We start from the raw sequence: 57181 nt of genomic DNA on the forward strand, positions 1-57181 counted from the left end.
CCTGGCAGGCCGAACCCGTGGAGCACTCCACCCCGGCGGCGTCGAGCAGGTACAGCAGGGAGTCGCCGTCGCAGCCGGGCACCAGCAGGTGGGCGTTGCCGGGCAGCCGGCGGGTGCCGTCGCCGGCCTCCCAGTCGCCGCTCACGGTGATGTCGTAGCCGGCGGCCAGCGCCCCGCGCACCAGCTCGTCGCGCAGGCCGACCAGGCGGGGAGCCTCCTGCCCCAGCCGGCTCCTCGCCGCCTCGACCGCCACCGCGAAGCCGCGGATCGCCGGCGCGTCGAGGGTGCCGCTGCGCACCTGGCGCTCCTGCCCGCCGCCGTGGGTCAGCGGCACGAGCCGGGCGTCGCGGCGCGCGAGGAGCGCGCCCACCCCGTGGGGGCCGCCGACCTTGTGCCCGGTGATCGTCATGAGGTCCACCCCGCTGCCGGCGAAGTCCACCGGCACCTGGCCGACGGCCTGGACCGCGTCGGTGTGGACCGGGACACCGGCGGCGTGGGCGATCCTGACGATCTCGGCCACCGGCTGCACGGTGCCCACCTCGTTGTTGGCCCACATGACGCTGACGAGCGCGACCGACTCGGGGTCGGCCTCGATCGCGGCCTGCACGGTCTCGGGCCGGACCCGGCCGAGCGCGTCGACCTCCAGCCAGGTGACCTTGGCGCCCTCGTGGGCGACGAGGAAGTCGACGCAGTCCAGGACCGCGTGGTGCTCCACGGCGCTGACGAGCAGGCGGACCCGGCGCGGGTCGGCGTCCCGGCGGGCCCAGAAGGTGCCCTTGAGGGCGAGGTTGTCCGACTCGGTGCCGCCGGAGGTGAACAGCACCTCCGAGGGGCGGGCGCCGAGGGCCTTGGCGATCGTCTCGCGCGACTCCTCCACGACCCGGCGGGCCTGGCGGCCGGAGGTGTGCAGCGAGGAGGCGTTGCCGACCACGGCCATCTGCGCGCTCATCGCCTCGATCGCCTCGGGCAGCATCGGCGTCGTGGCCGCATGGTCGAGGTAGGCAAAGGAGTCACGCACCCGCAAAGTCTACGGCGGATGCACGAGGGCCTCGCCCGCGCGGGCTCGCCGCTGCCCCGCCGAGGTCGGCTTGGTCGCTCTCGGTCAGGCGATCGCGGCGACGATGATCGCGCTCACGGCCAGCTGCGAGGCGGCGGTGACCACGGCCGCCGGGTGGAAGGCCGGCTCCACGACCACGTCGCCGAGCTTGCCCGGGGTGATCAGGTCGAGAACCAGGAAGCTGACGACCTGCAGCGCGATCCCGAGCAGCCCGAAGGCGACGGTCCACAGCAGCGCCGGGCCGAAGCCGCTCTCGGCGTTGCTCCAGATCGCGGTGAACTCGATCGCGCCCAGGCCGATGAAGCCCGACGCGAGCACGACCGCGGCGTTGGTCGAGCGCTGCTTCCAGATCTGGTCGCCGAGGCGGCCGGGGGTGAGCAGGTCGAGGGCGAAGAAGCCCGCCGCGAGCATCACGATGCCCAGGAGGCTGTATGCCGTGCCGTACAGGAGGCTGGAGAGCATCAGGAGAAGGTCCCTTCGGTCGTGCTGTCGGGGCGGATGTCGGGCGCGGCCAGCGGGTCGGCCGCCAGGGGGTCTGTGCGGCGGTCCGCCGGGCGCGGGCCGGCCGGTGCCGGGGTGTCCTGCGGGGTGGCCGCCGGGCGGTCCTGCGGGGTGCTCGCCGGCGCCGGCGCCGAGCCGTCCTGCCCCTCGGCCAGCCAGGCGGCGACCTGCGCGTCCGAGGGCTTGGGCGAGGCGATGACGTGGGGGACGAACCGGGAGTAGTAGTCGGTGATCCAGCCGTCGCTCTCGCGGATGCCCAGGCCGGCGGCCTGCCCGTCGACGACCCAGCTGCCGAGCACCATCTTGTTGCCGTCGAACTCCGGCAGCGGGGCCCACTGCTGGTAGCAGAAGCCCTCGGCGCCGTAGTCGCCCTTCTGCTGGTGCTCGATCCCCTCGGCGTGGATGCGGATCGAGTCGCCCTCGCGGCCGTGCAGCGGCTTGGCCACCCACTCGCGGAGTGGGCCGGGCCCGTCGAGGTAGGCCGGCAGCAGGTTGGGGTCGTTGGGGTAGAGGTGCCAGAGCGCCGCGAGCAGCGCCTTGTTGGACAGCAGCACCTTCCACAGCGGCTCGACCCAGGTCGTCGGCCCGTGCACCGGCGCGGCGTAGCGGCCGAACGGCTCGGCCAGCATGCTCTCCCAGGGGTAGAGCTTGAAGCAGGCGCCGATCGGCTCGCCCTGGAGGTCGACGAACGCCTCGCGGCCCAGGTCCCAGCCGATGTCACCGACGGTGATCGCCCGCGTCGCCAGCCCCGCCTGCTCGGCGGTGTCGCGCAGGTAGGTGACCGTCATCCACTCCTCGCCGCTGACCTCACGCTCGTGGTGGGCGAAGTACAGCGGGCCGGCGCCGAGCCGGGGTGCCGCCTGGCGCCAGGCCATGACGAGGCGGTCGTGCAGGGAGTTCCACTGGTCGCGCTCGGGGAAGACGTCCTGCAGCCAGAACCACTGCGCCACGGCCGACTCGACGAGCCCGGTCGGGGTGTCGGCGTTGTACTCCAGCAGCCGGGCGTGCCCGGAGCCGCCCCAGTGCAGGTCGAAGCGGCCGTAGATGCTGACCGGCGCGGCCTCCAGCGAGGCCTTCGCGGTCTCGAGGGAGCCCTCGGGCAGGCCGAGTGAGCCCATCGCGCCGGTGGCCAGGAACCGGGCGGCCTCCAGGCACATCCCGTGCAGCCGCTCGGTGACCTCCTCGAGGTACTCGACCTCGGAGAGCGTGAGTGAGTAGTAGGCCGACTCGTCCCAGTACGGCAGCTCGCTGCCGTCGGCCAGCTCGGTGACCGGGTAGACCAGGCCCTGCTGCTCGACGGTCTGGCGCCACCCCGCGCGGCGGTCGGTCCTGAGCCGGCGCATCAGCCGCCGTGGCTGCCGCTGAAGTGGCTGCCGAAGCCGCCACGCATGACCCCACCGTGGGAGCTGAAGCCGCCCTTGGCGACGGACCCGTGCGACGGCGCGCTGAAGCTGCCCCCGCGCACGAAGCTGCCGATGCCCGCGGCGCGGCTGCCGCGCGGGTAGTAGTACCAGTGCCCCGTGCTGTAGTGACTGCTGCTGCAGTCGTAGTCCGGCAGCCGCTTCTGCGCCGGGTCGACACACACGGCCCGGTAGTCGGGCTCGCTGCTGCAGCCGCTGAGCGTCGTGGCCAGCGCCGCGGTCAGGCCCAGGACGACCACCGACGAGCGTCGGGTCTCAGGCACGCGTTCCCCCTGTGAGTGTGCTGTGCGAGTGCGCCCGCACCCTACCGAAACGGCGCGTCGCGGCAACTGCCCTCCCACACGCTGTATGCCGGGTGGCCGGCTCGCGGGGGCGGGCCCGCGCACAGCACGGCGCCCGGCCCGCGACCTACGTCGCGGACCGGGCGCCGAAAGGCGTTGCGGCTCAGCCCTTGGCGGCCTTGACCGCCTCGGTCGCCTGCGGCAGCACGGTGAACAGGTCACCGACGACGCCGAAGTCGACGAGCTCGAAGATCGGCGCCTCCTCGTCCTTGTTGATCGCGACGATCGTCTTGGACGTCTGCATGCCGGCGCGGTGCTGGATGGCACCGGAGATGCCCGCCGCGACGTAGAGCTGCGGCGAGACCTGCTTGCCGGTCTGACCGACCTGGTTGGTGTGCGGGTACCAGCCGGCGTCGACGGCGGCGCGCGAGGCGCCGACGGCGGCACCGAGGCTGTCGGCGAAGTCCTCGACCTTGGAGAAGTCGCCACCGGTGCCGCGGCCACCGGAGACCACGATGGCGGCCTCGGTCAGCTCGGGGCGGCCGGTCGCGGCCTTGGGCTGGCGGTCGGTGATCTTCGCGGTCTTGGCCGCGTCGGAGACCGTGACGTCGACGACCTCATCGGCCGCCGCACCCGAAACCGCCTCCGGCGCAGCGGAGTTCGGCTTCACGGCGATGATCGGCGTGCCCTTGGTGACGGTCGCCTTGACGGTGTAGGAACCCGCGAAGACGGACTGCGTCGTGGTGACGCCGCCGCCCTCACCGGCCTGCACGTCGACGGCGTCGGTGATCAGGCCGGACTCGGTCTTGATGGCCAGGCGCGCGGCGATCTCCTTGCCCTCGGCGTTGGAGGGGATGAGCACCGCGGCCGGGGAGGCGGAGGCGACGAGCTGGGCCAGCGCCTCGGCCTTGGGGGCCACGAGGTAGTCGGTGACGTCGGCGGACTCGATGCGGTAGACCTTCTCGGCGCCGTACTGGGCCAGGGCCTCCTTCGCGGCATCGAAGCCGGTGCCGACGAAGACGGCGGAGGGCTCGCCGAGACGGCGGGCGATGGTCAGCAGCTCGGAGGTCGTCTTGCGCACCGCGCCGTCGACGTGGTCGACCAGGACGAGAACTTCAGCCATGAGTAGTCGTTTCCCTTCTGAAGAATGGTCCGGTCAGATGAACTTCTGCGCGGCCAGGAACTCGGCCAGCTTCGTGCCGCCGTCACCCTCGTCGGTGACGATCTGGCCCTGCTGGCGCGGCGGGCGCTGCTGGAAGGACTCGACCTTGGTCCAGGCGGCCTCGAGGCCGACCTGCGAGGCGTCGACGCCGAGGTCGCCGAGCGCCCAGGTCTCGACCGGCTTCTTCTTGGCCGCCATGATCCCCTTGAACGAGGGGTAGCGCGGCTCGTTGATCTGGTCGGTGACCGACACCAGCGCGGGCAGCGTGGCCTCGATGGTCTCGGAGGCGGCGTCGCCGTCGCGGCGGATCTTCACCGCGGTGCCGTCGACGGTCAGCTCCGAGGCGAAGGTGACCTGCGGCAGGCCGAGGCGCTCGGCCAGCATCGCGGGGACGACGCTCATGGTGCCGTCGGTGGAGGCCATGCCGGTCAGCACGATGTCGGGGGCGCCGATCTTCTTGATGGCCTCGGCGAGGACCAGGGACGTGGCGACGGCGTCGGAGCCGTGGATCGCCTTGTCGTTGACGTGGACGCCCTTGTCGGCGCCCATCTGCAGGGCCTTCTTGACCGCGTCGGCGGCCTGGTCGGGACCGACGGTGAGGACGGTGACCTCACCCTCGCCGGCCTCGGCCAGCTTCAGCGCCTCCTCGACGGCGTACTCGTCGAGCTCAGAGAGCAGGCCGTCGACACCCACGCGGTCGGTGGTGTTGTCGGACTCGTTGAACGTGCGGTCCGACTGTGCGTCGGGCACGTACTTGACGCAGACGACGATGTTCATGGTCGCAGGCCGTCCTCTTCCGTAGGTTCGTGGTTCGTTGCTTCGGGTCATCCTGACAGTCCGCGGAGCCGGATTGAACGCCCCGGACCCGTGATGCCCGACACCACGATGTTACCCGCCGGTAGCATCGGTCGGACCATGACAGAGGTGAGCATGAGCACACCCGGACTGGGCGTCACCGGTGAGCGCACGGTGCCCGGCATCCCGGCGGAGAACTACTGGTTCAGGCGGCACGAGGCGGTGTATGCCGCCCTGCCGGGCTGGGTGCCGCGGGCCCCGTCCCGGGTGCTCGACGCCGGGTCCGGCGAGGGCTACGGCGTCGACCTGGCGGCCCGGCTGTGGCCCGGCGCGCGGGTCGTGGGACTGGACTACGACGCCGACGCCGTGAGCCACGCCCGCGCGACGTACGGCTCGCGGACGGCGAGCTTCCTGCGGGGGCCGCTGACCGCGATACCGTTGCAGGACAACGGTTTTGACCTGATCGTGTGTTTCCAGGTGATCGAGCACATCTGGAAGCCGCGCGAGCTCCTGGGCGAGCTGGCCCGGGTCGGTCGGCCCGGCGCCCGCGTCGTGGTCTCGACGCCGAACCGGCTGACCTTCTCCCCCGGGCTCGGCCGCCGGGAGCGACCTGCCAACCTGTTCCACACGCGCGAGTACGACGCGCTGGAGCTGGCCGGGCTGGTCGGCGAGACTGTGGAGGTGGAGTCCGTGCTCGGTGTCCGGCACGCGCCGCGGCTGGTGGCCTGGGAGGCCGCCCACGGCCCGCTCGTCGACGCCCAGCTCGCGGCGGCGCCGCAGGACTGGCCGGCGCCGCTGACCGACCTGGTCGGCTCCGTCACCGTGGCCGACTTCACCCTCGAGGAGACCGGGCTGGAGGACTGCCTCGACCTCGTCGTGGTGGGCCACGTCCGATGAGCGAGGCCGTCCCCGGGGCCTTCTGCCTGGTCCTGCACTCGCACCTGCCGTGGCTGCGCCACCACGGCGTCTGGCCGGTCGGCGAGGAGTGGCTGCACCAGGCGTGGGTGGAGAGCTACGTCCCGCTCGTGGCCGAGCTCGACGCCCTCGCCGCCGAGGGGCACCGCGACGTCCTGACGCTCGGGGTCACCCCGGTGCTGGCCGCCCAGCTCGATGACCCCGCCGCAGTGCTCGACGCCCGCACCTGGGCCGCCCTGTGGCAGCTGCGCTGCCGCGAGCTGGGCTTCGGGCAGGAGGGGCACCGCGGCGACATCGCGCGATACGAGTTCGCGTGCGCGACCCACGCGTCGGAGCAGCTGGAGACCCGCTGGCGCCACGGCGGCTCCCCGGTGCTGCGCTCGCTGCGCGACGCCGGCGTCGTCGAGCTGCTCGGCGGGCCGGCGACCCACCCGTTCCTGCCGCTGATGCTGCCCGAGGTCGCCGACGTCGCGCTGCAGGCCGGTCTGGGCGACGACCTGTGGCGCATGGGGCGGCCGGACGGCGGGCTCGGGCGGGGCATCTGGAGCCCGGAGTGCGGTTATGCCCCCGGACTCGCGCACCGGTTCGCCGACGCGGGCGTGAGCCACTTCCTCGTCGACGAGCAGACCGTCCGGGACAGCGGCGTGCACCCGCACGCGGGCTGGCGGGTCGACGGCACCGACGTGGTGGCGGTGGCCCGCGACCTGCCGGTCACCAACCTCATCTGGTCCTCGCGCGACGGCTACCCCGCGGCGGCGGCCTACCGCGACTTCCACGCCCGGGAGACCTACACCGGCATCCGGCTGTGGGCGATCACCGGCTCGGACGTCCCGCCGGCGGGCAAGGCCCCCTACGCCCCCGACGCCGCCTCGCGCCAGCTCGACCACGACGTCGCCCACTTCGTCGAGTCGGTCATCACCCGGCTGCGCACGGTTGCCGTCGAGCAGGGCCGGCCGGGGCTGCTCGTCGCCGCCTACGACACCGAGCTCTTCGGCCACTGGTGGCACGAGGGCCCGGCGTTCCTGGGCCGGGCGGTCCGCGCCCTGCGGGCGGCCGGGGTCTCCCTGACCACGCTGGACAAGGCCCTGGCCGGCGGCCACGTCGGCGGTGACGTGGAGCTGTCGGCCGGGTCCTGGGGCGCCGGCAAGGACTTCTCGGTGTGGAACGGCCCGGCGGTCGCCTCGATCGCCCACGAGAACGAGTGGCTCCAGCGCCGCTGGCTGGACGTCATGCGGCGCCAGACCCCGGAGCGCCTGCGGCTGCGGCGGCCCGACCTGGACCAGCTGCTGCGCACCCTGCTCAACGCGCTGAGCAGCGACTGGGCGTTCATGGTGACGCGGGACCAGGCGGTCGACTACGCCCGGCGGCGGGCCGAGGAGCACCGGATGGCCTTCCACCGGCTGGCCCAGCTCATCGAGGACGGCCGCGCGGAGTCGGCGCGGGCCGAGGCGGCACGGCAGGCAGCGACGGACAACAGCTTCCCGTGGCTGGACGCCCGGACCATCGCCGGCCCGTTCAGCGGGTCTTGAGGACCTTGGCCGGGACCCCGCCGATGATCGACCGCGTCGGGTAGGCACCTCGAGCGACGGCGCCCGCCGCGACGACCGAGCCGGCCCCCACGTCGGTGCCCCGCAGGACCGTCACCTTGGTGCCGATCCACACGTCGTCCCCGATGCGCACCGGGGTCTTGACGATGCCCTGGTCCTTGATGGGGACGGTGAGGTCCTCGATGCGGTGGTCGAAGTCGCAGACGTAGACGTCGTCGCCGAGCAGGCAGGCGGTGCCGATGGTGATGTCGAGGTAGGTGTTGATCGTGTTGCGGATGCCGATGACGGACTTCGCCCCGATCCGCAGCGTGCCCTCGTGGGCGCGGACCCGGGCCCCCTCGCCGAAGTGGACGTAGGGGCCGATCACCATCCGGCCGAAGCCGGGCCGCACCTCGAAGCGCACGTTGCGGGCGATGAAGACCGGCCCCTCGAAGCGCAGGCCCGGGTTGCGCACCCGGGCCCGCGCCATCCGCAGGTAGCTGAGCAGGTTGTGCCGCCCCCACGCGCGGTGGGCGACGACCCAGCCGACGGAGCGGAGGAACCCACCCACGCTCAGCCGGGCTTCACGCCGGTGATGCCGACGTTGTAGAACAGCTCGTCGGGCACGACCCGGGACAGCACCCGGTCCAGCGCCGAGAGCCGCTTCCACGAGCCGTAGGCGAACATCGCCCAGTTCCAGCCCAGCGCGCCGGGCTTGACCGCGGCCTCGAACGTGCGCACCGGCCACCCGAGCAGGGCGGCGGTGAGCTCCTCCGTCGTCGTGGAGACGTCGACCGCGCCGGCCCGCAGGGCGGTCCGGGCGAGCTCGTCGGGGTCGAACGTGTGCAGGTCGACCACGGCCTCGAGGGCGGCGGCCCGGGAGGCCTCGTCAAGGGCCTCCTTGTCCTTGGCCCACTTCTCGCGCAGCGGCGACAGCTGGGTCACGGCCGTGGTGGCCTTCCAGGTCAGCCGGCCGAGGTGGCGGGCGTACCAGTCCCCCACCTTGGTCGGCTCGCCGGCGATGACGAACCGTCCGCCGGGCTTGAGCACCCGCAGCATCTCCCGGAACGCCTGCTCGACGTCGGGGATGTGGTGGATGACCGCGTGCCCGACGACGACGTCGAACGTGTCGTCGTCATAGGGGATCCGCTCGGCGTCGGCGACCCGGCCCTCGACGGTGAAGCCGAGCTTGGTGGCGTTGACCTTGGCCGCCTCCACCATGCCCGGGGACAGGTCGGTGACGTGCACCTCGTCGAGCACCCCGGCCTGCTTGAGGTTCAGGGAGAAGAACCCGGTGCCGGCGCCGAGCTCGAGCGCCGTGCCGTAGGGCCAGCCCTGCGTGCCCGCGATCGCCTCGAAGCGACCCCGGGCGTAGTCGGTGCACCGCTCGTCGAACGAGATCGACCACTTGTCGTCGTAGGTCTGGGCCTCCCAGTCGTGGTAGAGCACCTGGGCCAGCTTGTTGTCCTGGTAGGCGCGCTCCACCTCCTCGGCGGAGGCAGCCGTCGTGCTGTGTGCCGTGTTGCCCAATGTCCTACCGACCCTCGAACTTCGCCTTGCCGGGACCTTGCTCGACGAACGAGGTCATGCCGATCTCCCGGTCCTTCGTCGCGAAGAGGCCGGCGAACTGCATGCGCTCGATCTCCAGGCCGGTCTCGAGGTCCACCTCGAGACCGCGGTCGACGGCCTCCTTGGCCGCGCGGATCGCGTAGGCCGGGCCACCGACATAGGGCTCGACCCGTCGCCGGGCCGCCGCGTAGACCTCGCCGGCGTCGACCACCTCGTCGACCAGGCCGATGCGCAGCGCCTCGTCGGCCGGGACGAACCGGCCGGAGAAGATGATCTCCTTGGCCCGGGCCGGACCGACCAGGCGGGCCAGGCGCTGGGTGCCACCGGCGCCGGGGATGACCCCGAGCAGCACCTCGGGCTGGCCGAGCTTGGCGTTCTCGCCGGCGACCCGGAAGTCGCAGGCCAGCGCCAGCTCGCAGCCGCCGCCGAGGGCGTAGCCGGTGATCGCGGCCACCGTCGGCTTGGGGATCCGCGCGATCGCGGTGAAGGCGGACTGCAGCGCGGCGGAGCGGTCGACCATGTCCGTGTAGGACATGGTCTGCATCTCCTTGATGTCGGCGCCCGCGGCGAAGACCTTCTCGCCGCCGTAGACGATGACCGCGGAGACGTCGCGCCGGGAACCGGCCTCGGCCGCCACCTCGCGCAGCTCCTCCTGCACCTGCACGTTGAGGGCGTTCATCGGCGGCCGCTCCAGCCGGATGGTGCCGATACCCGCCTCGACCTCGAACCGGACGAGCTCGGTCACGCCTCGCCCTCCGGCTCGCCGCCGCCGCTGAGGGACTCGTGCCACATCTGGACCGCCGACAGGATCAGCTGGATGGTGACCTGGAGCAGCACGGTCAGGTCGCTGCCCTGGCCGATGACGTGCTCGCCGGTGACGACCAGGGTGCCGTTGGCCAGGCCGGCCTTGACGACGTTGAGCCGCAGGGTGAGGTCGTTGCAGGCGCGCAGCTGGGCCAGCTCGTCCTGCGGGATGTCGTCGCCGACCTGCCACTGGCCGAACACGCGCATGATGGTGAAGTCACCCTCCATGCAGCGCACGAACATGGTCTGGCCGTTGACCTTGAACGCGACATCGCCGTCGTCGTCGATGTCGGGCTCCAGTCCCGCATCGAGCAGGATGTCCAGGACGCGCCCGCGCAGCGGGTGCTCGTCCGGCGGAGGGGCAAAGTTCGGCAACGACGTCGGATCAGTCATGTGCCCCACCGTAGTCAGTGCCTACGCTGATCACCATGCGCCCCACCCCGCGTCGTTCCGTGGACCTGCCGCCGCCGCTGGGTGCCACGCTGCGGCCGGACGGGGTCTCGTTCAGCGTCTACGCCGGCCACGCCGAGGGGCTGGAGATCTGCCTGTTCGACGCCGAGGACGCCACCGGTGAGAGCGAGCGCCGGATCCGGCTGAACCAGCGCACCCACGGCACGTGGTTCGGCTTCGTCCCGGGCATCGGTGCAGGTCAGCGGTATGCCGTGCGCGCCCACGGCGCATGGCGCCCCGCCGAGGGGCTGCGCTACAACCCGGCGAAGCTGCTGGTGGACCCCTACGCCCGGGCCCTGGACGGGCAGGTCACGTGGCGCCCGGAGGTCTTCGGCCACGTCGTCGACGACCAGCTCCGGGGCGAACCGGACGTCCGCGACGGCCGTGACAGCGCGGCATACGTCCCCAAGGGTGTCGTCGTGGACGACACCTTCGACTGGGGGGACGACGCGCCGCCCGGGGTGCCGTGGGCCGAGACCGTCCTCTACGAGACGCACGTGCGCAACCTGACCCGCCGCCACCCCGGCGTGCCCGAGCACCTGCGCGGCACCTACGCCGGGCTCGCGCACCCGGCCACCCTCGAGCACCTCACCTCCCTGGGCGTGACCAGCGTGGAGCTGCTGCCGGTGCACGCGTTCACCAGCGAGCCGGCGCTGGTGCAGCGCGGTCTGGTCAACCACTGGGGCTACAACACCCTCGGCTTCTTCGCCCCGCACCTGCCGTATGCCGCGGACCCCGACCCCCAGGGCGGCCTCGACGAGTTCAAGGGCATGGTCAAGCTGCTCCACGCCGCCGGCCTGGAGGTGATCCTGGACGTCGTCTACAACCACACCTGCGAGCAGGCCCGCCACGGCGCCACGCTGTCGCTGCGCGGCCTGGACAACCGCGCCTACTACCGGCTCGACGAGCGCGGGCAGGACATCGACGTCACCGGCTGCGGCAACACCGTGGACCTGCGCCACCCCATGGCGGTGCGCCTCGTGCTGGACTCGCTGCGCTACTGGGTCGACGAGTGCCATGTCGACGGCTTCCGGTTCGACCTGGCGGTGGCGCTGGGCCGCGGGCGCGACGACGGCTACGACCCCGACCACCCCTTCCTGGTCGCCCTGCGCACCGACCCGACCCTCTCGCGGGTCAAGCTGATCGCCGAGCCGTGGGACGTCGGCATCCACGGGTGGCGCACCGGGCAGTTCCCCCCGCCGTTCGTGGAGTGGAACGACCGCTTCCGCGACACGGCGCGCACGTTCTGGCTGCCCGACATGGGGCGCTCGGCCCAGGCGCAGCCGGGCCACGGGGTGCGCGAGCTCGCCACGCGGATGGCCGGGTCGCAGGACCTGTTCGGCGCCCGGGACCGGGGGCCGCTCGCCTCGGTCAACTTCGTGGCCGCCCACGACGGGTTCACCATCGCCGACACCACCGCCTACGCCCACAAGCACAACGGCGCCAACGGCGAGGGCAACCGCGACGGCCACGACGACAACCGCTCGTGGAACCACGGGGCGGAGGGCCCCTCCCCCGACCCGGGCATCATCGCCGCCCGGCAGCGCTCGATGCGCAACCTGATCGCCACGACGCTGCTGGCCACCGGCGTGCCCATGATCAACGGCGGGGACGAGATCGGGCGCACCCAGCGGGGCAACAACAACGCCTACTGCCAGGACAACGACATCTCCTGGTACGACTGGGACCTGCAGCCGTGGCAGCGCGACCTGCTGGAGACCACGCAGTTCCTCACCCACCTGCGGGCCACCCAGCCGGTCCTGCGCCAGCGCTCGTTCTTCACCGGGCGCCCTGCCCACGCCGACGGCACGGCCGACCTCGAGTGGTACTCCGCCGACGGGCTGCGCATGCACCACGGCGTCTGGGAGGACCCCCGGGTGCGCACCCTGACGATGTTCCTGGACGGCTCGGAGCTGGACTCCGAGTCCTTCCTCGTGGTGCTCCACGGCGGGGCCGACCCGGTCGAGGTGGTCCTGCCCGGGCACGCCGGCGTGGCCACCTACCAGCTGCTCTGGGACAGCTCGTGGGAGACGCCCTACCCCGGCAGCAAGATCGAGCCCGGGCCGGTGGAGGTCGGCGCCGCCAGCATCCAGCTGTATGCCGTGCACCCCTGACGCAGACACACGAAGGGCCCTGACGCAGCGCGTCAGGGCCCTTCGGCGTCTCCGCCGGGTCAGGCGTTGGCGACCAGGCCCATCTCGGTCTGGTTGGCCATGTGGGGGTGCTTGGGCAGCACGCGCACGGTGTAGCCGAAGGCCCCGGTGCGGCTGAGCACGAGGTCACCCTCGAAGCGGTGCCGGCCGGCCTCGTAGGACTCGGCGTAGGCCAGCGGCGCGGTCTCGATGTCGCGCAGCTCGTCGGACTCGGAGGTGCGTCCGTGCACGACCTGCACGTCGACCTCGGAGGGGTCGAGCCCGTCGAGGCTGACGAAGGCGCGCACGTGCAGCTTGTCGCCGACCTGCGGGGAGTCCGAGACACCCGAGGACTCCACGTGGTCCACGCGGACCCCGCCCCACGAGGCGCGCACGCGGGCCTTGTAGGCGGACAGGTCACGGGCACCGTCGAAGGCCGGGCCGTTGAGCGCCCAGCCGGCCTGGGCGGCCGGGCCGTAGAGGCGCTCGGTGTAGTCGCGGACCATCCGGCTGGCCAGCACCTTGGGGCCCAGCGTGGACAGCGTGTGCTTCATCATCGCCAGCCAGCGCTGGGGCAGGCCGTCGGCGTCGCGGTCGTAGAACCGGGGCGCGACCGAGCCCTCGATGAGCTCGTAGAGGGCGGCGGCCTCGAGGTCGTCGCGACGCTCGGGGTCCTCGACGCCGTCAGCGGTCGGGATGGCCCAGCCGTTCTCGCCGTCGTACCACTCGTCCCACCAGCCGTCGAGGATCGACAGGTTGAGGCCACCGTTGAGCGCGGCCTTCATGCCCGACGTGCCACAGGCCTCGAACGGGCGCAGCGGGTTGTTCAGCCAGACGTCGCAGCCCGGGTAGAGGTACTGCGCCATGGCGATGTCGTAGTTGGGCAGGAAGACGATGCGGTGCCGGACCTCGGGGTCGTCGGCGAACTTCACCATCTGCTGGATGAGCTTCTTGCCGGTCTCGTCGGCCGGATGGCTCTTGCCGGCGATGACGAGCTGGATCGGGCGCTCGGGGTCCAGCAGCAGCTTCTTCAGGCGCGCGGGGTCGCGCAGCATGAGGGTCAGCCGCTTGTAGGTCGGCACGCGCCGGGCGAAGCCGATCGTGAGCACGTCGGGGTCGAGGACGTCGTCGATCCAGCCGAGCTCGGCCGGGCTCGCGCCGCGCTTGAGCCAGGAGGAGCGCATCCGGCGGCGTGCCTCGACGACGAGCTGGTCGCGCATCTCGCGCTTGGTCGCCCAGATGTCGTCACCGGGCACGCTGGCGATCCCGTCCCAGGCGTTGTCCCGGGAGACCTCGGTCGTGCCCAGGTGGCGGGACGCGAGGTCGTAGACGCGGTGGTCGACCCAGGTCGGGGCGTGGACGCCGTTGGTGATGCTCGTGATCGGCACCTCGGTGTCGTCGAAGCCCGGCCAGAGCCCGTCGAACATGTGCCGGCTCACGACGCCGTGGAGCTGGGAGACGCCGTTGGCGCGCTGGGCCAGGCGCAGGCCCATGACGGCCATGTTGAAGATGCCGGCCTGGCCACCGGGGTAGTCCTCGGCACCGAGGGTGAGCAGCCGCTCGACCGGGACGCCGGCGAAGGCGTTGTCGCCGCCGAAGTAGAGCTGGATCTGGTCGGCCCCGAAGCGGTCGATGCCGGCCGGGACGGGGGTGTGCGTGGTGAACACCGTGGAGGCGCGCACGGCCTCGAGGGCGGCGTCGAAGTCCATGCCCTGGTCGGCGGCGAGCTCACGGATCCGCTCGACGCCGAGGAAGCCGGCGTGGCCCTCGTTGGTGTGGTAGACGTCCGGGGCCGGGGCGCCGGTGAGGCGCGACCACAGGCGCAGCGCGCGCACGCCACCGATGCCGAGCAGCATCTCCTGCTGGAGGCGCTGCTCGCCGCCGCCGCCGTAGAGGCGGTCGGTGATGCCGCGGGCGGCGTCGTCGTTGTCCTGCACGTCGGAGTCGAGCAGGAGCAGCGGGACGCGGCCGACCTGGGCCTTCCAGACGTGGGCGGCGAGGGTGCGCCCGCCGGGCAGGTCGATGGTGATGGTGCAGGGGGTGCCGTCGGCCTCGCGCAGCAGCGACAGCGGCAGGCCGTCGGGGTCGAGGACGGGGTAGGTCTCCTGCTGCCAGCCGTCGAGGTTGAGCGACTGCTTGAAGTAGCCGGTCTTGTAGAACAGGCCGACGCCGACGATCGGCACGCCGAGGTCCGAGGCGGACTTCAGGTGGTCGCCGGCGAGGATGCCCAGGCCGCCGGAGTACTGCGGCAGCACCTCGGTGATGCCGAACTCGGGACTGAAGTAGGCGATGGCGCGCGGGGCGCCGCCCTCGACGGCCTCGGCCCAGCGCTGGTACCAGCGCGGCTCGGTGGTGTAGCGCTCGAGGTCGGCCGCAGCGGCGTCGACCTTGGCGACGAACGCGTCGTCGGCGGCGAGCGCAGCCAGCTCGTCGGCCGAGAGGGCGGACAGCAGCCGGACCGGGTCCTTGCGGACCTTGCGCCACCGCTGCGGGTCGATCTCCGAGAAGAGCTCGCGGGTGGTCGGGTGCCAGGACCAACGCAGGTTGCTGGCGAGATCACCGAGGGCCGAGATGCGCTCGGGCAGGACGGTGCGGACACTGAAGCGTCGGATGGCCTTCACGGTCGGCAAGGGTAAGCGCACGTCCGCCGGTTTGTCAGTTTCTTGCAACGCTTGCATGTTTCTTGCAACCACCGGGACTCCTGCGACCAAAGGTGACCGGGCGCGATCGACCGGAGGTGACGGTGCGCGATACCCCTGGTGTCGGCGGCCCGGTGGCATCCACCGGTCGGGCAAGGGATGCGCTGCGCGGCAGAACGAGTAGCGTCGGACCCGTGACAGCGAGCCCCCTGCCCACTGCCCAGCGCCCGGTCGGGCGCATCCCTGTCCTCGAGGTCGCACCATCGGTCGACTGCGGGACCAGGCCGGCGAAGTCGGTCGTCCACGAGGAGTTCGAGGTCACCGCCACGGTGTTCCGCGAGGGGCACGACGCCGTCAACGCCACCTGCGTCCTGACCGACCCCGACGGCGTCGAGCAGCAGCTGCCGATGACCCTGGTCTCGGCCGGCCTCGACCACTGGGCGGTCACGGTCCGCGCCGACCGCCCCGGGACGTGGAGCTACCGCGTCGAGGGCTGGTCCGACCCCTACCGCACCTGGGAGCACGACGCCTCGATCAAGGTCGCCGCGGACGTCGACACCGAGCTGATGCTGGAGGAGGGGGCGCGCGTCCTGGAGCGCTCCCTGGCCGAGGTCAGGCGCGACAAGGCCCACGCCAAGGTCCTCAAGGACGCCATCAAGGCGCTGCGCGACACCACGCGCCCGCCCGCCGCGCGGATCGCCGGCGGCACCGCCCCCGAGGTCGAGCGCGAGATGGCCGCGCGGCCGCTGCGCGACTACGTCAGCCCCAGCCCCGAGCACCCGTGGCTCGTCGAGCGCGAGCGCGCCCTGTATGGCGCGTGGTACGAGATCTTCCCCCGCTCCGAGGGTGCCACGAAGGACCCAAAGACCGGGCTGTGGACCTCGGGCACGTTCGCCACGGCGGAGCGGCGCCTGCCCGCCATCGCCGACATGGGCTTCGACGTGGTCTACCTGACGCCGGTGCACCCGATCGGCAAGGTCAACCGCAAGGGCCCCAACAACACCCTGGACGCCGGTCCGCACGACCCCGGCTCGCCCTACGCGATCGGCTCCGCCGAGGGCGGTCACGACGCGATCCACCCCGACCTGGGCGACTTCGACGACTTCGACCACTTCGTGGCCGAGGCCGGGCGGCTCGGCCTCGAGGTGGCCCTCGACATCGCCCTGCAGTGCGCCCCCGACCACCCGTGGGTCGACAAGCACCCGGAGTGGTTCACCACCCGCGCGGACGGCTCCATCGCCTACGCGGAGAACCCGCCGAAGAAGTACCAGGACATCTACCCGGTCAACTTCGACAACGACCCGGCCGGGATCTACGCCGAGGTCCGCCGGGTCATCCAGGTGTGGATCGACCACGGCGTCACGATCTTCCGCGTCGACAACCCCCACACCAAGCCGGTGGAGTTCTGGGAGTGGATCATCGCCGACGTGGCCAAGGACCACCCCGAGGTGATCTGGCTGGCCGAGGCGTTCACCAAGCCGGCGATGATGCACACGCTGGCCAAGGTCGGCTTCCAGCAGTCCTACACGTACTACGCGTGGCGCAACACCAAGTGGGAGCTCGAGGAGTACTGCACCGAGCTCGCCGGGCCGGCAGCCGCCTACATGCGGCCCTCGTTCTGGCCGACCACGCACGACATCCTCACGCCGTTCATGCAGTACGGCGGGCCGACGGCGTGGAAGCTGCGCGCCGCCCTGGCCGCGATGCTCGTGCCGACCTACGGCATCTACGCCGGCTACGAGCTCGTCGAGCACGTGGCCCGCCCCGGGGTCGAGGAGCAGATCGACAACGAGAAGTACGAGTTCAAGGACCGCCGCTGGGCCGACTACGAGGAGGGCGGCCCGAAGGAGGGCCTCTCCCTGGCGCCCTACCTCAAGCGGCTCAACGAGATCCGGCGCGCGCACCCGTCGCTGCGCTGGCTGCGCAACCTGCGCTTCCACCACGCCGACGACGCCAACGTCATGTGCTTCTCCAAGCGCCGCAACGTCGACGGGCGCGACGACGTCGTGATCGTCGTCGCCAACCTCGACCCCCACGCGACCCGGGAGACATGGGTGCACCTGAACATGCCCGAGCTCGGCATGAGCTGGACGGAGTCCTTCGTGGCTCATGACCTCATCACCGGCAACAGCTGGCACTGGGGTGAGCACAACTTCGTCCGGCTCGGGCCCGACTCCGAGCCCGTGCACGTCATCCACGTGAGGAGGTTCTGATGCAGGGGCTGAACCTCTCCCAGCCGGGCCTGAAGCACGACCCGCAGTGGTTCCGCAAGGCGGTCTTCTACGAGGTGCTGGTGCGGGCCTTCGCCGACTCCAAGGGCTCCGGCGCCGGCGACTTCACCGGCCTGATCCAGCGGCTGGACTACCTGCAGTGGCTGGGCATCGACTGCCTGTGGCTGCCGCCGTTCTACGCCTCCCCGCTGCGCGACGGCGGCTACGACATCTCCGACTACACGGCGGTGCTGCCCGAGTTCGGGACGCTGCCGGAGTTCACCGAGCTGGTCTCCCAGGCCCACGCCCGCGGCATCCGCATCGTCACCGACCTGGTCATGAACCACACCAGCGACCAGCACCCGTGGTTCCAGGCCTCGCGCTCGGACCCCAAGGGTCCCTACGGCGACTTCTACGTGTGGTCCGACACCGACGACAAGTACGCCGACGCCCGGATCATCTTCGTCGACACCGAGGTGTCCAACTGGACCTTCGACCCGATCCGGCGGCAGTTCTTCTGGCACCGGTTCTTCTCCCACCAGCCGGACCTCAACTTCGAGAACCCTGCCGTCCAGGACGCGATGTTCGACGTCGTCCGCTTCTGGATGGACCTCGGCATCGACGGCTTCCGGCTGGACGCCGTGCCCTACCTCTTCGAGGAGGAGGGCACCAACTGCGAGAACCTCCCCAAGACCCACGAGTTCCTCGCCCGGCTGCGCAAGATGGTCGACGAGGAGTACCCGGGCCGGATCCTGCTCGCCGAGGCCAACCAGATGCCGGCCGAGGTCGTGGACTACTTCGGCACCCCGGAGGAGCCGGAGTGCCAGATGTGCTTCCACTTCCCGGTGATGCCGCGGATCTACTACTCCCTGCGCGAGGAGAAGGCCGCGCCGATCATCGACGTCCTGGCCGACACCCCGCCGATCCCGCCCGGCACCCAGTGGGGCACCTTCCTGCGCAACCACGACGAGCTCACCCTCGAGATGGTCTCGCCGGAGGAGCGGGCGGCGATGTACGGCTGGTACGCCCCCGACCCGCGGATGCGCGCCAACGTCGGCATCCGCCGCCGGCTGGCGCCACTGCTGGACAACTCCCGCGCCGAGATGGAGCTGATCCACGCGCTGGTGCTCTCGCTGCCCGGCTCGCCGTGCCTCTACTACGGCGACGAGATCGGCATGGGCGACAACATCTGGCTCACCGACCGTGACGCGGTGCGCACGCCGATGCAGTGGACGCCGGACCGCAACGCCGGCTTCTCCAGCGTCGACCCCGGCAAGCTCTACCTGCCGGTCATCTCCAGCCTCGTCTACCACTACAACAACGTGAACGTCGAGGCCCAGATGGCGCACAGCTCCTCGCTGCTGCACTGGGTCCGGGCCATGCTGCACGTGCGCTCGCAGCACCCGGTGTTCGGCCTCGGCGACTTCGAGGTGTGCCCGGCGTCCAACGACGGGGTGCTGGCGTTCCTGCGCACGGTGGAGGCCGACCCGTCCGAGGGCATCGAGGCCGACACGGTGCTGTGCATCAACAACCTCACCAGCCGCCCGCAGGCCTCGACCATCAGGCTCCCGGAGAAGTTCAAGGCCGGCCAGCTGGTCGACCTCTTCGGCGGCACCGGCTTCCCCCAGGTCTCCGACGACGGCACGGTCACCGTCACGATGGGCTCGCGGGACTTCTTCTGGCTGCGGGTCCGACCCGGCAGCCCGAGCCCCGGAGCGGCCCGTGACTGACGTGCGGGCCACCCTCACCCCCTCCTTCGCCGAGTTCCTCCCGGCGTGGGTGGCCCAGCAGCGCTGGTACCCCGGCAAGGGCCGGCAGCCGGTGCTGCGGCGGGTGGGGGGCCTGCGCCTGCAGGACCCGGAGGGCGAGGTGGGCATCGAGGTCCACCTCGTCGCCGAGGACTCAGGCGGCGGCACGTCGATCTACCAGCTGCCGTTCACCTACCGCGCCGAGCCGCTGCCCGGCGCGGAGCACGCGCTGGTGGCGCACTGCCGGCACAGCCAGCTCGGCGACCGGTGGGTCTACGACGGTCCGCACGACCCGGCATACACCGCAGCCCTGCTGCGGCTCGTCCTCGAGGAGGGCCGGGTCGAGTCCGACTGGGGGCCCGACCACGGCAACGCGACGGGCCACCGGCAGCCCGGCGCCGACGTGGGCCGGATGAGCAGCTCCCGCGTCCTGCGCGGCGAGCAGTCCAACACCTCGATCATCTTCGAGATGGTCGACGCCGACGGCCGGCCGACGAAGCCGTTGATCTGCAAGGTGTTCCGGGCCCTGCACGACGGGGACAACCCCGACGTCGTGGTGCAGTCCGCCCTTGCGTCGGCCGGTTCGCTGCTCGTGCCGCAGCCCGTCGGCCACGTCTCCGGGCAGTGGCCGGACACCCGCACGACCACCGGTATGGCGAGCGGTCACCTCGCGTTCGCCCAGGAGTTCCTGCCGGGCGTCGAGGACGCCTGGCGCGTGGCCCTGGACGCGGTCTCCGCCGGTGAGGACTTCAGCGACCGGGCCCGCGCGCTGGGCCGGGCCACCGCGGAGGTGCACGCCACCCTGGCGCAGGCGCTGCCGACCCGGCCGGCCACGGAGGCCGACGTCCGCGCGGTGGTCGAGGGGATGCGCGCGCGTCTGGCCGCCGCGACCACCGAGGCACCAGCCCTGGCCGCCTTCGACCGGGACGTCGCGCAGCTGTTCACCGCCGCGGCGCAGGCCAGCTGGCCCGCGCTGCAACGGATCCACGGCGACTACCACCTCGGCCAGGTTCTCGACGTGCCGGGCCGCGGCTGGGTGCTGCTGGACTTCGAGGGCGAGCCGCTGCGGCCGCTGCCGGAGCGCAACCGCCCGGACCTCGCCCTTCGCGACGTGGCCGGCATGCTGCGCTCCTTCGACTACGCCGCCGGCTCCTGGGAGCAGGCCCACCCGGGGCAGTCGGCCGCGTGGTGGGCCAGCAGCGCCCGTGAGGCGTTCCTCGACGGCTACGCCGAGGGCACCGGCCACGACCCGCGCGCGGACTCCGCGCTGCTGGAGGCGCTCGAGGTCGACAAGGCGCTGTACGAGGTCGTCTACGAGGCACGCAACCGGCCGACCTGGCTCACCATCCCGACGACGGCCATCGCCCGGCTGGTCAACCGACACAAGGAGTGACCCCGACGTGACTGCAACCCCACCGCTGCACCCCTCCCCCGTCAGCCGCCACGAGCTCGACCAGGTGGTGACCGGGGTGCACCACGACCCCCACACCGTCCTCGGCCCCCACGTGCACGAGGGCTCGGTGACGCTGCGCGTGCTGCGCCCGCTCGCCCGCGGGGTCGTCGCCCTGCTGCCCGACAAGACCCGCGTGCCGCTGACCCACGAGCGTGAGGGCGTCTGGGCGGCCGTGCTGCCTGTGACCGAGGTCCCCGACTACCGCCTCGAGGTCACCTGGGAGGACGGGATCGCCCACCGCCAGGACGACCCCTACCGCTTCCTGCCCACCCTCGGCGAGGTCGACCTCCACCTCATCGGCGAGGGGCGGCACGAGCAGCTGTGGACCGTGCTCGGCGCCCACGTGCGCGAGTACGACGGCCCGATGGGCCACGTGCGCGGGACCTCCTTCGCCGTGTGGGCCCCCAACGCCCGCGCCGTGCGGGTGGTCGGCGACTTCAACCAGTGGGACGGCTCGACCCACCCGATGCGCTCGATGGGCGGCTCCGGCGTGTGGGAGCTGTTCATCCCCGACGTCGCCGAGGGCAACCGCTACAAGTTCGAGGTCCTCGGCTCCGACGGGCACCGCCGGGTCAAGGCCGACCCGATGGCCCGCGCCACCGAGCGCCCGCCCGCGACGGCGTCGGTCGTGACCTCCTCGGACTACCAGTGGGGCGACGACGCGTGGATGGCCCACCGGGCCGGCCACGACCCGCACACCGGGCCGATGAGCGTCTACGAGGTCCACCTGGGCTCGTGGCGCCAGGGGCTGGGCTACCGCGACCTGGCCGAGCACCTGGTCAACTACGTCAAGGACCTCGGCTTCACCCACGTGGAGTTCCTGCCTGTCATGGAGCACCCCTACGGGCCGTCGTGGGGCTACCAGGTCACCGGCTACTACGCCCCGACCTCGCGCTTCGGCTCCCCCGACGAGTTCCGCCACCTCGTGGACCTGTTGCACCGCAACGGGATCGGCGTGCTGCTCGACTGGGTGCCCGCGCACTTCCCCAAGGACGCCTTCGCCCTCGCCCGCTTCGACGGGCAGGCGCTCTACGAGCACCCCGACCCCCGCCGCGGCGACCAGCCCGACTGGGGCACCCACGTCTTCGACTTCGGCCGGCCGCAGGTGCGCAACTTCCTCGTCGCCAACGCGCTCTACTGGCTCGAGGAGTTCCACATCGACGGCCTGCGGGTCGACGCCGTCGCCTCGATGCTCTACCTGGACTACTCCCGCAAGGAGGGGCAGTGGTCGCCGAACGTCTACGGCGGCCGCGAGCACCTCGAGGCGGTGCAGTTCATCCAGGAGACCAACGCCACGGCATACAAGCGGGTGCCCGGCATCATGATGATCGCGGAGGAGTCCACCTCCTGGCCGGGCGTCAGCCGGCCGACGCACCTCGGCGGCCTCGGCTTCGGGCTGAAGTGGAACATGGGCTGGATGCACGACTCGCTGGAGTACGTGCACCACCAGCCGGTGCACCGGCAGTACCACCACCACCAGATGACGTTCTCGCTGATGTACGCGTGGAGCGAGAACTTCGTCCTGCCGATCAGCCACGACGAGGTCGTCTACGGCAAGGGCTCGCTGCTGCGCAAGATGCCCGGCGACCGGTGGCAGCAGCTGGCCAACCTGCGTGCCTACCTGGCCTCGATGTGGTCCCACCCCGGCAAGCAGCTGCTCTTCATGGGCGCCGAGTTCGGCCAGGAGGGCGAGTGGGCCGACGGCCGCAGCCTGGACTGGTGGCTGCTGGACCAGCCGGCGCACTACGGCGTGCACGCGCTGGTCAAGGACCTCAACACGATCTACCAGTCCCACCCCGCGCTGTGGGAGCTCGACCACAAGCCCGAGGGGTTCCAGTGGATCGACGCCAACGACGCGGCCGGGAACACGTTCTCCTGGCTGCGTTTCGGGGCCTCGACGGGCACCGGGCCGCGCCCCGTGGTCGCCAGCATCATCAACTTCAGCGGCACCCCGCACCACCAGTACCGCATCGGCCTGCCGCACCCGGGGCGCTGGAACGAGGTGCTCAACACCGACGCCGAGCACTACGGCGGCTCCGGGGTCGGCAACTTCGGCGCGGTCGAGGCCGAGGAGGTGCCGTGGCACGGTCAGCCGTACTCCGCGGTCGTCACCCTGCCGCCGCTGGCCGCCCTGTGGCTCGTGCCGGACCTCGGCCCTGCCGAGGCGGCGTTGCCCGGCTCGGTCGCCGAGCCCACGGCCGTGACCGAGTCCGTGACGTCGACCGGGTCCGTGGCCACAGCCGCGCCGGGGTCCGCGTCCGCGTCGGTGACCGCATCCGCCGCGGCGCCGGACCGCAGGCAGGAGGAGCGATGAACGACCCCCGCGCCGGCACGCCGGCCCAGCCGGCCGACCTCGTCGACGTCGCCCACCTCGTCACGGCCTACTACACCGGTGTCCCCGACCCGGCCGACCCCGACCAGCGGGTGGCCTTCGGGACCTCCGGCCACCGCGGCAGCAGCCTGCGCACGGCGTTCAACGAGGCGCACATCCTCGCCACGACGCAGGCGATCTGCGACTACCGGCGCGAGCAGGGCTACGACGGCCCGCTCTTCCTCGGCCGCGACACGCACGGGCTGTCCGAGCCCGCCTGGTCCTCGGCGCTGGAGGTGCTCGCCGGCAACGACGTCACCGTCCTGGTCGACGACCGCGACGGCTACACGCCCACCCCGGCGGTCTCGCACGCGATCCTGAGGGCCAACCACGGCAAGCGCCCCGGCGCTGCGGGGCTGGCCGATGGCATCGTCGTCACCCCCTCGCACAACCCGCCCAGCGACGGCGGCTTCAAGTACAACCCGCCCAACGGCGGGCCGGCCGACACCGACGCCACGTCGGTCATCGCCGCACGTGCCAACGCGTTGATCGAGGCCGGACTCGACGGGGTCAAGCGGGTGCCGTTCGCCCGCGCCCGCCGCCTCGCCGACAGCTACGACTTCCTGGGCAGCTACGTCGACGACCTGCCCCACGTGGTGGACATGCAGCGCATCCGCGAGGCGGGGGTGCGCATCGGCGCCGACCCGCTGGGCGGGGCGAGCGTGGCCTACTGGGGCGAGATCGCCGAGCGCCACGGCCTGGACCTGACCGTGGTCAACCCGCTGGTCGACCCCACGTGGCGCTTCATGACGCTGGACTGGGACGGCAAGATCCGCATGGACTGCTCCTCCCCCTCGGCGATGGCGAGCCTGATCGACCAGCGCAGCGCCTACGACCTCGCCACCGGCAACGACGCCGACGCCGACCGGCACGGCATCGTCACCCCGGACGCCGGGCTGATGAACCCCAACCACTACCTTGCCGTGGCCATCCACTACCTCTACGGCGGGGCCCGGCCGGGCTGGTCGGCCGACGCCGCCATCGGCAAGACCCTGGTGTCCTCCTCGATGATCGACCGGGTGGCCGAGGCGGTCGGGCGAACGCTCACCGAGGTGCCCGTGGGCTTCAAGTGGTTCGTGCCCGGCCTGATCGACGGCTCGATCGCCTTCGGCGGCGAGGAGTCCGCCGGTGCCTCGTTCCTGCGCCGTGACGGCTCGGTGTGGACCACCGACAAGGACGGGATCATCCTCGCGCTGCTCGCCTCGGAGATCCTGGCCGCGACCGGGCGCACCCCGAGCGAGCACTACGCCGACCTCACGGCGCGCTACGGCGACCCCGCCTACGCCCGCGTCGACGCGCCCGCCAACCGCGAGGAGAAGGCCCGGCTGGGGCGCCTGTCCCCCGACGCAGTGAAGGCCGAAACCCTTGCGGGAGAGGCGATCACGGCCCGGCTGACCACCGCCCCCGGCAACGGCGCCGGCATCGGCGGCCTGAAGGTGACCACCGAGCACGCGTGGTTCGCCGCCCGCCCCTCGGGCACCGAGGACGTCTACAAGATCTACGCCGAGTCGTTCAAGGGGCCGGAGCACCTCGCCCAGGTGCAGGCCGAGGCGCGGGAGGTCGTCTCCGCAGCCCTCGCCGGCTGAGCCCGGCTCCCGGTATGCCGTGTGGCCGCCCCCCCCGGGGAGGCGGCCACACGGCATACCCGCGTCCGGGCCAACCCGCGCCCATCGCCCCGACCCGCGCCGGGGTCTACCCCCCCGTTGCCCACCAACCCCGACGTTGCCTCCCAACCAACGCCCTGCCCACCAACCCCCGCTTTGCCCACCAACCCCGGGGATGCCGCACCGACCCGCCGGGCGCCCGCGGGGTCGGCACGACAACCGACGGGTCGCGGCGCAGAACGGGGGTCGGCGGGCGATTCGGCGGTCGCTTGGCGATTCAGGGGTCGGTGGGCACGGAGGGGCGGCGTGCGGGCGCGCCAATGGGTCAGCGGGCCAGGCGGGCGTCCTCCTCCTTGACCCACAGGCCGACCAGGCCGCGGAAGTGGGCGAGGAACTGCTCCTGCTCGTGCGCCGGGTAGGTCGAGCGCACCGTCGAGGTGAGCAGGGCGTCGAAGTCGGGTGACTGCACCCACTCCAGCACCATCGCGTCGACGTCGGGCAGGGACGTCGCACAGAACTCCTCGTAGCGGACCACGTCGAAGTGCTCGTCCGCGAGGCGTTGGTACTCCTCGAGCTTGGCCTCGTAGCCCAGCAGCGGGTCGTCGGCGATGGCGAACCACGGCGCCGGGTCGACCTGGGTGCGTGCCGCGCGACCCGTGGCCAGGCAGAACGCCGACCACTTCAGCAAGGCCTTCATCGCCCACGGGAAGTAGTAGTGCAGCGACGTGACGGCCACGTCGGGGCAGGCGTTGGCGTAGTCGATGGGGTGGACCACGCCGTCCTTGACGAGCATCTCGCAGGAGTTGAACTCCCACCGGAAGAACGCGTTGACGGTCTGCGCGATGGTCCGGGCCTCCGCACCCACGGAGGGCGAGAGGAAGTCGTGCGACACGGCATACCGCTCGTGCATCGGCCGCTCGGGCTGGAACTTCATCACCATGGTCTCCGGCCCGATGGTGAGCGCGCGGGCGAAGACGTCGTAGCCGTCGACCGCCTGCTGCAGGTGCATGAGCATCTCGCCGGAGTCGTCGTAGGCGGCGTGCAGCTCCTTGCGGTCGCGGATCATCGAGACGCCGCGCCACGCCCCGCCGTCGAACGGCTTCATGAACATCGGGTAGCCCAGGCCGTCGGCGATGGCGTCGAGGTCGAACGGCTTGTTGTAGCGCGAGGACGTGTAGGCCCAACGCACGTTGTCGACCGGGTTCTTGTAGGGCACCAGGACGGTCTCGGGCACGTGCATGCCCAGGCGCAGCAGGGCGCAGTAGGCCGAGTGCTTCTCCATCGCCTGGAACGTGAACGGCGAGTTGAGCAGGTAGACGTCGTCCATGAGCGCGACCTTCTTCAGCCACTCGCGCGGGTGGTAGTACCAGTGCGCGAGCCGGTCGATGACGAGGTCCTGCCGCGGTTTGTCGCGCAGGTTGAACGGCTCGATGGTCACCCGCTCGGTGGTGAAGGAGTGCTCGTCACCGGCGGCGTCGCGCACCACCCCCAGCCGGCGGGCCAGCGCCTCGAAGGCGGTGGGCCAGTCCTCCTCGGCACCCAGCAGCAGGCCGATCAGGTGCGTGGTCGCGCTCCCCATGCTCACTCCTTCGACGAGTCGGACGGATCAGACGAACCTCGGTAGGTGGTGGGCCAGCTGACGCTGCCACCACGGCCAGTCATGGGCGCTGTCGCTGCCCCAGAGGTCGAGCTGGTGGGTGATCCCCTTGTCCCGCAACAGTTCCGCGAACCGCAGAGTCGATGGGAGCGCCCCCGTCGGATGCGTCTCCCAGGCGCCCTGCCCGACCACCAGCAGCACCGACAGGCGCGAGCGCAGCCATGCCAGGTGGTCCCCCTGCAGGCCGGCGACGTAGTCCGTGGGGTTGGCGAAGTAGGCCTGCTCGCCGCGCTCACCCCAGGCGTTCCACTCCCCCACGTCGTAGTTGCCGGACAGCCCGATGGCCAGCGGCGCGAGGTCGGCGCGCTGGAACGCGAAGTGGACCGCGTGGTAGGCGCCCATGGAGACACCGAGGGTGACCAGCTGCTGCGCCCCACCGAGCTGCCCGAACACCCACGGGACCGCGGCCTCCACGAGCCACGACTGGTAGGCCCCGTGCCGCCGGGCCCGCTCCTCGATCGACTGCGAGCTGTCGGACCAGGTCAGCGCGTCGAGGGAGTCCACGCAGAAGAACGACACCCGGCCGGCGTCCACCAGGCCCTGGACCGCCGCGAGCATGCCGTTGGCGGCGAAGTCCTCGGCGCAGCCCGCCTCGCTCGGGAAGACCAGCACCGGCCGGCCCCAGTGGCCATGGCGGACGATCCCGAGCCGGCGGTCCGTGCCCGGGACGGCGAGCTCCACCCGGCCGCCCTGCATGACCTCATCCTTGCGCCATCCAGCAATCCCGCAAGACGTGCGTGAGGTGGGGGTCCAGGGCGTCGCGCCACGCGACGTAGTTGTGCAGGTCCGCCACCTCGGCGTGGCGGACGTGGTGGCCGGCCCGCGCCAGCGCGGCCGCCATGGCCCGGTTGTTGGCCGCGTTCTCCTCCAGGGCCCCGCACGTCAGCCCCACCACCAGCGGGTGGTCGGTATGCCGGGTGTCCAGCACCGCGCGCACCTGGTCCACGATCCGGGGGAACCACGGGAAGTCCCGCTCCATCCCGTCGAGCGTGGCCTGGAAGAAGGAGCCGGACTGGCTGAACACGGCCCCGACGACCGGGCCGGCCCGCAGCGCCGCGAGCAGGGCGGTCAGGCCGCCCAGGCTGGCGCCCATGAGCGCGACCGGCGCGGACACGGCATACCGCTCCTGCAGGGTGGACAGCACCGGGCCGGTGAGGCTGCGCAGGTACTGCGGCGAGCCGGAGTACCAGGCGTTGCGCCGCACCGGGTGCATCAGCGCGACCCGGTGCCGCGGGAGGACCCCGTCGGCGACCTGCACGGCGCAGTAGCGCGTCAGCGAGGCCATCACGTCGTACTCCGGGCCGTCCTGGACCACCAGCAGCGGCATCGGCTCGCCGGGCTCGGCGTCGGACGGCTCCCAGACCGTCACCGGCAGCGGGTCGGGGACCTCGCCCTGGACCTGGAGGGCGGTCCAGCGACCCGGCACCCCGGGCCGGGACAGCCACGCCGGCGCGGCGTAGCCCGGCAGCTCGACCACCGAGCGCGGGCCGAACGCCGTCTCGACCCGCACCGGGTTGCCCGGGTCGACCACGGTCGTGGTGCCGGCCGCGTCGGTGGCCGCGAAGGTGTACTCCAGGCGCTGCAGCGGGGGCCGCGGCAGGCGCAGCTCCCACCGCCCGTCCCGCCGGGCCAGCTCGTGCGTGCGCGCCGGGACCACCGAGTCCACCTCCAGCCGCACGGCGGTGAAGCGGTGGTCGGGGTCGGGCAGGCGGAAGCGGACCCATCGGTCGAGGACCTTGGGCGGGTCTGGCTTCCGGCGGGCGCCGGGGGTCACCGGGGCTGGCTCAGAACAGCGCGCTCATGAGCGCGCCGCGGGCCTTGCGCACGCGCTCGTCGTGGGTCCCGACGACCTCGAACAGCTCGAGCAGGTGCTCGCGCACGGCGTTGCGCTCGTCGCCGGCGGTGACCCGGACGAGGTCGATGAGCCGGGCGAAGGCGTCCTCGACGTGCCCGCCGAGGACGTCGAGGTCGGCCACCAACGTCTGGGCGGCGACGTCCTCCGGTGCGGCGGCCGCGGCGGCGCGCGCCTGCTGCAGGTCGGCGCCGGCGGTGCGCTGCATCAGCTTGACCTGGGCCAGGCCCAGCTTGGCCTCGGCGTCGGCGGGGTTCTCCAGGAGCGCCCGCTCGTAGGCGGCGACGGCGGCGTCGAGGTCGTCGCGCTCGATGGCGTCGTAGGCCTCCTGGATCAGCGGCGGCAGGGGCTCCTCGACGGGCTCCTCGGCTCCCTCGGTAGCCGCCTCCGCCGTGACGTCGACGCGCCCGGTGACGCCGTGCTGGACGGCGAGCTCGAGCAGCTTGCCGACGACGGCTTCGACCTGCGCCCGGGGCTGCGGCCCGGCGAACAGCGGCACCGGCTGGCCCTGGACCAGGCCGAGGGCGACGGGCACCCCGTCGACCTGCACGGCCTGCATCAGCGCGGAGGCCAGGCCCGGGCTCACGTCGGCGTCGACGGAGACCATCCGGAAGCGACCCTCGAAGGCGCGCGCCACGTCCTCGACCAGGTCGGCGAACTCGGCCGTGCCCGGCTGGGAGGACGCCCACACGATGACCACGGCCGGCACGCTGACCGAGCCGTTGACCACCGCCGGGAACGACGCCTCGGTCGCCTCCACCCGCAGGCCGTCACCGGAGCCGCCTGCCCCACCGGAGGCACCGCGGGGCGCGCCACCGGGGCCACCGGCCGGCGTCGGGTTGGAGCCCGACGGTCGGGCCAGGGAGGACAGGTCCACGGCGCCGCGCAGGGCCGCGGCGTTGAAGGGCTGCGAAGTCATGGCGCCATTGTCCCTGATGCGCCGGGCCGGTGGGTCAGGAGCCCGAGGCCGACACCAGGTGCTCGGTCGCGCCGACCAGGTTGGCCTGGCCGGAGCCCTTCGGCACCGCCAGGACGACCATCTCCAGCGTCGTCATCGTGGCCTTGTTGGTCAGCTTCTTCTTGCCCGGGACCAGGGCGGTGAACTGCTTCGGCGCCGCCAGGGAGCTGCCCGACTTCTTCACGGTGAAGGTGTCGTTGCGCTCCAGCACGCCGAAGACGAGCGCGCCGCCACCGTTCTGCGCGATCGCGTAGACCGAGCCGGGCACGACCTTGTGCTGCTGGGTGAACGAGGCGAACTTGCTCACGTCCGAGGACTGCTTCGCCGCGTTGGCGCGCACCTGCGTGGCGAAGCGGTCCTCCGCGTAGGGCGGGTTGGCGACCTTGGCCGCCGGGAAGGACAGGCCCTTGGCGTAGGCCTCGAGCAGGGCCTGGGGGGCCATCGCGAGCTCCTTGCCGTCGTTGACCAGCGCGGACCCGCTGGCCAGCGAGGTGAACGAGCGCACGCTGGTGCCCGGCAGCATCGTGGCGGACTCGGCGATGCGGTAGGGCGTCCGGGCGTCCGGGGAGGTCAGGACGTGCAGCACCGGCAGGCCGCCCTTCTCGGGCACCGTCTGGACCACGATGACCCGGGGGAAGCCGGCACCGCGCGGCAGCGCCAGCACCCGGGGCTGCTCGGGGGCGATCGCCGGCGAGCTGCCCGCGCTGGTCGGGTCGACCGAGGCCAGCTTGGCGTCGGCGATGGCCGCGGTGAGCGCCGGGCCGCTGAAGGCCACCCCGCGCGCTTCCTTGACGTTGGCGGTGGACCCGTGACCGGCCTGGCCGGCCGCCGTGAAGACGCGGTCGACGATGCCCTGGGCCTGGGCCGGCGTCACCGACGCGATGTCGGTCACCGGGGCCGGCGGCTCGTGCACGCCCACCAGGGCCTTGCCGACGCCACAGCCGGACAGGGTGGCGCCCAGCACGGTGGCGATGGCGACAGTGGTGAGTCGGCGGTTCACGCCTCCACCTCCTTGGCGTCGGTGGGGTCGTCCCCGTCCTCGGACTCACCCGCGTCGGACTCGTCCTCGTCGGCCCGGCGGCCACGCTGCGGCAGGCGCGTCGCCGCGGCACGCCTCCGGTGGCGGCTGCTGCGGCTGGTGGCCCCCGGCTCGGGGGCGGCGGGAGCGGTGACGTCCTGCCACACGAAGAAGCCGGCACCGGCGGCCAGCAGCGCGCCGACCACGAGCAGGAGCAGGGACAGGAAGAACCAGGTCTTGTGGTGCCAGCTGATGGTGACGTCGAGGTCGGCCAGCGGGGCCCCGCCCTGGGAGGAGACGATGAGCGTCTCCGGGCCCTGGCCCTGGGGGACCACGACGCGAGCCGTGCCGCGCGCCTGCGTGCTCACCCGCCATACGTCGGCCTGGGTGAGGTCGGGCATGGGGCTGCTGCCCACGCGCTGCGTGCTCACCGCACCGGAGGGCCAGGAGACGCCGCTCACGCTGGTGCGCTTGGCGTCGCGCACCACCGCGGTGGCGTCGGACTGGCCGGCGAGGCCGACCCACAGGGGGCCGCCGTCGGTCCGGGTCACGCTGACCTCGGCCGGGACGTCCAGGGCGTTGAGCACCTTCGGCTCGACGGCGAGGGCGCCGGTCTGGCTCAGGCGGGCGCTGAAGGCGGCCTCCCCCGAGGGGCCGAGGGTGACGCAGAGCCACAGGCCGAGCAGCGCGAAGGCTGCGCCCAGCACGGCCACCGAGAGGCCGAGGGCGCGTCGCGTCGCAGTGGTCACGATCAGTCCTTCGTGTCGGGGAACGTGGGCATGGCGCGCCCCCAGGCACCGGTTCGTCCCCACCATGGCCCACCGGCAGCACCGGAGACAAATCCGGCGGCGCCTCAGCCCGCTCGGCACCTGCCCGGCGACGCGGGGCGCGATGGCATGATCACGGAATGCCTTCCGCACCGGTGCCGAGCACGAAGCGACCGCCGGGCCGCCCGCGACGGGCCGCCACGGAGCAGGCCATCGCCGACGCCGCGCGGGTGGTGCTCGCCCGGGAGGGCGTGGCGCGGATGTCCATCGAGGCCGTGGCCCAGGAGGCCGGTGTGGCCAAGACCACGGTCTACCGCCGCTGGCCGAGCAAGGTCGAGCTCGCCGTGGACGCGGTGGCCTCGACCTTCGACCGGATCACCCTCACCGACCAGGGCTCGCTCCTCGCTGACCTGCACGCGGGGATCGGGCAGGCGGCCACCCTGCTGTCCGACCCCTCGATCAGCGGCGCGTATGCCGCGTTGCTGGCCGAGAGCGCGCGCGACCCCGAGGGGGTCGGCCGGCTGGTCCGGGAGGCCCTCGTCGAGCGGCTGCACGGCATCGTCGGCGACTGCGTCGAGCGGGGCATCGGCCGGGGCGAGATCGACCCGGACTCGGTGGATGTGGACCTGCTCGGCGACCTCGTCGTGGGCACGGTGCTGCACCGGTCCCTGATGACCGGGCGCGCCGACGACGACTTCGTGGAGGCGCTGATCTCCCTCCTCGCCGACGTCGCCGACGCCCGGCGTCAGAAGCGCGCCGGCTCGCGGTAGACGCCCCAGCGCTCACGCAGGGCGTTGCAGATCTCGCCGAGGGTCGCCTCGGCCCGCACCGCGTCGAGCATCGCCGGGATCATGTTGTCCCCGGACTCGGCCACCTCGAGCATGCGGGCGACCGCGGACTGCACGGCGGCCTCGTCGCGGGCCTGCCTGCGCTCGGCGAGCACGCGCACCTGCTCGCGCTCGACCTCGTGGCTGACCCGCAGGATCTCCAGCTCGTGGCTGACCGACTCGGTGTGGCAGTTGACGCCGACGACCTTCTTGTCGCCCTTCTCCAGCGCCACCTGGTACTGGAAGGCCGACTCGGCGATCTCGGCCATGAACCAGCCGTCCTCGATGCCGCGCAGGATGCCGCTCGTCATGGGCCAGACCCCGTCGGTGGCGTGGCCGGTGCTGGCGCGCACCCGCTCGGTCAGGCCGGCGGTGTCGGCGGCCCGCAGGTCGGTCGAGCCCATCGACAGGATCTTGTCGAAGATCGCCTCGGCCTCGGCCTCGATCTTGTCGGTGAGGGCCTCGACGTACCAGCTGCCGCCGAGCGGGTCGGCGACGTTGACGACGCCGGTCTCCTCCATGATCACCTGCTGCGTGCGCAGGGCGACCTCGGCGGACTGCTCCGTGGGCAGGGCGAGGGTCTCGTCGAGGGCGTTGGTGTGCAGCGAGTTCGTGCCGCCGAGGACGGCCGCGAGCGCCTCGACGGCGGTGCGGACGACGTTGTTGTAGGGCTGCTGAGCGGTCAGCGAGACGCCGGCGGTCTGGGTGTGGAACCGCAGCCACTGGGCCTTCTCGCTGGTGGCGCCGTAGACGTCGCGCATCCACCGCGCCCAGATCCGGCGGGCGGCGCGGAACTTGGCGATCTCCTCGAAGAAGTCCAGGTGGCTGTCGAAGAAGAAGGACAGGCCCGGGGCGAAGGTGTTGACGTCCAGGCCGCGGGAGAGGCCCAGCTCGACGTAGCCGAACCCGTCGGCGAGGGTGAACGCCAGCTCCTGCGCGGCCGTCGAGCCGGCCTCGCGGATGTGGTAGCCGGAGACCGACAGCGGCTTGTAGGCCGGGATGTTGGCGGCGCAGTACTCCATCAGGTCGCCGATCAGGCGCAGGTGCGGCTCCGGCGCGAACAGCCACTCCTTCTGGGCGATGTACTCCTTGAAGATGTCGGTCTGCAGCGTGCCGTTGAGCACCCCGATGTCGACGCCCTGCCGCTCGGCCGCCACGAGGTACATGCAGAAGACGGGGACCGCCGGCCCGCTGATGGTCATGGACGTGGTGACGTCGCCGAGCGGGATGTCCTTGAACAGCACCTCCATGTCGGCGGCGGAGTCGATGGCCACGCCACAGTGCCCGACCTCGCCGAGGCTGAGGGCCTCGTCGGAGTCGCGGCCCATCAGCGTGGGCATGTCGAAGGCGACGGACAGGCCGCCGCCCCCGCGGGCCAGGATCATCTTGTAGCGCTCGTTGGTCTGCTCGGCGTTGCCGAAGCCGGCGAACTGGCGGATCGTCCATGCCCGTCCGCGGTAGCCCGTGGGGTAGAGGCCGCGGGTGAAGGGGAACTCCCCCGGCCAGCCGATGCGCTCGAAACGCTCGTCGGCGGCGGCCTGCGCGTCGGTCGGCCCATAGGCCGGGTCGACCTCCATGCCCGACAGCGTGGTGAAGTCGGCGTCACGCACCTGGCCCTTGGCCTGGGCGGCATCGAAGCGCTGCTGCCAGCGGGAGCGCCCGGACCCGGCGTCGGGCGGCATGGTCGAGTAGGGCTCAGGGGAGGTCATAGCCCCAATTTACTTGGACGTCCTACTACCTGTCACCACCTGTGCGCCACCGACAGGACAGGTATGACGAGTGGTCACCCAAGTCTGCGCACGACAGCGTCGCCGGGGGCGCGCCATCGGCGGGCCGCCGCGACCACAACCTGCGCAGAGGGCTCACTCGTGGAAGTCGCCGGCCGCCACGCGAACCTTGCGCAGCAGCCGGAACAGCTCCTCGTGCTCGGCGGGGGTCAGCGCGGTGAGGCCGAACCCCTCCGTCACCAGGTCGGTCGTCGCCGCCTCCATCACCGCGCGGCCCGGCTCGGTGATGACCGCCAGGGTGCCGCGGCCGTCGGAGGGGTTCGGGCACCGCTCGACGAAGCCCTGGGCGGCCAGGCGCTGCACGATGTTGGTGGCGCTCGTGGGGTGCACCATGAGCCGCTCACCCACCTTGCTCATGGGCAGGCGCCCCTCGCGGCTGAAGGCGAGCAGGACCAGCGCCTCGTAGCGGGCGAAGGTGAGGCCGTGCCGCCCCACGATGGCGTCGAAGTCCGCGAGGAGCAGCTGCTGCACGCGCATCACCGACGTCGCCGAGGCCATCGCCGCGACCTGGGAGCGCCCACCCCACCGGGCACGCCAGAGCTCGGCTGCCCGACGGATCGGGTCGAACGGCAGGGACACGTGGGCCACGCGGTGAGGCTAGCGCCGGGGCGGCGTGGCGTTGGTACCCGACCGGGGGACGGACAGCCGCGGGTGCCGGCCAGGGTGCCGGACCCAGCTCATCACCCCTTCGTCGAGGGCGATCTCGCCGTCCGCGGCGGCGGCCGCCTCGGGGTCGTGCGTGGACATGATGACGACGGCACCCCGGTGCGCCTCGTGCTGCAGGAGGCTGATCATCCGCTCGCGGTTGACCGAGTCGACGTCGCTCGTGGGCTCATCCGCGAGGATGACGCCGGGCCGCTGGGCCAGCACCCGGGCCACGGCCACCCGCTGCTGCTGACCTCCGGACAGCTCCTCGATGAGGTGGTCACCGGAGTCCTCGAGGCCCATGGCCGCCAGGACGGTCCGGGCCCGCTCGGCGGCCTCCCGGGGCGCCACCCGGTGGGCCAGCAGCGGGACGGTGATGTTCTCGGTCGCGGTCAGCATCGCGGCCAGCCCGTTGCCCTGCGGCACCAGCGCCACGCCGAGTGCGGCGGCCTGCGCGCGGCCGGTGACCACCGCGGGGCCGATCCGTACCGTCCCGCCCGAGGGCTCGACCGCGCCGGCAATGGCCCACAGCAGTGAGGACTTGCCGGCACCTGACGGGCCGGTGACCGCCAGCAGGGTGCCCGGGTCGACCCGGAAGCCCACGTCGCACAACGCCCTCACCCGACCGTAGGAGACGGTGACCGCCTCGACCTCGACCGCGCCCGTCATCATGCGTCGTCCCTCCCGGTGTGCTCCGGCAGCAGCCGGTAGACCCCGTCCTCCAGGTGCACCCGGACGAGCGTGCCCGGGGGCAGGTGCTCGAGGGCGTGGGCCGGCAGCGGCAGCGACCCGTCGGCCGACACCACGGCATACTCCTCCCCGTCGCGACCCTCGCCACCGATGCGGCCGTCGCGGATGGTGACTGTCCGGCGCATCGCGCGGGCGACCTCCGGGTCGTGCGTGACCAGGACGACCGTGGTGCCGACCTCCGCGTTGATGCGCGCCACGGCGTCGAGCACCCTCGCCCGGGCCTCGTGGTCGAGCTGGCTGGTCGGCTCGTCGGCGAGCAGGAGACCCGGTCGGCTGGCCACCGCGACCCCCACGGCGAGCAGCTGCCGGTGCCCGGGGGTCATGGCGGACACCGGCGTGCGGGCGTGTCCACGCAGGCCCACGAGGTCGATCACCTCCGCCGGGGTCGGCAGGTCCGCCGCGCCGGCGGCCCTCGCCGCAGCCTGGGCGAACTCGATGTTCTGCACCGGCAGGAGGTAGGGGATGAGGTTGCGGCTCGCGCCCTGGAGAATGAGGCCGACGTGCCGGGCGCGCACGTCGTCGAGCTCCCGCTCGCTGAGCGTGGAGAGCTCGTGCTCCCCCACGTAGAGCCGGCCGGCGCTGGGCCTCAGCAGGCCGCCGAAGAGCGTGAGCAGGGTCGACTTGCCCGACCCCGACGGCCCGAGCAGGGCCATCATGTCGCCCGGGTGCACGACGAGGTCGACCCCGGCGAGCGCTGCGACGTCGTGCCCCTCCGAGCGGTAGACGTGGACCAGCCCGTGGGTCGAGACCCCCAACCCCCCGCTCACATCGGCTCCCGGACGCGCTCGAGGGTCGAGCGGGCCGCGAGGTCGCGGCCGACGACCACGGCCAGGCCGGCCAGCAGCGCCAGGGAGGCCGCGGCGGCGATCCCGACGGCCCCCCAGGCCGGGGAGGCGTCCAGGACGGACACCACCGGCGTCGTGGTGAACATGGGCACGACGGGCAGTGTGAGCGCCGCGCCGAGGAGGCCGCACGCCGCGCCGGCGATGGTCGCCACGGTCACCACGACGAGCTGCTCCCCGACGGCGGCGAGCCGCACGGTGCGGGGGGCCAGACCGGACATCCGCAGGCCGGCGTAGTCGCGAGCCCGCTGCCGCCACGACGTCGCCACCACCACGACCAGGACCATTCCGGCCATCGTCAGGGCGGCCAGCCCGACCACGAGGGCGAGCTGCAGCCCCCAGGCCGGGGCGGACCGGTCGAAGGTGCGCTGGGCGTCGCCGGCCCGCGCGGTCGAGGACACGGTCAGGCCGTGGTCGTGCAGCCGCGCCGACAGCCGGGCCAGCAGGTCCGCGTCGTCGCGCCCGACCCACACCTGCAGACTCGACAGGGCGGGCGGCGCACCGCCGTCGCGCTGCAGGCTGTCGAGGTTGACCAGGGCGACGTCGGCGCTGCCACCGGGCACGTACCGCACACCGGCGGCGCGGGTCATGGCGCGGTTGACCCCGTCGAGTCCCGGCGAGGCGAAGACGTCGCCGGTCGAGGCCGGGGGCAGCGGTCCGGCGACCAGCGCCGGCAGCACGGCCGGCGCCGAGGCGTGCCGCAGCTGGACCTGCAGGGTGCTCGGGTTGGCGTAGCTGACCACCGCCGACGTGGGGTCCGCACCGTCGCCACGCACGGACATCTCGTCGCCGCTCTCGCCGCCGGCGAGGTCGTCCCACTCCCCGGTGCGGCCCAGCGGCAGCGGGGGTGCCCCGTCGACCCTCAGCTGCAGGAGCCGGAACCGTCCGGCGGTGACGGTCTGCAGCGGGCCGACCACGAGGAGGCCGCGGACCTGGCAGCCCTTGGCGCAGCCGACCGCCGCCCGGACCCGGCGCGCCGGGGTGCGGCCGTAGGGGACGTCGCCGAGCATCACCGTGCTGCGCGAGCCGTCGGTGGCCACGAGCTGCAGCCCCACCTGCGGTGGCGCCGGGCGCGCCGCGGACGGCGTCCCCTCACCGGTGACCGCGCCCACGGACGGCGCCGGCGGCGCGTCGGACGTCGACGCCGGACCACCAGCCTGCGGGTGCACGTCCACCCCGGCGATGCTCGCCGTGAGGCTGCGCCCGACGACCTGCAGGGGCGGCTCGGCCGGGGGCCGCAGCGCCGCCCAGTCCAGCCGGTCCGGGTCCTCGCCGGGGAAGAAGGCCAGCCGGCGGAACTGGTCCGGCAGCACCGCCTGGGTGGTCGTGCCGCCGGGGGCGGCCGACGGCACCCGCAGCACGGGAGTCGCGTCCCGTCCGCCGGGGTCGACCTGGGCCAGTGCCGCACGGGTCGCGAGGACGTCGGCGGGGGTGACGGTGACCACGAGGGCGGCGCCGGTCTCCACCTGCGCCCGGTCCCGTCTGTTGCGCTCCCCCACGAGCAGGGCGTCCCCCGCGAACACGACCAGCGCCGTCGCGATGGTGAGGATGGCCACGGTCTGACGCACGGCCGGACGCCGGGCGATCTGCAGGGCGGTGAGGCCGCCCGCCACCCGACCGCGGCCCAGCAGGCGCCGGCCCAACGCCGAGGACACCGGGACCATCAGGTGGGCCACCATCAGGCCGCAGGCGAGCGCCACGAGCATCGGGGAGGCCAGGGCCAGCGGACCGGTGAGGTTCCCGCTCAGCATCGCCGCCAGACCGCCCACGGCAAGGGTCACCGCCACCGCGTCGGCGGCGCCGACGCGCCATCCGCGCCGCCGGGCGGGCACCGTGCGCAAGAGGGCGGAGATCTGCCCCTTCGCCGTGGGGCCCGCGGTCACCACCACCGTCGTGAGCGAGACCGTGGCGGCGAGCGCGACGGCGACCAGGGCGCCTGCGGGCAGCTCGGCGGGCACGCCCGGCACGAGCCAGGCGTGGCGGGCCGCGGCGCAGAGGACGAGGGCCGCGGCGAAGCCGACCGGCACGCCCAGGAGCACGACGCTGCCGAGCTCGCCCACGAGCAGCCGGCGGGCGCCCGTGACGCCGCGGCCGCGCAGGCGGGCCAGGGCGACCTCCGGACGCCGCTGGTCGATCGCGGCGGCAAGCACGAGCCTGAGCACCACCACCGCGAGCACCGCGAGCTGGAGCATCAGCAGGGGGACGATGACCCGGGCCTGCTCACGGCCGCGGTTGACCTCCGCGTCGAGGTCCGGCAGCGCCGAGCGGACCGAGAGGCTGACCTGCGAGGACGTCGACCTCGTGATCAGGTCGGCGACCTCGGAGGCCACCGGGCCGAGCGTGTCCAGGTCGACGTCGGCGGTCCTCAGCGGCACGTCGACCTCGTTGACGCGGGCCATCCACGAGTGTGCGGGGTCACCGACCGGGGGCGACTCGCCCCCCGTCGCGACGGCCGGCGGCCCCGCCATCGCAGCCGGTGACGTGAGGATCGTGTCGAGCGAGACCTGGCCGCTCTGCGGGTCCACGGTGCCGGACTGACCGACCAGGGGCGTGTTGAACCAGTACGCACCGGGGCGCTGCCGGTAGACGCCGACGACCGTCATGACGCGGGACGGCGTGGTGGCGGTGTCGACCGTGGGCACCACCTCGAACAGCCGCACCCGGTGGCCCACCCGCCACGCCCACGCGGCGGAGTCGGCGGCGCTGACCGCGACCTCGTCCCGTCCGGCCGGGCACCTGCCCTGCGCGAAGGTCACGTGGTCGCAGGCACCCTGCCGGCTGAGCAGGGTCCCGGCGGGGGCGTTGGCGGCGACCCCGGTCTGGACCGTGATCCGCGTGCTGGCGACGGGCTCCCCCGCCACGGCGCGGAACCTCGGCGGGACCCGCTGCTCCAGCTCGTCGGTCGTCGCGACCTGGGCCGGGTCGAGCGACCGCGAGGTCAGGGAGAGACCGCTGGCGTCGACCGGCGCACCGCTCAGGGAGCTGCGGACGAGGGCCTGCTCGAGCGCCCGTTCGTACAGCGGCGCGAACACGGCGCACGCGGTGACGAGCGCCGACAGCAGGCCGATGACGACCGCCTGGACACGCCGATGGCGGATGGCAGCCCACGTCACGCTCGCACCCCCTCCGCTGGACCCGGCAGGTCGCTGCCAGAAGCGCACCGTACTGGCGTGGGGCAGCCGCCCGCGAGCGATTTGGCGCAGGACGCCGCGGCAGCGGGCTCAGGACGGGGCGGGCCCGCGCACCATCCGGATCTCCGGCGTCCCGGTGCCCTCGTGGACCTGGGTGGCGCCGTCCGGGGCGAAGCCGTGGCGGCGGTAGAAGGCCTGCGCCCGGTCGTTGCCGACCAGCACCCAGAGGCTGGCGGGCCGGTCCCCGATGACCACGCCCACCAGGTCGTCGGCCACTCCCGAGCCGTGGTGGTTCGCCAGCACGTTGATCGCGTAGAGCTCCCACGCGGTCGGGGCGTCCGCGTCCCGACTGGGGCCGCCGGTGGCGAAGCCGACGATCTCCCCGTCCTCCCCTGCGGTCGCCACCACCAGGACCGAGTCCGGCTCGTCGACCTCCAGGCGCAGCCGCCACCTCGCCTGCGCGTTCTCGACGCTCAGGGCGGCCAGGTAGTCGGCCGGCATCAGCCCCGCGTAGGCCTCGCGCCAGATCGCGATGTGCACCCTCCCCAGCTCGTCCGCGTCGCCCACGGCCCCCGGCCGCACGGCATACCTGTCCTGCGTCACGACCCCTCGCGGGTATGCCGGGTGACCGCCTCCTCGAGGCGGGTCACCTTGGCCTCCAGCTCGCCGGTGAACCCGGGGCGGATGTCGGCCTTGAGCACCAGGGAGACACGGGGGCCGTACTGCCCCACGGCCTCGCAGGCGCGGCGCACGACGTCCATGCACTCCTCCCAGCTGCCCTCGACGGTGGTGAACATCGAGTCCGTGCGGTTGGGCAGGCCCGAGGCGCGCACCACCGCGACCGCGGCGGCGACGGCCTCGCTGACCGACCCGGTCGTGTCGGCGGGGTCGGGGGAACCGGACGGGGCGACGGAGAAGGCGACGAGCATGCCGCGAGCCTAGCCGCGCGGGGTCAGTCCACGTCCCAGCGGAAGAACCGCGTGGCGATGACGGTCACGACGAGGGCGAAGCCGAGCAGGATCGCCATCGGCGTCACGATCGAGCCGGCCCCCTGCCCGCGGGCAAGGACGCCGACCATCGCGTCGTTCATGTGGCGCAGCGGCATGGCCTGGCTGACCTCCTGCACCCACGACGGGGCCTGGGAGATGTCGAAGAACGTCCCGGACAGGAAGGACATCGGCAGCACGATGAAGTTGGCCAGAGCGCTGGCGGCCTCCTCGGTCTTGGCGATCGACCCGACGAGCAGGCCGATCGACAGGAACGCCAACGTGCCGGCGACGAGGACCGGCAGGCACAGCAGCGCAGAGCCGCCGAGCCTCAGTCCGTAGACGGGCAGCGACGCCACGGCGAAGAAGGCCGCCGTCTGGGCGAGCGCCGTCAGCAGGGAGACCCCGATCCTCGCCCCGACCACGGCCGGGACCGACACGGGCGCGAGCCGCAGCTTGCGCAGCACCTGCCGGCGCCGCCAGCCGACGATCGTCATGGACGCCCCGAACGCGGCCGAGAAGGCGATGCCCCACGACAGCAGGCCGGGCGTGATGAACTGGATCGGCTTCAGCTCGAGGTTCTCGACCTGGTGGGTGACCAGCGTGGTCCGTGGTGGCTGACCGGTGGCGGCGACGTTGCTGCGGTCCACGACGGCGTTGAGGATGCCCTGGATCGTGGCCGCCTTGACCCGGTCGCTGGCGGCGTACTCCAGCTCGACCCGGTCGCCCTGCTGGCGCACGACGGCTGGGACGTCCCCGTCCTTCACGGCCGCCAAGGCCTTGTCCCAGGTCGGATAGGTCTTCGTCGCGAAGACCTCCTTGGGCAGCTGCTGGACGAGCGAGCCCGTGCCCACGACGCCGAGGTCCTGCCGGCTTGCCTTGTCGTCGCTGAACACCAGCCCGAACACGACGAGGAACATCAGCGGGAAGACGAAGGTGAAGAACAGTGCGGTGCGGTCGCGCACAAACCCGCGCAGCATGGTCCGCGACAGCGTCCGCAGCTGGTGCCAGGTCGAGGGCGTGTATGCCGTGGGGCCGGCTTCCACAGCCGGCCGGACGGGGGCGGTGGTGGTCATGCGCGGTACTCCCGTCCGGTGAGGTCGAGGAAGACGTCCTCCAACGTGGCGGTGCGCACGCTGACCCCGTCGAGGCGGTCCCGCCCGGCCAGGGCCTCGATGAGCGTGGCCGGGGTGCGGGTGGCGATGACCGTCTCGGTGTCGGTGGCACGCACCTCGTCGGCCCCGGGGAGGGCGCTGGCCTCGGCCGCGGACAGGACGGCGGCCGGAAGGGCCACCCGCGTGGCCGCCTCGAGGTCCCGCACGAGCGCAGCGGGGGTGTCGAGGGCGAGGATGCGCCCGGAGTCCATGATCGCCACGCGGTCGCAGAGGATCTCGGCCTCGTCGAGGTAGTGGGTCGTGTAGACGACGGTGGTGCCGCGCTGCTGGATCAGGTGCAGCAGGTCCCACAGGTTGCGCCGCGCCTGCGGGTCCAGGGCGGCCGTCGGCTCGTCGAGGAAGACGAGCTCGGGTTCGTGGACCAGGGCGCAGGCGATGGCCAGCCGCTGCCGCTGCCCCCCGGAGAGCTTCTCGTCGCGGGTCTCGGCCTTCTCGGCCAGACCCACGACCTCGAGCATCTCGTCGGCCCGGGGCGCCGGCACCCCGTAGAGCGAGCCGAAGGAGCGGATCTGCTCGCGCGCGGTCAGCTTGTCGAAGAAGGCCGTGGCCTGTAGCTGCACCCCGAGGCGCGGCAGCAGCCGCGGGTTGCGGGGCCAGGGATGCTCCCCCAGCACCGTGATCGAGCCGGCGTCGGGCTCGCGGATCCCCTCGACCATCTCCAGGGTGGTCGTCTTGCCCGCCCCGTTGGGTCCGAGGATCCCGAAGAACTCCCCCCGCCGGACCTCGAAGGAGAGGCCGTCGACGGCGACGAGGTCACCGTACCGCTTGACCAGCCCGTCGACCGTGATCGCGATGTCCCCGACCCCCCGGCCCCCGGGCGGCGCATCCACCTGCGTCGTCCTGAGCGTCATGTCGCCCAACGTAGAGGCGCCCGACCGGTCCGAGCAGGTGTTTTGTCATGACCTGGCAGCCGGCCGACGTAGGCTCACCCCGTGGCCCGACCCTTGCGGCACTTCGACTGGAACCTGCGCTCCTGCGGGTGGCACGGTCACGAGACCTACGCCCCCGACGAGGCGGCACTGCGTGACCGCCTCCACGTGCCGACGCCCGCCGGCGAGGCGTGGCGGTGCCTGCGGTGCGGCACCTTCGTGATCGGGACGCCGCGCCACCAGGGACCGGCCGACGAGGCGCCGATCGTCCTGCGCGGGCGGGCCCTGCGCGACGCGTTCGTGCTGCGCTTCCTCGCGGTCGAGCGGGCGCTGCGCGGGCTCCTCCTGGTCGCCCTGGCCTACGGCATCTGGCGCTTCGAGGGGTCCAAGCAGGCCCTGCAGAAGGTGTTCGACTCCTATCTGCCGGCGATCCGCCCGCTGGCCGATCGCCTCGGGGTGGACCTGCAGGAGACCGGACCGGTGCACCTGATCCAGCGGGCCTTCTCCGCCTCGCACTCGACGCTGCTGCTGGTCGCCCTGGGAGTCCTCGCCTACGGCGCGCTCGAGCTGCTGGAGGCCGTAGGCCTGTGGCTGATGAAGCGCTGGGGCGAGTACGTCGCGGTGGTCGGCACCGGCGTGTTCATCCCGCTGGAGGTCTACGAGCTGGTCGAGAAGGTGACCTGGCTAAGGATCGCTGCGTTCGCGCTGAACATCTTCGCGGTCGTCTACATCCTGTGGACGAAGCGGCTGTTCGGCGTGCGCGGGGGCCATGCCGCCTTCGAGGCCGAGCGCCGCGGCGACTCGCTGCTGGAGGTCGAGCAGGCCGCCGCCCGCGCCGAGGCCGAGCTCGCCGCGCACTGAGCCGCCGGGGCGGCGCTCGCTCCCGACGGCCGAGGGCTCAGCGGTCCAGCCGTCGCTGGAACTCCGGCAGGACCTCGACGACGCGGAAGCCCAGCGCCTCGTTGATCGCGATCATCTGGGCGTTGACGTCGGCGTTGCCGGTGTGGACCAGCCCGACGCCCGGGCAGGACGCCTGGAGCGCGACGAGGTTGCGCACCTTGACCGCCATCCCGAGCCGGCGGCCGCGGTGGTCGCCGCGGACCATCGTGCCCCACTGGTGCACATGCTCCGGCTCGTCCGGGGTGACGGCCAGGTCCGTGTAGGCCACGACCTCGCCCCCGGGGTCGAGCGCCACGGTGGTCAGCAGCACCCGGCCCTGCTCGCGCAGCCGGGCCTGGCGCTCCCGGTAGATCTCCGGGGTCTCCGCCTCCGGCTCGTAGTCGATGTCCCCGGTCGGGGCGTCGACCGTGAGCTGGTTGCGCACGCGGCACAGCGACGGCAGCAGCGCCTCGGGCACGTCACCGGCAAAGCTCTCCAGCCGGTATGCCGTGTGGTGCGGGGCTGCCCGCTGCGCCAGGTCGCGCAGGAGCTCGTCCGCGACCGGCAGGTCGAGGACCCGGTGCACCTCGGTGCTGGCGAGGCGGAAGCCGTGGCGCTCGGCGAAGCGCCGGTAGGCGTGGTCGGATGCCGCGTCGCACGGGTAGGCCGACTCGGTGAGCAGCACGGGCCGGCCGGCCTCGGCGCACCGGGCGACCAGCCGCTCGGCGAGGGCGGAGCCGACGCCGCGGCCCCGGTGCGGCGGGTCGACGCAGACCTGCAGCCAGCACTTGTCGGTGTTGTCGATCAGGGACTCCCAGGCCCAGGCCATGCCGACGAGGGCGGCGTCGTCCCACGCGCCCCAGGCGCCCATCCGCTCCCCCGGCGCCGGGTGGCGCAGGTCGACGGCCAGCTCGCGCAGCGGCCAGGGAGGGGCGAAGGGACGCTCGTGCCGCAGCGCGGCGTCCAGGACGGCGTGGGCCTGGCCGAGCTCGGTGTCGTCGTGGACGTCCACCTCGCGGATCTGCATGCGTCCAAGGCTAGGTTCGCGGGGCCGGCCGGCTCACGCGGTTTTCGGGCCCGGTCAGCCCACCGACGCGGCGACCTCGTCGGTGAAGGCGTCCAGCAGCGAGGCGGCGTCGGGGATCACCGCGTCGTCGCACGCGAAGCCGACGAACACCTTGCCGTCGTAGGAGAAGATGCTCACCGAGATCGGCTGCCGCGCCGTGCACGGCGCCCACGCGACCATCCCCTCGACCCTCGCCCCGGCGAAGGAGACGGGGTGCCGCGGTCCCGGGACGTTGGTGAGCACACCCACCCCGCGGTCGGCGACGAGGTCGGCGAGGAAGCGGGCCACCGGCTCGGGGGTCTGGCTCCCGAGGAGCTGCGCGGCATACATCAGGGCTGCCGTGTGCGAGTCGCGCAGCGCGGCGGTGCGCTGCTGCAGCGCCGCGATCCGCTCGCCGAGCGGCTCGGTGCCCGGTGGCAGCTCCAGCGGCACGACGGTGAAGTGGTTGCCCAGCGTCGCGGGCAGGTTCTCGTCGAACGGCTTGAGGTTGACCGGCATGAGCCACGTCGTGGGGCACGGCTGCTCGCCCCGGGCCGTGAGGTAGCGCCCGAGCGCCCCGGCCAGCCAGGTGGTCAGGACGTCGTTGACCGTGCCGCCGGTGCGCCGCCCGACCGCCTTGACCTGGCCCAGGGGGATCGGGTCGCCCCAGACGACGGTCTTGCCGACGCCCAGCGGCTGCCGCCAGGTCGGGGGCACCTCGGCCGGCAGGGACAGCAGCGGGGCGACGGCACCCGCGGTGCGGACGGCCTTGGCCGCCTGCTCCAGCGCCGCGTCGGCCAGGGCACTGGACAGCTCGCCCACCGGCCCGGCGAGGGCACCGGCCACGGGGAGGCGCCCGAGCGTGGATCCGGCCAGGGCGCGCAGTCCTGCGGAAAGCCTTGTCCCCGAGAGCTTTTCGCCCGTCCGCGGCGCGGCCGCGCCAGTGGAGCGGTCGCCGGCGGCATCCTCGTCACCGCCGCCGTCGAAGAGACCGAGCGCGACCTGGGTGAGCCGGATGCCGTCGGCGATGGCGTGGTGCAGCCGCATGACCACCGCCGAGCCGCCGTCGACTTGCGGGACGACGTGGGCGACCCACATCGGGCGGTCGTCCGGCAGCGGCACGCTCCGCTGCTCGCTGAGCAGGGCCTCCAGCCCCGCCCTGTCAGGAGTGGGCGGCGTGCCCGCCACGACGTGCCGGTCGATCGCGAAGTCGGGGTCGGGCTCCCACGAGGCGGGGCCACCGGGCAGCACGGAGCGGACCGGCCGGCATCCGAAGGTCGGGAACCGGTCGACGAGGCGCTCCTGCATCACCTGCCGCGCCTGCTCGAGGGTCACCGGCGTCGCGGTCCAGAAGACGCAGTCGATGACCATGAGGTTGTCCGGCCGGTCCATGTGCAGCCACAGCGTGTCCTGCACCGACATCCGGTGCCCCGAGCCGTCCATGCGCTCAGGTGAGGGCGGCGACGACCTGGTCTGCGGCGGCATACGGGTCGGTCGTCCCGTCCACCACCTGGGCGGCCAGCTCGTCCACGCCGTTGCCGTGGCGCAGGTCGCCCATGCGCTCGCGCAGGGCGGCCAGCGCGATGGCCTCGATCTCGTCACCGGCCCGGCGGACGCGGCGCTCCCTCAGCACGCCGGTGGACTCCATCCAGGCGTAGTGCTTGTCGATGGACTCCATGACCTCGTCGACGCCCTGGCCTTGTGCCGCAACGGTCTTGACCACCGGGGGGCGCCAGAGGTTGGGCTCGGTGCGGTCGCCGAGGCTGATCATGTGCCGGATGTCGCGCACCGTGGCGTCGGCGCCCTCGCGGTCGGCCTTGTTGACGACGAAGACGTCACCGATCTCCAGGATGCCGGCCTTGGCGGCCTGGATCCCGTCGCCCATGCCGGGGGCCAGCAGCACGATGGTCGTGTCGGCCAGCCCGGCCACCTCGACCTCGCTCTGCCCGACGCCGACGGTCTCGACGAGGATCACCTCGCAGCCGGCCGCGTCGAGCACCCGCAGCGCCTGAGGGGTGGTCCAGGACAGTCCGCCGAGGTGGCCGCGGCTGGCCATGGACCGGATGTAGACCTCGGGGTCGAGCGCGTGGTCCTGCATCCGCACCCGGTCCCCGAGCAGCGCACCGCCGGAGAACGGCGAGGACGGGTCGACGGCCAGCACCCCGACCCGCTGGCCGCGCGCCCGGAACGCCCCGACGAGGGCGTTGGTGGAGGTCGACTTGCCCACGCCGGGGCTGCCGGTGATCCCGATGACGTGGGCCCGCCCGGCATGCGGGGCCAGTGCGGCCATCACCTCGCGCAGCGCGGGGTGGCCGTCCTCGACGAGGGAGATCAGCCGCGCGACGGCGCGCGGCGAGCCCGCCCTGGCCGACTCGACCAGGGCGGGCACGTCAACGGGGCGCGATGCCATGGGCTCCGCTCTCTGTCCGGGGTGGGTGGCTGGGCCGTCAGGCCTTGGGGACGCGGACGATCAGGGCGTCGCCCTGGCCGCCGCCGCCACACAGCGCGGCCGCTCCCACGCCGCCACCGCGACGCCCCAGCTCCAGCGCCAGGTGCAGCGCGATCCGCGCACCGGACATGCCGATCGGGTGGCCGAGGGCGATGGCGCCGCCGTTGACGTTGACGATCTCGGGGTCGATGCCCAGCTCCTTGGTGGAGGCCAGGCCGACCGCCGCGAACGCCTCGTTGATCTCGACGAGGTCGAGGTCGGCGGGCGTGATGCCCTCCTTCTCGCAGGCGAGGGCGATGGCGCGGGCCGGCTGGCTCTGCAGCGAGGAGTCCGGGCCGGCGACGACGCCGTGGGCGCCGATCTCGGCGATCCAGGACAGGCCCAGCTCCTGCGCCTTGGCCTTGCTCATCACCACGACCGCGGCGGCGCCGTCGGAGATCTGCGAGGCGGACCCGGCCGTGATGGTGCCGTCCTTGCTGAAGGCCGGGCGCAGCTTGCCCAGGGACTCCGCGGTCGTGTCGGCGCGGATGCCCTCGTCGGACTTGAACTCGATCGGGTCGCCCTTGCGCTGCGGGATGGAGACCGGCACGACCTCGTCGTCGAAGAGGCCGTCCTTCCACGCCTTGGCCGCGAGCTGGTGGCTGCGGGCGGAGAACTCGTCCTGCGCCTCGCGGCTGAACTCCAGGTCACCCTTGTTGGCCTGCTCCGTGAGCAGCCCCATCGCCTGGTCGGTGAACGCGTCCCACAGGCCGTCGAAGGCCATGTGGTCCCGCATCGTCACGTCGCCGTACTTGAAGCCCTCGCGCGACTTCTCCAGCAGGTGAGGGGCGTTGGTCATCGACTCCTGGCCACCGGCGACAACGACCTCGAACTCGCCGGCGCGGATGAGCTGGTCGGCCAGGGCGATGGCGTCGATGCCGGAGAGGCAGACCTTGTTGATGGTCAGCGCCGGGACGTTCATCGGGATGCCGGCCTTCACCGCGGCCTGGCGGGCGGGGATCTGCCCGGCGCCGGCCTGCAGGACCTGGCCCATGATCACGTAGTCGACCTGCTCGCCGCTGATGCCGGCCTTGTCCAGGGCGCCCTTGATCGCGACGCCACCGAGGTCCGCGCCCGAGAAGCCCTTCAGCGAGCCGAGCAGGCGGCCCATCGGGGTACGCGCACCGGCGACGATGACTGAAGTGGGACGGTCCGTGCTCATGCCAAGCCTCCAACGCCAGGGGTGGTTTCAGCGCCACTCTAGCCCGCGGCATACGGGTGCGAACCGTGGTGAGGGACACAGCCGGGAGCGCTGCCCGCGACCTGCGCGGCTGCCTAGGCTGGCCGCCATGGCAGCCCTCCCGACGCACCTGTTCACGGCCATCGACCACGTCGGTGTCGCCGTCCCCGACCTCGACGAGGCCATCGCGTTCTACCGCGACACCTACGGCATGCGCCTGGCCCACGAGGAGGTCAACGAGGAGCAGGGGGTGCGCGAGGCGATGATGGCCGTCGGCGACTCCGGCTCCTGCATCCAGCTCCTCGCGCCGCTGTCCCCCGCCTCGACCATCGCGAAGTTCCTCGAGCGCTCCGGCCCGGGCATGCAGCAGCTCGCCTACCGGGTCGAGGACATCGAGGCTGTATGCCGGGTGCTCCGGGAGCGCGGGCTGCGCCTGCTCTACGACGTGCCCAAGCGCGGGACGTCGGACAGCCGGGTCAACTTCATCCACCCCAAGGACGCCGGCGGCGTCCTCGTCGAGCTCGTCGAGCCCGCGAGCGGCACCAACCACTGATCCGGCACTGCCGGTGATGCAGGTCACCGTGTGGTCGGGCTCTCAGTCCCTGCCCACGACCGGCTACCCGACAGTAGTTTCGGCGGCAGTCCACGCCTGACCGCGAGGCGGTCTCCCCCAGCTGAGGAGTACGACCATGCAGGCCATCCGCGACGCAATCCTCTCCGGCGACCGATCCCCGGAGACCTTTGCCGCTCTTGAGGTTCCGCCGTCCTACCGCGCCGTAACGGTGCACAAGGACGAGGCCGGGATGTTCGAGGGGCTCTCCAGCCGGGACAAGGACCCGCGCAAGAGCCTGCACGTCGAGGACGTGCCCGTCCCCGAGCTCGGCCCGGGCGAGGCGATCGTGGCCGTGATGGCCAGCGCCATCAACTACAACACCGTGTGGACCTCGATCTTCGAGCCGGTCTCGACGTTCGGGTTCCTCGAGCGCTACGGCCGCACCTCGCCGCTGGCCAAGCGGCACGACCTGCCGTACCACGTCGTCGGCTCGGACCTGTCCGGCGTCGTGCTGCGCACCGGCCCCGGCGTGCACGCGTGGAAGCCCGGCGACGAGGTCGTCGCGCACTGCCTCTCCGTCGAGCTCGAGCACCCCGACGGCCACAACGACACGATGCTCGACCCGGAGCAGCGCATCTGGGGCTTCGAGACCAACTTCGGCGGCCTGGCCGAGCTCGCCCTGGTCAAGACCAACCAGCTCATGCCCAAGCCCGACCACCTCACGTGGGAGGAGGCGGCCTCCCCCGGGCTGGTGAACAGCACGGCATACCGCCAGCTGGTCTCCCGCAACGGTGCCGGGATGAAGCTCGGTGACACGGTGCTCATCTGGGGCGCCAGCGGCGGCCTGGGCTCGTACGCGACCCAGATGGCGCTGGCCTCCGGCGCGACCCCGGTCTGTGTCGTCTCCAGCCCGGAGAAGGCCGAGATCTGCCACGCCATGGGCGCCGAGCTGGTCATCGACCGCAACGCCGAGGGCTACAAGTTCTGGAAGGACGAGGCCACCCAGGACCAGCGCGAGTGGAAGCGGTTCGGGGCCAAGATCCGCGAGCTGACCGGCGGCAAGGACCCCGACATCGTCTTCGAGCACCCCGGCCGGGAGACCTTCGGCGCCTCGGTCTACGTCGCGCGCAAGGGCGGCACGATCGTGACCTGCGCCTCGACCTCGGGCTTCATGCACGAGTACGACAACCGCTACCTGTGGATGAACCTCAAGCGCATCATCGGCTCGCACTTCGCCAACTACCGCGAGGCGTTCGAGGCCAACGACCTGATCAACCGCGGGCTGATCCACCCGACGCTGTCCAAGACCTACGCCCTGGAGGACGTGGGCCAGGCGGCGTACGACGTGCACCGCAACCTGCACCAGGGCAAGGTCGGCGTGCTGGCGCTGGCCCCCGAGGCCGGCCTGGGCATCACCAACCCGGCCAAGCGCGAGCCGCTCGAGGCCGCGATCAACCGGTTCCGCGACGCCTGAGCCACCACCCGACCCCCGTCGGCGCGCTGCGCCGACACTGGACCTCCCGCGCCGACTAGGCTCGCGCGCGGGAGGTCCAGTCATGTGGGAGCGGTGGGCAGAGTTCCGGCGGCGCCAGCGCACGGCGCTGCGCGAGAGCAACCGTGGGCCGGTGGTCATCGACGACACCGACTACGAGGCCCTCGCCGAGGAGGTGGAGGCCGAGCAGCGCCGGCTCGACGCCGAGCGTGCCGGTGAGGAGCAGACCGTCCCGCCGGCGCAGACCGTCCCGCCGGTGCAGACAATGCCCACCCAGGCCCTGCCGCAGTACGGCCTGGCCGGCCAGCCGCTGAACCGGCACTCCCCCTTCTACGTCGGCTTCGTCGGGGCCTTCGGGGTGCTGGTCGCCTACACGCTGTTCAACGCGATCGGCCGACTGACCCAGGTCATCACGCTGCTGCTCGTCGCCTTCTTCCTGACGCTCGCGCTGAACCCGCTCGTGGAGTGGCTGACCCGGCGCGGTGTGCGCCGCGCGTGGGCGGTGACGCTGATCTTCCTCGGCCTGACCGGGCTGTTCGTGGCGCTCGGCTTCCTCGTCGTGCCGCCGGTGGCGACCCAGGGCGGCGACCTGGCCAAGAACGCCCCCGACTACCTCAACAGCCTGCTCAACAACCGGCTCGTGAAGAACTTCGACAGCCACTACCACGTGCTGGACAAGTTCCAGGCGGAGTTCCAGAAGCGGGTCACCGACAGCAGCTTCATGAGCCAGCTCTTCGGCGGGGTGCTCGGCGCGGGCAAGGCGGTGCTGTCGGGCTTCTTCGCCTTCTTCACCGTCCTGATCCTCACGCTGTACTTCCTGGCCTCGCTGCCGGCGATCAAGCGCGCGGCCTACGGGATGATCCCGGCCAGCCGCCGCCCGCGGTTCATCTCGCTGACCGAAGAGATCCTGCGCCGGGTCGGCAGCTACGCCATCGGGCAGGTGGCCGTCGCCGGGATCAACGCGTTCGCGAGCTGGATCATGATGTCGATCGTGGGCATCCCCTACGCGGCGGTGCTCGCGGTCGCGGTCGGCATCCTCGGCCTCGTGCCGCTGGTCGGCGCCTCGCTCGGCGCGGCGGTGGTCTGCACGGTGGCCTTCTTCGACGAGCCGAAGAAGGCGATCATCGCCCTCGTCTACTACGTGGTCTACCAGCAGATCGAGAACTACGTGGTCGCCCCGCGGATCATGCAGCGGACCGTCTCGGTGCCCGGCGCCATCACCATCGTCGCCGCCCTGATCGGGGGCACGCTGCTGGGCATGCTCGGCGCGCTGCTGGCGATCCCGATCGCCGCGGGCCTGCTGCTCATCTACGAAGAGGTCCTGCTCCCCCGCCAGCGCCGCGCCTGACCCCTCCTGCCGGGTCGCTCGGGCGGGTCAGTCGAGGGGGCCGTTCCAGTGGGTCGGCAGGGGCTCGCGTCCCGGGGCGACCACGGCGACGATCTCGTCGAGCGCGCGGCGCACATAGTTCTCCCCCACCCACAGGTGCTTGGCGCCGTCGACGCCGATCACCTTCGCCTGCGGCACGGCGCCGAAGCGCTGGGTCGCCTCGGCCGGTTGGAGGTAGTCGTCGTGCTCGGGCACCAGCGCCACCAGCGGCTTGCCCCCGTCGGCCCACGCCTGCAGGTGCTCGGGCCGGCTGAACCGCAGCGGCGGGCTGAGCAGGATCGCGCCCTCGACCGCCGGGTCGTTGCCGTACATCAGCGTCAGGTCGGTGCCGAAGGACCAGCCGACCAGCCAGCGGTGCGGCAGGTCGTGGAACTCGGCGTACTCGATCGCCGCGGCCACGTCGAAGCGCTCGCCCTCGGCGTTGTCGAAGGCCCCCTGCGAGGTGCCACGCGGTGAGGTCGTGCCGCGGGTGTTGAACCGCAGCACCGCGATGTCGGCGAGCGCCGGCAGCCGGTGGGACGCCTTCTTGAAGACGTGGCTGTCCATGTAGCCACCGTGGGTCGGCAGCGGGTGCAGCGTCACCAGCGTGGCGACCGGGTCGCGCTCGAGCGGGAGCGCCAGCTCGCCGACGAGCGTCAGCCCGTCGGCGGTGTGCAGCTCGATGTCCTCGCGCCGGGCGGGCAGGACCGTGTTGGCCCGGATCTCGTGGCGGGCGTGGTGGGTCAACGCGTCGATCCTTGGGGTCGTCGCCGGTCGCGGGCCGACCAGCAGGGGGTGTGCCAGTGCCTCCGGTCCTCCACGCTGCCGAGGCCGTCGGCCGGCCAGGCGACGACGTGCGGTATGCCGGGGGCCACCTCCTGCTGGCAGCCCGGGCACCGGTAGGCCTTCGTGGAGCCGGCGCCGGAGATCCGGCGGACGAACCAGTCGGCCCCGGCGAAGGACTCACGCCGCTCGACCCCGCCGAGGGCCCGGCCCAGGTCGAGGGGAGCCTCGCTCCCCCGACCGCGCGGGACTCCCCCTCGGCGGGGTCGGTTGCTGCGGGGCATGGCCCCGATTCTCTCAGGCCCGGACGCGGGTGTGCCGCGCACGTCCGGTGACGTGCGCGGCACACCTCTTGCGGGTCAGCGACCGCCGACCGCCGGGAGGCCGCTCGTCCGCAGCCGACCTGCGGCCTCGTCGGTCATGGCGGTCGCCGTCCGGACGGCGCCGGCGCGGTCCGGGCCGGTGACGCTGGTGGCCACCAGCACGTCGCCGAGGCGGGTCACCGCCACCGCCGTCACCTGCTGGGTGGCCGCGGCGTCGGTCCACGTGCCGAGCCAGTGGTCGACGCCGGTGTGGGCGGTCCAGGGCTGAGCCCGGAACGGGTGGACGAACCGGCAGAAGCCGCTGTTGTCGATGATGTCGGCCATCGCGGTCGGCCCCGCCCCGCGCTCCCACCCGGTGACGGTCAGGGTGCCGGTGCTCCCGCCGGGCCCGGTCGTCGCGGGGTCGCCATAGGCCCAGGTCCGCCCGGCCACCGGGGTGAGGCCGGAGCGCCGTCCGTCCTGGCAGCTCTGCGGGCCCATGACCGGCGGGATGTTGGGGATCGCCATGTCGTCCAGCCCGCTGGCCGGTCCCTGTGTCGCCGCCAGCGACCCGAGCACCGCCGGGTCCTTGGGGTGCACGTCCGGCACGGCCCAGGCGTTCACGGAGGCCATCGTCCGCGGCGCGTCGGCGTCCCTGGGCTTCGCGGTCGCCGGCGGGCAGGACACGTCCGTACCGCAGGCCTTGCCCTCGGCCGCCGGAAGCCCACTGGCCCTGAGCTTGTCGACCGCCGTGTCGGCCATGCGGGTCGACATCTGCACCGCCGTCGCCTCCGAGCGCGACCTCGACACGACGGTGACCAGCACGTCCCCGACGCGGGTGGCGGCGGTGACCTGGCGCGTGTCCCCGCTGCGCCCGGAGACGGCGAGCCAGTGGTCCGGTGCCGCGTGGCCCGGCCACACCAGGGGCGTCTGCGGGTGCATGAACGCGCACAGGCCCGTGTCGGCGACCAGCTCGGCCATGGCAGCAGGCCCGGTCCCCGTGGCCCATCCCGTGAGGGTCACGGTGGCCTGGTTGCCGCTCGGGTCGCTGCCCTCCTCGAGGAACGACCAGCTCCGGGCGGCCACCTCGGGGCGCCCGGTGCGCCCCGGCTCCTGGCAGCTCTGCGCGTCCATCGCGGGCGCCGAGCCCCCGTAGTCGCCCCCGTCGGAGTAGAACGTCACCCCGCCCACGAGCTCGGACCCGGTCGGCGCGACGTCCGGCATGCCGTACAACGGCTTCCCGACCCTGGCCTGCGCCGGTCGGGTCCGGGTGGCCGGGGACGTCGTCGTGGTCGCCGACGCGCCCGTCGCTCCACCGGCCGGTTGGGCGGAGGGCTGCGGGTGCAGGCTCGCCGCGAACGCCGCGGTCGCCACGAGGCCCACCGCAACCGTCGCGCCGGCCGCGGTGGCCACCGCGCGGGTCCGGCGGCGACGCCGGGCCCGTCGGGTCGCGCCCTCGGTGACCGCGGACAGGTCGAAGGCGACCGGCCCGTCATACAGCGAGCGCAGCGCGCGCTCGACGTCCGGCAGGCTGTCCCGGGACTGCTCGTTCATGACCTCACCCCACGAAGCTCGGCTGCGGGCAGCTGGTCGCGCAGCGCGCGCAGCCCGCGGTGGATGGACGACCGGACGGCACCGGCGCTGCAGCCGAGGACCTCGGCGATGGCGGCGTCGGGCAGGTCGTCGTAGTAGCGCAGCGCCAGGGCTGCGCGTTGGCGCGGCGGCAGGCCGCGCAGGGCCTGGACCAGCTCCTCCCGCTGGCCCAGCAGCTCGCCGTGGCCGGCCTCCCCCGGCCGGGCCCGGTCGAGCGTGACCACCGCGTGGGAGACCAGCTCCCTGGTCCAGCGACGGCGGCGACTGCTGATCCAGGTGTTCACCAGGATCCGGCGCACGTAGGCGTCGACGTGGTCGGCGGCCCGGGCCTTGCGCCAGCCCCCGTCGAGGAGCTTGGCGAGGGTGTCCTGGACGAGGTCCTCGGCCTCGGCACGGCTGCCCGTCATCGCGTGGGCGAGGCCCAGCAGCCGTGGCAGCGCCTCGGCGACGTAAGCCTCGAGGTCCGGTGACGACCTCATCCCCCACCCCCTGCTGATCGTGTTCGCTTCATGCCCCCAAGGACGCGGTCAGCGGGGGGAAACGTTACGCCGCCACGGCCCCGGACAGCGGTATGCCGCGCACCTCCGGTGAGGTGCGCGGCATACCGGCGCGGGGTGACCCGGGCTCAGGCGTAGGTGCGGAAGCCCCGGCCGGTCTTGCGACCGAGGTAGCCCGCCGTGACCAGGTGCTCCAGCAGCGGCGCCGGCGCGAAGCCCCGCTCGCGGAACTCGAGGTAGAGCTCGCGCTGGATCGCCAGGGAGACGTCGAGGCCGACGACGTCGAGCAGCTCGAAGGGACCCATCGGGTAGCCACAGCCGGTCTTCATCGCGGTGTCGATGTCCTCGGCGCTGGCGTAGTGCGCCTCGAGCATCTTCACGGCGTCGTTGAGGTAGGGGAAGAGCAGGGCGTTGACGATGAAGCCGGCGCGGTCGCCGCAGGTGACCGGGTGCTTGCCGATCTCCTTGCACAGGTGCTGGACCGTGGCGACGACGTCGTCGGCGGTGGATACCGTGTGGACGACCTCGACGAGCTTCATCACCTGGGCGGGGTTGAAGAAGTGCATGCCGACGACGTCCTGCGGCCGCTTCGTCGCGGACGCGCACTCGATGACCGGCAGCGAGGAGGTCGTGGTGGCCAGGATCGCGCCGGGCCGGCAGATCTCGTCGAGGTTCTCGAAGAGCGCCTGCTTGACCTTGAGGTCCTCCACGACGGCCTCGACGACGAGGTCGACCTGCGCGAGGTCGTCCAGGCTCGTCGTCCCACTGACCCGGGCCAGGGCGGCGTCGCGGGCGGCCTCGTCGAGCTTGCCGCGCTGCACGGCCTTCTCGAGGGACTTGGCCAGGGCCGCCTGCACCGCCTCGACCTTGGCCTGCGAGCGCGCCACGAACGTCACCGCGTGGCCGGCCTTGGCGAAGACCTCGACGATGCCGGTGGCCATGGTGCCCGAGCCGACGACGCCGACCGAGCGCACCTCGCGCAGCGCGACATGGGCCTCGCCGTCATGGGGCGTGAGCTGGTCGGGCACGACCTTGGAGGAGCCCGGCTCGTCGTAGGTGTAGAAGCCGCGCCCGGTCTTGCGGCCCTTGAGGCCGGCGGTGACCATCTGCTTGAGCACCGGGCTCGGCGCGTGCAGGCGGTCGCGGCCCTGCTTGTACATCGTGTCGAGGATCTCGTAGGCCGTGTCGAGGCCGATCAGGTCCATCAGCGCCAGCGGGCCCATCGGCAGGCCGCAGCCGAGCTGCATGGCCGCGTCGATGTCCTCACGCGTGGCGTAACGGCTCTCGAACATCGAGACCGCGTGGTTGAGGTAGCCGAACAGCAGCGCGTTGGCGATGAACCCGGCCTTGTCGCCCACGACGACCGGCAGCTTGCCGAGGCGCTCGGCGAGGGCCTTGACGTCGTCGACCACGCCCTCCTCGGTGACGACGGTGCGGATGACCTCGACGAACTTCAGGACCGGCGCCGGGTTGAAGAAATGCATGCCCACGACGCGGCGCGGGTTGTGCGTGGCCACGGAGATCTCGGTGACCGACAGGCTCGAGGTGTTGGTCGCGAGGATCGCGTCGGGCTTCACGATCTCGTCCAGCCGGGCGAAGATCTGGCGCTTGAGGTCCAGGTGCTCGGGAACGGCCTCGACGACGAGGTCGCACTCGGCGAGGTCGCCCAGGTCGGCGGTGAACTGGATGCGGGCGTGCAGCGCGGCCTGGTCCTGCTCGCTCAGCTTGCCGCGGGTGACGGCGCGGTCGGTCGAGTGCTGGAGCACCCCCTTGCCCTTCTCGACCCCCTCGGGGTTGGCCTCCACGGCCACCACGGAGAGCCCGTTGCGGGCGAAGACCTCGACGATGCCGGCACCCATGGTGCCCAGGCCGATGACGCCGACTGTGCTGATTTCGCGAGCCATGGCGGTGAGTCTGGCAGAGCCCCGGGGGCCGCCGGGAGGCGCTGCGCGCGAGGCTCTGGTCACACCCGTCCGGCCAGCGGACGGCGCGCGAGCCCGGTGTCGGGCCTGCGAGGATCGCGGGATGCTGCTCGGTCTGCTCGGCGCCCTCGCCGCCTCCCTCTGCTACGGCAGCGCCACGGTGCTCCAGGCGGTGGGCGTGCGACGCGTGGCGGCGACCGCGCCCGGCTCGCCCCTGCTGCGGCGGGCCTGGCAGGGACGGCTGTATGCCGTGGGCCTGGCCCTCGACGGTGTCGGCTTCCTCGCCTCGCTCGTGGCGCTGCGCAGCCTGCCCCTGTTCGTCGTGCAGTCGGCGATCGCCTCCAGCGTCGCGGTCACCGCGGTGCTGGCCGTCGTGGTGCTGGGGACCCGGCTCTCGCGCGCCGAGGTGGCCGCGCTGGCCGTCGTCGGCCTGGGGCTGGCGGCCCTCGCGGCCAGCGCGGGGTCCGAGTCGCCCACGCCGCTGGCCGCACCGTGGACCTGGGTGGTGCTGGCCGCTGCCGTGCCGGTCGCCGCGGTCGCCGTGGCCGGCTGGCAGCGGCCGCGGGCATCGCGCTGGGCCGCTCCCCTGCTGGCGACCGCGGCCGGGCTCGGCTTCGGCGGGCTCGGGATCGCCGCGCGGGTGCTGTCCGTCCCCGACCCGTGGTGGCACCTGCTGGCCGACCCGCTCGCGTGGGCCGTCGCGGCATACGGCGGTCTGGGCATGGTCTGCTACGCGCTGGCGCTGGACCGCGGCGCGGCGACCACGACCGCGGCGGTGACCTTCGGGGTCGAGACCGTGGTGCCGGCGGCGGTGGGCCTGCTCTGGCTGGGTGACAGCGTCCGCAGCGGCTTCGCGGTCCTGGCCGGGCTGGGCTTCGTCGCCACGCTGGGCGGCTGCCTGGCCCTGGCCCGCCGCGCCGAGGTCCCCGACGACGCCGTCTCGGCACCGGACCCGGCCGCGGGCTAGGCTCCCTCCCCGTGCGTCTCGTCATTGCCCGCTGCAGCGTCGACTACGAAGGTCGGCTCAACGCCCACCTGCCCCTGGCCACTCGGCTGCTCATGGTCAAGGCCGACGGGTCGGTGCTCGTCCACAGCGACGGCGGCTCCTACAAGCCGCTGAACTGGATGTCGCCGCCGTGCGCCATGGCCGAGACCGCGCCGGAGGAGCACGAGGTCGCC

50 protein-coding genes (2 of these 50 only partly in view) are annotated in these 57181 nt (G+C 72.8%); 15 read left to right on the plus strand and 35 right to left on the minus strand.

What is annotated here, in order from left to right; genetic code table 11:
* From AC3ANM_RS06170 to AC3ANM_RS06195, 6 genes are all read right to left on the minus strand, one after another.
* Positions 1–973 carry the 5' portion of a cysteine desulfurase family protein gene (locus AC3ANM_RS06170; RefSeq protein WP_488287918.1) on the minus strand. It extends 194 nt beyond the left edge of the window, so the window shows 973 of its 1167 coding nt (coding positions 1–973); the start codon lies at positions 971–973; its stop codon lies off the left edge, out of view.
* A 129-nt stretch (positions 974–1102) separates the two neighbouring features.
* Positions 1103–1519 (minus strand): DUF350 domain-containing protein, encoded by a 417-nt coding sequence (locus tag AC3ANM_RS06175; RefSeq protein ID WP_488287264.1) that lies wholly within the window; start codon positions 1517–1519, stop codon positions 1103–1105.
* The gene (locus AC3ANM_RS06180; RefSeq protein WP_488287265.1) at positions 1519–2901 is read right to left on the minus strand and encodes a glutathionylspermidine synthase family protein; all 1383 of its coding nucleotides are present in this window, start codon (positions 2899–2901) and stop codon (positions 1519–1521) included. Before AC3ANM_RS06180 ends, AC3ANM_RS06175 begins: the two co-directional genes overlap by 1 nt.
* Positions 2901–3242 (minus strand): hypothetical protein, encoded by a 342-nt coding sequence (locus tag AC3ANM_RS06185; protein ID WP_488287266.1) that lies wholly within the window; start codon positions 3240–3242, stop codon positions 2901–2903. Before AC3ANM_RS06185 ends, AC3ANM_RS06180 begins: the two co-directional genes overlap by 1 nt.
* A 181-nt stretch (positions 3243–3423) precedes the next feature.
* Entirely contained in the window at positions 3424–4383 is a 960-nt protein-coding gene (locus AC3ANM_RS06190) for an electron transfer flavoprotein subunit alpha/FixB family protein (protein WP_488287267.1), read from the minus strand.
* Positions 4384–4416: 33 nt separating this feature from the next.
* Positions 4417–5199: an electron transfer flavoprotein subunit beta/FixA family protein gene (locus tag AC3ANM_RS06195; RefSeq protein WP_488287268.1), complete on the minus strand. Its 783-nt coding sequence runs from the start codon at positions 5197–5199 to the stop codon at positions 4417–4419.
* Between the two features lie 153 nt (positions 5200–5352).
* On the opposite strand from AC3ANM_RS06195, the gene AC3ANM_RS06200 reads away from it, so the two are divergent.
* Together AC3ANM_RS06200 and AC3ANM_RS06205 are read left to right on the plus strand one after the other, a co-directional pair.
* On the plus strand, positions 5353–6114 hold the full coding sequence (locus tag AC3ANM_RS06200; protein WP_488287269.1) for a class I SAM-dependent methyltransferase: 762 nt from the start codon (positions 5353–5355) through the stop codon (positions 6112–6114).
* Complete coding sequence (locus tag AC3ANM_RS06205; protein WP_488287270.1) at positions 6111–7661, plus strand: 1,4-alpha-glucan branching protein domain-containing protein; 1551 nt, start codon at positions 6111–6113, stop codon at positions 7659–7661. Before AC3ANM_RS06200 ends, AC3ANM_RS06205 begins: the two co-directional genes overlap by 4 nt.
* Here AC3ANM_RS06205 and AC3ANM_RS06210 read toward each other — a convergent pair.
* Genes AC3ANM_RS06210 through AC3ANM_RS06225 form a run of 4 tightly spaced genes read right to left on the minus strand, consistent with a single transcriptional unit; the run spans position 7648 to position 10424 of the window.
* On the minus strand, positions 7648–8229 hold the full coding sequence (locus tag AC3ANM_RS06210; protein WP_488287271.1) for an acyltransferase: 582 nt from the start codon (positions 8227–8229) through the stop codon (positions 7648–7650). The two genes, AC3ANM_RS06205 and AC3ANM_RS06210, sit on opposite strands and share 14 nt — an antisense overlap.
* Positions 8230–8231: 2 nt before the next feature.
* Positions 8232–9188: a class I SAM-dependent methyltransferase gene (locus tag AC3ANM_RS06215; RefSeq protein ID WP_488287272.1), complete on the minus strand. Its 957-nt coding sequence runs from the start codon at positions 9186–9188 to the stop codon at positions 8232–8234.
* 4 nt (positions 9189–9192) lie between these two features.
* Positions 9193–9972, minus strand: a complete 780-nt coding sequence (locus AC3ANM_RS06220; RefSeq protein WP_488287273.1) for an enoyl-CoA hydratase/isomerase family protein — start codon at positions 9970–9972, stop codon at positions 9193–9195.
* Positions 9969–10424 (minus strand): T3SS (YopN, CesT) and YbjN peptide-binding chaperone 1, encoded by a 456-nt coding sequence (locus AC3ANM_RS06225; RefSeq protein WP_488287274.1) that lies wholly within the window; start codon positions 10422–10424, stop codon positions 9969–9971. Before AC3ANM_RS06225 ends, AC3ANM_RS06220 begins: the two co-directional genes overlap by 4 nt.
* 35 nt (positions 10425–10459) lie before the next feature.
* Between AC3ANM_RS06225 and glgX the strand changes: the two genes are divergently transcribed.
* Positions 10460–12595 carry a glycogen debranching protein GlgX gene (gene glgX / locus AC3ANM_RS06230; RefSeq protein ID WP_488287275.1) on the plus strand — a complete coding sequence of 712 codons (2136 nt, stop codon included), beginning with the start codon at positions 10460–10462 and terminating at the stop codon, positions 12593–12595.
* A gap of 59 nt (positions 12596–12654) precedes the next feature.
* Here glgX and glgP read toward each other — a convergent pair whose 3' ends face one another.
* Positions 12655–15234: an alpha-glucan family phosphorylase gene (gene glgP, locus AC3ANM_RS06235; protein WP_488287276.1), complete on the minus strand. Its 2580-nt coding sequence runs from the start codon at positions 15232–15234 to the stop codon at positions 12655–12657.
* A 212-nt stretch (positions 15235–15446) separates the two neighbouring features.
* Here glgP and AC3ANM_RS06240 point away from each other — a divergent pair, with 212 nt between their 5' ends.
* Genes AC3ANM_RS06240 through pgm form a run of 5 tightly spaced genes read left to right on the plus strand, consistent with a single transcriptional unit; the run spans position 15447 to position 24620 of the window.
* Positions 15447–17465 carry an alpha-1,4-glucan--maltose-1-phosphate maltosyltransferase gene (locus AC3ANM_RS06240; RefSeq protein ID WP_488287277.1) on the plus strand — a complete coding sequence of 673 codons (2019 nt, stop codon included), beginning with the start codon at positions 15447–15449 and terminating at the stop codon, positions 17463–17465.
* Positions 17465–19192: a maltose alpha-D-glucosyltransferase gene (gene treS / locus AC3ANM_RS06245; RefSeq protein ID WP_488287278.1), complete on the plus strand. Its 1728-nt coding sequence runs from the start codon at positions 17465–17467 to the stop codon at positions 19190–19192. Before AC3ANM_RS06240 ends, treS begins: the two co-directional genes overlap by 1 nt.
* A complete protein-coding gene (locus AC3ANM_RS06250; protein ID WP_488287279.1) occupies positions 19185–20603 on the plus strand; it encodes a maltokinase N-terminal cap-like domain-containing protein in 1419 nt (472 codons plus the stop codon). Before treS ends, AC3ANM_RS06250 begins: the two co-directional genes overlap by 8 nt.
* 7 nt (positions 20604–20610) lie before the next feature.
* Positions 20611–22977, plus strand: coding sequence for a 1,4-alpha-glucan branching protein GlgB (gene glgB, locus AC3ANM_RS06255; RefSeq protein WP_488287280.1), 2367 nt, complete (start codon positions 20611–20613; stop codon positions 22975–22977).
* On the plus strand, positions 22974–24620 hold the full coding sequence (gene pgm, locus AC3ANM_RS06260) for a phosphoglucomutase (alpha-D-glucose-1,6-bisphosphate-dependent) (RefSeq protein ID WP_488287281.1): 1647 nt from the start codon (positions 22974–22976) through the stop codon (positions 24618–24620). The genes glgB and pgm overlap by 4 nt, the downstream gene beginning before the upstream one ends.
* A gap of 343 nt (positions 24621–24963) precedes the next feature.
* On the opposite strand, the gene AC3ANM_RS06265 is transcribed toward pgm, so the two are convergent.
* The 6 genes from AC3ANM_RS06265 to AC3ANM_RS06290 are packed head-to-tail and all read right to left on the minus strand — an operon-like array spanning position 24964 to position 30872.
* The gene (locus AC3ANM_RS06265; protein WP_488287282.1) at positions 24964–26217 is read right to left on the minus strand and encodes an ATP-grasp domain-containing protein; all 1254 of its coding nucleotides are present in this window, start codon (positions 26215–26217) and stop codon (positions 24964–24966) included.
* Positions 26218–26244: 27 nt separating this feature from the next.
* Entirely contained in the window at positions 26245–26991 is a 747-nt protein-coding gene (locus AC3ANM_RS06270; protein ID WP_488287283.1) for an esterase family protein, read from the minus strand.
* 4 nt (positions 26992–26995) lie between these two features.
* A complete protein-coding gene (locus tag AC3ANM_RS06275) occupies positions 26996–28069 on the minus strand; it encodes an alpha/beta hydrolase-fold protein (protein ID WP_488287284.1) in 1074 nt (357 codons plus the stop codon).
* Positions 28070–28079: 10 nt separating this feature from the next.
* Positions 28080–29066 (minus strand): co-chaperone YbbN, encoded by a 987-nt coding sequence (locus AC3ANM_RS06280; RefSeq protein ID WP_488287285.1) that lies wholly within the window; start codon positions 29064–29066, stop codon positions 28080–28082.
* A 34-nt stretch (positions 29067–29100) separates the two neighbouring features.
* Positions 29101–30105, minus strand: a complete 1005-nt coding sequence (locus AC3ANM_RS06285) for a DUF8094 domain-containing protein (protein WP_488287286.1) — start codon at positions 30103–30105, stop codon at positions 29101–29103.
* Positions 30102–30872: a hypothetical protein gene (locus AC3ANM_RS06290; RefSeq protein WP_488287287.1), complete on the minus strand. Its 771-nt coding sequence runs from the start codon at positions 30870–30872 to the stop codon at positions 30102–30104. The genes AC3ANM_RS06285 and AC3ANM_RS06290 overlap by 4 nt, the downstream gene beginning before the upstream one ends.
* 158 nt (positions 30873–31030) lie before the next feature.
* Here AC3ANM_RS06290 and AC3ANM_RS06295 point away from each other — a divergent pair, with 158 nt between their 5' ends.
* The gene (locus tag AC3ANM_RS06295; protein ID WP_488287288.1) at positions 31031–31660 is read left to right on the plus strand and encodes a TetR/AcrR family transcriptional regulator; all 630 of its coding nucleotides are present in this window, start codon (positions 31031–31033) and stop codon (positions 31658–31660) included.
* Here the strand turns inward: AC3ANM_RS06295 and icmA are convergent.
* The 9 genes from icmA to AC3ANM_RS06340 form a co-directional block, all read right to left on the minus strand.
* Positions 31636–33399, minus strand: coding sequence for a coenzyme B12-dependent isobutyryl-CoA mutase large subunit (gene icmA, locus AC3ANM_RS06300; RefSeq protein WP_488287919.1), 1764 nt, complete (start codon positions 33397–33399; stop codon positions 31636–31638). The two genes, AC3ANM_RS06295 and icmA, sit on opposite strands and share 25 nt — an antisense overlap.
* Positions 33400–33579: 180 nt before the next feature.
* Positions 33580–34092 (minus strand): MarR family winged helix-turn-helix transcriptional regulator, encoded by a 513-nt coding sequence (locus AC3ANM_RS06305; protein ID WP_488287289.1) that lies wholly within the window; start codon positions 34090–34092, stop codon positions 33580–33582.
* Between the two features lie 9 nt (positions 34093–34101).
* On the minus strand, positions 34102–34821 hold the full coding sequence (locus AC3ANM_RS06310) for an ABC transporter ATP-binding protein (RefSeq protein WP_488287290.1): 720 nt from the start codon (positions 34819–34821) through the stop codon (positions 34102–34104).
* Entirely contained in the window at positions 34818–35666 is an 849-nt protein-coding gene (locus AC3ANM_RS06315; protein WP_488287291.1) for an ABC transporter ATP-binding protein, read from the minus strand. Before AC3ANM_RS06315 ends, AC3ANM_RS06310 begins: the two co-directional genes overlap by 4 nt.
* The gene (locus AC3ANM_RS06320) at positions 35663–38854 is read right to left on the minus strand and encodes an ABC transporter permease family protein (RefSeq protein WP_488287292.1); all 3192 of its coding nucleotides are present in this window, start codon (positions 38852–38854) and stop codon (positions 35663–35665) included. The genes AC3ANM_RS06315 and AC3ANM_RS06320 overlap by 4 nt, the downstream gene beginning before the upstream one ends.
* A 108-nt stretch (positions 38855–38962) precedes the next feature.
* The gene (locus AC3ANM_RS06325) at positions 38963–39475 is read right to left on the minus strand and encodes a GNAT family N-acetyltransferase (RefSeq protein ID WP_488287293.1); all 513 of its coding nucleotides are present in this window, start codon (positions 39473–39475) and stop codon (positions 38963–38965) included.
* The gene (locus tag AC3ANM_RS06330) at positions 39472–39801 is read right to left on the minus strand and encodes a thiamine-binding protein (protein WP_488287294.1); all 330 of its coding nucleotides are present in this window, start codon (positions 39799–39801) and stop codon (positions 39472–39474) included. The genes AC3ANM_RS06325 and AC3ANM_RS06330 overlap by 4 nt, the downstream gene beginning before the upstream one ends.
* Positions 39802–39824: 23 nt before the next feature.
* On the minus strand, positions 39825–40934 hold the full coding sequence (locus AC3ANM_RS06335; protein ID WP_488287295.1) for an ABC transporter permease: 1110 nt from the start codon (positions 40932–40934) through the stop codon (positions 39825–39827).
* The gene (locus tag AC3ANM_RS06340; protein ID WP_488287296.1) at positions 40931–41884 is read right to left on the minus strand and encodes an ABC transporter ATP-binding protein; all 954 of its coding nucleotides are present in this window, start codon (positions 41882–41884) and stop codon (positions 40931–40933) included. The genes AC3ANM_RS06335 and AC3ANM_RS06340 overlap by 4 nt, the downstream gene beginning before the upstream one ends.
* An 81-nt stretch (positions 41885–41965) precedes the next feature.
* Between AC3ANM_RS06340 and AC3ANM_RS06345 the strand changes: the two genes are divergently transcribed.
* Entirely contained in the window at positions 41966–42763 is a 798-nt protein-coding gene (locus tag AC3ANM_RS06345) for a DUF2127 domain-containing protein (protein ID WP_488287297.1), read from the plus strand.
* A 37-nt stretch (positions 42764–42800) separates the two neighbouring features.
* Here AC3ANM_RS06345 and AC3ANM_RS06350 read toward each other — a convergent pair whose 3' ends face one another.
* The 4 genes from AC3ANM_RS06350 to AC3ANM_RS06365 are packed head-to-tail and all read right to left on the minus strand — an operon-like array spanning position 42801 to position 47476.
* Entirely contained in the window at positions 42801–43808 is a 1008-nt protein-coding gene (locus AC3ANM_RS06350) for a GNAT family N-acetyltransferase (protein ID WP_488287298.1), read from the minus strand.
* A gap of 54 nt (positions 43809–43862) precedes the next feature.
* Positions 43863–45269 (minus strand): WS/DGAT domain-containing protein, encoded by a 1407-nt coding sequence (locus AC3ANM_RS06355; RefSeq protein ID WP_488287299.1) that lies wholly within the window; start codon positions 45267–45269, stop codon positions 43863–43865.
* 4 nt (positions 45270–45273) lie between these two features.
* Positions 45274–46236 carry a methylmalonyl Co-A mutase-associated GTPase MeaB gene (gene meaB, locus AC3ANM_RS06360; RefSeq protein WP_488287300.1) on the minus strand — a complete coding sequence of 321 codons (963 nt, stop codon included), beginning with the start codon at positions 46234–46236 and terminating at the stop codon, positions 45274–45276.
* Positions 46237–46273: 37 nt separating this feature from the next.
* Positions 46274–47476 (minus strand): acetyl-CoA C-acetyltransferase, encoded by a 1203-nt coding sequence (locus tag AC3ANM_RS06365; protein ID WP_488287301.1) that lies wholly within the window; start codon positions 47474–47476, stop codon positions 46274–46276.
* 127 nt (positions 47477–47603) lie between these two features.
* On the opposite strand from AC3ANM_RS06365, the gene mce reads away from it, so the two are divergent.
* The 3 genes from mce to AC3ANM_RS06380 all read left to right on the plus strand — a co-directional run bounded on the left by mce (position 47604) and on the right by AC3ANM_RS06380 (position 50887).
* Positions 47604–48047: a methylmalonyl-CoA epimerase gene (gene mce / locus AC3ANM_RS06370; RefSeq protein ID WP_488287302.1), complete on the plus strand. Its 444-nt coding sequence runs from the start codon at positions 47604–47606 to the stop codon at positions 48045–48047.
* A 136-nt stretch (positions 48048–48183) separates the two neighbouring features.
* The gene (gene ccrA / locus AC3ANM_RS06375) at positions 48184–49521 is read left to right on the plus strand and encodes a crotonyl-CoA carboxylase/reductase (protein ID WP_488287303.1); all 1338 of its coding nucleotides are present in this window, start codon (positions 48184–48186) and stop codon (positions 49519–49521) included.
* An 82-nt stretch (positions 49522–49603) separates the two neighbouring features.
* Positions 49604–50887: an AI-2E family transporter gene (locus tag AC3ANM_RS06380; RefSeq protein WP_488287304.1), complete on the plus strand. Its 1284-nt coding sequence runs from the start codon at positions 49604–49606 to the stop codon at positions 50885–50887.
* A gap of 27 nt (positions 50888–50914) precedes the next feature.
* Here AC3ANM_RS06380 and AC3ANM_RS06385 read toward each other — a convergent pair whose 3' ends face one another.
* From AC3ANM_RS06385 to AC3ANM_RS06405, 5 genes are all read right to left on the minus strand, one after another.
* Entirely contained in the window at positions 50915–51652 is a 738-nt protein-coding gene (locus tag AC3ANM_RS06385; protein ID WP_488287305.1) for an alpha/beta hydrolase, read from the minus strand.
* Positions 51649–51972 carry a hypothetical protein gene (locus AC3ANM_RS06390; protein WP_488287306.1) on the minus strand — a complete coding sequence of 108 codons (324 nt, stop codon included), beginning with the start codon at positions 51970–51972 and terminating at the stop codon, positions 51649–51651. Before AC3ANM_RS06390 ends, AC3ANM_RS06385 begins: the two co-directional genes overlap by 4 nt.
* A 75-nt stretch (positions 51973–52047) precedes the next feature.
* The gene (locus AC3ANM_RS06395; protein ID WP_488287307.1) at positions 52048–53544 is read right to left on the minus strand and encodes a hypothetical protein; all 1497 of its coding nucleotides are present in this window, start codon (positions 53542–53544) and stop codon (positions 52048–52050) included.
* Positions 53541–54062 carry a SigE family RNA polymerase sigma factor gene (locus AC3ANM_RS06400; protein WP_488287308.1) on the minus strand — a complete coding sequence of 174 codons (522 nt, stop codon included), beginning with the start codon at positions 54060–54062 and terminating at the stop codon, positions 53541–53543. The genes AC3ANM_RS06395 and AC3ANM_RS06400 overlap by 4 nt, the downstream gene beginning before the upstream one ends.
* A gap of 146 nt (positions 54063–54208) precedes the next feature.
* The gene (locus AC3ANM_RS06405; RefSeq protein WP_488287309.1) at positions 54209–55984 is read right to left on the minus strand and encodes a 3-hydroxyacyl-CoA dehydrogenase family protein; all 1776 of its coding nucleotides are present in this window, start codon (positions 55982–55984) and stop codon (positions 54209–54211) included.
* Between the two features lie 121 nt (positions 55985–56105).
* Between AC3ANM_RS06405 and AC3ANM_RS06410 the strand changes: the two genes are divergently transcribed.
* A complete protein-coding gene (locus tag AC3ANM_RS06410) occupies positions 56106–56969 on the plus strand; it encodes a hypothetical protein (RefSeq protein WP_488287310.1) in 864 nt (287 codons plus the stop codon).
* Positions 56970–56980: 11 nt separating this feature from the next.
* Positions 56981–57181, plus strand: the start of a protein-coding gene (gene nucS / locus AC3ANM_RS06415; protein ID WP_488287311.1) for an endonuclease NucS. 495 nt of this gene lie beyond the right edge of the window; 201 of the gene's 696 nt are visible here — the first part of the coding sequence; its start codon is at positions 56981–56983; its stop codon lies beyond the right edge, outside the window.

It is taken from the genome of Oryzihumus sp. JJN4-3R, from assembly GCF_057747915.1.

Bases quoted from the DNA above. Each gene is read 5' to 3' on its own strand.
- AC3ANM_RS06190 (WP_488287267.1), bottom strand. From the start codon at position 4,383: ATGGCTGAAGTTCTCGTCCTGGTCGACCACGTCGACGGCGCGGTGCGC.
- AC3ANM_RS06340 (WP_488287296.1), bottom strand. From the start codon at position 41,884: ATGACGCTCAGGACGACGCAGGTGGATGCGCCGCCCGGGGGCCGGGGG.
- AC3ANM_RS06400 (WP_488287308.1), bottom strand. From the start codon at position 54,062: ATGAGGTCGTCACCGGACCTCGAGGCTTACGTCGCCGAGGCGCTGCCA.
- AC3ANM_RS06200 (WP_488287269.1), top strand. From the start codon at position 5,353: ATGAGCACACCCGGACTGGGCGTCACCGGTGAGCGCACGGTGCCCGGC.
- AC3ANM_RS06355 (WP_488287299.1), bottom strand. From the start codon at position 45,269: ATGGACGGCTCGGGGCACCGGATGTCGGTGCAGGACACGCTGTGGCTG.
- AC3ANM_RS06265 (WP_488287282.1), bottom strand. From the start codon at position 26,217: ATGGGGAGCGCGACCACGCACCTGATCGGCCTGCTGCTGGGTGCCGAG.
- AC3ANM_RS06280 (WP_488287285.1), bottom strand. From the start codon at position 29,066: ATGACTTCGCAGCCCTTCAACGCCGCGGCCCTGCGCGGCGCCGTGGAC.
- AC3ANM_RS06390 (WP_488287306.1), bottom strand. From the start codon at position 51,972: ATGCCCCGCAGCAACCGACCCCGCCGAGGGGGAGTCCCGCGCGGTCGG.
- AC3ANM_RS06330 (WP_488287294.1), bottom strand. From the start codon at position 39,801: ATGCTCGTCGCCTTCTCCGTCGCCCCGTCCGGTTCCCCCGACCCCGCC.
- AC3ANM_RS06180 (WP_488287265.1), bottom strand. From the start codon at position 2,901: ATGCGCCGGCTCAGGACCGACCGCCGCGCGGGGTGGCGCCAGACCGTC.
- AC3ANM_RS06205 (WP_488287270.1), top strand. From the start codon at position 6,111: ATGAGCGAGGCCGTCCCCGGGGCCTTCTGCCTGGTCCTGCACTCGCAC.
- AC3ANM_RS06195 (WP_488287268.1), bottom strand. From the start codon at position 5,199: ATGAACATCGTCGTCTGCGTCAAGTACGTGCCCGACGCACAGTCGGAC.
- treS (WP_488287278.1), top strand. From the start codon at position 17,465: ATGCAGGGGCTGAACCTCTCCCAGCCGGGCCTGAAGCACGACCCGCAG.
- AC3ANM_RS06270 (WP_488287283.1), bottom strand. From the start codon at position 26,991: ATGCAGGGCGGCCGGGTGGAGCTCGCCGTCCCGGGCACGGACCGCCGG.
- AC3ANM_RS06395 (WP_488287307.1), bottom strand. From the start codon at position 53,544: ATGAACGAGCAGTCCCGGGACAGCCTGCCGGACGTCGAGCGCGCGCTG.
- icmA (WP_488287919.1), bottom strand. From the start codon at position 33,399: ATGCCGCCCGACGCCGGGTCCGGGCGCTCCCGCTGGCAGCAGCGCTTC.
- AC3ANM_RS06225 (WP_488287274.1), bottom strand. From the start codon at position 10,424: ATGACTGATCCGACGTCGTTGCCGAACTTTGCCCCTCCGCCGGACGAG.
- AC3ANM_RS06310 (WP_488287290.1), bottom strand. From the start codon at position 34,821: ATGATGACGGGCGCGGTCGAGGTCGAGGCGGTCACCGTCTCCTACGGT.
- AC3ANM_RS06295 (WP_488287288.1), top strand. From the start codon at position 31,031: ATGCCTTCCGCACCGGTGCCGAGCACGAAGCGACCGCCGGGCCGCCCG.
- ccrA (WP_488287303.1), top strand. From the start codon at position 48,184: ATGCAGGCCATCCGCGACGCAATCCTCTCCGGCGACCGATCCCCGGAG.
- AC3ANM_RS06335 (WP_488287295.1), bottom strand. From the start codon at position 40,934: ATGACCACCACCGCCCCCGTCCGGCCGGCTGTGGAAGCCGGCCCCACG.
- AC3ANM_RS06365 (WP_488287301.1), bottom strand. From the start codon at position 47,476: ATGAGCACGGACCGTCCCACTTCAGTCATCGTCGCCGGTGCGCGTACC.
- pgm (WP_488287281.1), top strand. From the start codon at position 22,974: ATGAACGACCCCCGCGCCGGCACGCCGGCCCAGCCGGCCGACCTCGTC.
- mce (WP_488287302.1), top strand. From the start codon at position 47,604: ATGGCAGCCCTCCCGACGCACCTGTTCACGGCCATCGACCACGTCGGT.
- AC3ANM_RS06405 (WP_488287309.1), bottom strand. From the start codon at position 55,984: ATGGCTCGCGAAATCAGCACAGTCGGCGTCATCGGCCTGGGCACCATG.
- AC3ANM_RS06410 (WP_488287310.1), top strand. From the start codon at position 56,106: ATGCTGCTCGGTCTGCTCGGCGCCCTCGCCGCCTCCCTCTGCTACGGC.
- AC3ANM_RS06380 (WP_488287304.1), top strand. From the start codon at position 49,604: ATGTGGGAGCGGTGGGCAGAGTTCCGGCGGCGCCAGCGCACGGCGCTG.
- AC3ANM_RS06350 (WP_488287298.1), bottom strand. From the start codon at position 43,808: ATGCAGATCCGCGAGGTGGACGTCCACGACGACACCGAGCTCGGCCAG.
- meaB (WP_488287300.1), bottom strand. From the start codon at position 46,236: ATGGCATCGCGCCCCGTTGACGTGCCCGCCCTGGTCGAGTCGGCCAGG.
- glgX (WP_488287275.1), top strand. From the start codon at position 10,460: ATGCGCCCCACCCCGCGTCGTTCCGTGGACCTGCCGCCGCCGCTGGGT.
- AC3ANM_RS06175 (WP_488287264.1), bottom strand. From the start codon at position 1,519: ATGCTCTCCAGCCTCCTGTACGGCACGGCATACAGCCTCCTGGGCATC.